The organism is Modicisalibacter coralii, assembly GCF_004117855.1.
Taxonomy (GTDB): domain Bacteria; phylum Pseudomonadota; class Gammaproteobacteria; order Pseudomonadales; family Halomonadaceae; genus Modicisalibacter; species Modicisalibacter coralii.
The window spans coordinates 281,327-327,853 of record NZ_QWBW01000006.1 but is presented as its reverse complement, the minus strand read 5'-3'; the positions used below and the strand labels follow the sequence as shown (position 1 = coordinate 327,853).

The following is a 46,527-nucleotide window of genomic DNA, read 5'->3' as shown; positions in this document are numbered from 1 at the left end:
CGCCGGCCTCGATCGACAACTGCCTGAGCGTGGCCGAGCGTTACGACGTGCAGATCGCCATTCATACCGACACGCTCAACGAATCGGGGTTCGTCGAGGATACCCTGGCGGCGTTCAAGGAGCGCGGCATTCACACCTACCATACCGAAGGGGCGGGTGGCGGCCATGCTCCGGACATCATCACCGCCTGTTCCAAGGACTACGTGCTGCCGTCGTCGACCAATCCCACCCGGCCCTACACGGTGAATACCATCGACGAGCATCTCGACATGCTGATGGTCTGCCACCACCTGGACCCCAACATTCCCGAGGACGTGGCCTTCGCCGACTCGCGCATCCGCCGCGAGACCATCGCCGCCGAGGACATCCTCCACGACCTGGGGGTGATCTCGATGATCGCGTCGGACTCCCAGGCCATGGGGCGGGTCGGCGAGGTGATCTGCCGCACCTGGCAGACCGCGCACAAGATGAAGGTCCAGCGCGGCCTGCTGGCGGAAGACGCCGAACGTGGCGCCGACAATGTCCGCGCCCGGCGCTACATCGCCAAGTACACCATCAACCCGGCGATCACCCACGGCATCGCCCACGAGGTCGGTTCGGTGGAGGTCGGCAAGCTCGCCGACCTGGTGCTCTGGTCACCGGCCTTCTTCGGCGTCAAGCCGGCGCTGATCGTCAAGGGCGGGATGATCGCCGCCGCGCCGATGGGTGACGCCAACGCCTCGATCCCCACGCCGCAGCCGGTGCATTACCGGCCGATGTTCGGCGCCTTCGGCAAGGCGGCCAGTGCGACGCGACTGAGTTTCGTCAGCCAGGCCGCCATCGATGCCGGGATCCAGGCGCGGCTGGGGCTGGCAAGCCGCCTTTCGGCGTGTCGCGACGTACGTGGCGTGCGCAAGGGTGACATGAAGATCAACGACGCCTGTCCGCAGCTCGAGGTCGACCCGCAGACCTACGAGGTGCGCTGCGACGGCGAGCTGCTGACCTGCGAGCCGGCCACCGAGCTGCCGCTGGCGCAGCGCTATCACTTATTTTAAAGCCACCACGCTTGAGGTTCGGTGGGAGGGAACTGGTTCCCGAGGGGTTGGCTGCCCAAATCGCGAATAAATTCGCTCTTACACCTGACCTGCGGGTGATGAGGTGAAACATGTGGAAACTGATCGAACGGCTGGGCCCCGTTGCCGCTGACGAGGCGGCCGATACCCTGACGTTGACCTACGAGCTGCGTATTCGCGGGCGTCTGCGGGCGACCAGCGATGGCGGGCGCGATCTGGGGTTGTTCCTGGATCGCGGGCCGGTGCTGCGCGACGGCGAAGGGCTCCGCGCCGAGAGCGGCGAGATCGTGCGGATCGTTGCCGCCCCCGAACCGGTCGCCACCGCCTGGGTCACGGCGGGGCTGCCCCTGGCCAGGCTGGCCTATCACCTGGGCAATCGTCACGTGACGCTGGCGCTGGGCGGCGACGACCGCCAGGGCTGGGTGCGTTTCGCGCCGGATCACGTGCTGGAGGAACTGGCGCAACGGCTGGGCGCGCGGATCGAACACCACGCGGCGCCATTCGATCCCGAACCCGGCGCCTACACGCTCGGTGGGCATTCTCACGGCCATGGGCATTCCCACGACCATGATCACGACCGGGCGCATGACCATGCCCACTGAGGCGCCACGCGATCCGTTGGCGCTGGCCGGGCTGCTGCAGCTTGTCAGCCCGGCGCTGCCGATCGGCGCCTTCGCCTGGTCGCAGGGGCTGGAAAGTGCCTTCGAGCTCGACTGGGTCCGCGACGAAGCCACGCTCGAGAACTGGCTCGCCGGCGTGCTCGATGACGGCCTGACGCGTTGCGAGCTGCCGGTACTGGCCCGGGCGCAGCGCGCCTGGGTGGCGGGCGATGGCGAGGCGCTGGCCCATTGGAATGTCTGGCTCGCGGCCAACCGGGAAACCGCCGAATTGCTCGAGGAGGAACGCCGCCTGGGCGCCGCGCTGGTCCGCCTGCTGGGGAATCTGGACCTGCTGCCCCGGACGGCACCGTTACCCGAGTCACCGGGTTATGTGGTGATGTTCGCCGCGGCCGCCGAGCGGCGCGGCGTGGCCATCGAGGAGACGCTGCTGGGGTTCGCCTGGGCCTGGCTGGAGAACCAGCTGACGGTGGCCTGCAAGGCACTGCCGCTCGGCCAGACCGCGGCACAACGCATCATCGAGCGCCTGCGTCCGCGACTCGCCGAGGCGGTCGATACGGCACTCGCGCTCGACGACGAGGAACTCGGTCCAGCACTGCCGGGGCTGGCGCTGGCCAGCGCCCTGCACGAGACGCAGTATTCGCGACTGTTTCGGAGCTGATGATGCTGGGCGTTAAATAAAGAGGGAAGAGGGAAGAGGGAAGAGGGAAGAGGGAAGCCAGGCGAGTTCCGGATGCGAAGCGCCGTTCTGTCTTCTTGTCGCGGCATCGCCGCGCTTTCTTCATTGCTGTCTCTTATCGACGTGATATTTATGTAAGGAGCAAGACCATGACTCATTGCCTGCGTGTCGGCGTCGGTGGTCCGGTGGGCTCGGGCAAGACGGCCCTGCTACGTCAGCTGTGCCTGGCGCTGCGCGAGTATTACGACATCGCGGTGGTCACCAACGATATCTATACCCGCGAGGATGCCGACTTCCTGCTCAAGCACGAGGCGCTGCCCGCCGACCGCATCCTCGGGGTCGAGACCGGCGGCTGCCCGCACACCGCGATCCGCGAGGACGCCTCGATGAACCTCGCCGCGATCGACGATCTCCAGGCGCGCCATCCCGACCTGGAACTGGTGCTGGTCGAATCCGGGGGCGACAACCTCTCGGCGACCTTCAGCCCCGAGCTGTCCGACCTGACGCTCTACGTGATCGACGTCTCGGCCGGCGACAAGATCCCGCGCAAGGGTGGCCCCGGGATCACCAAGTCGGACCTGCTGATCATCAACAAGATCGACATCGCCGAGTACGTCCATGCCTCGCTGGAGGTGATGGATCGCGATGCCCGCACGATGCGCGGTGAACGGCCGTTCGTGTTCACCAACCTCCACGACGGCGTGGGGCTCGAGACCATCATCGCCTTCATTCTCGAACGCGGCATGCTGCCGGAGCGCCGGCCGCCGGGACGCCGGCCGCCGGAGCGCCGCCCGGAAGCGACCGCCGATTCGCACACCACCGCCATCGACTGACACCGATTGACCCGACAAGGAGTTCGACATGCCCTCGCAAGCCCTCTCATCGCGTACCCTGGCCCGGTTTCTGGCCCCCGCGGCCCTGTTGGTCAGTGCCTCGGCTCTCGCCCATCCCGGCGCCCTGGGACACACCCACGGCGGCAGTTTTCTGGCGGGATTGCTGCACCCGCTGACCGGGCTCGATCATCTGCTGGCGATGGTCGCCATCGGGCTGTGGAGCGTTCGTCAATCGTCGACGTTACGCCGCGTCATGCCGCTGCTGATCGCGCTGGGCATGGTCGCCGGCGCCGCTCTTGCCTGGGCCGGCGTGCCGCTGGTGGGGGTCGAGTTCGGCATTGCCTCCAGCGTGTTGCTGGCCGGCATTCTGGTCGCCTGCCTGGTACGCCTGCCGACGCTGGCCGGCGGCACGCTGGTGTTCGCCTTTATCCTGCTCCACGGCCATGCCCACGGCAGCGAACTGGCGCCGGGCGCCTCGGCGCTGACCTATGCGGCGGGTTTCTTGATCGCCAGTGTGACGATCACCCTCGGCGGCAGGCTGCTGGGCGGTTGGCTCGAGCGGCATGACAGCCGCTGGCTGCGCGGCCTGGGCGCTGCCATCGCCGGCGCCGGTGGCGCGATGCTGATGAGTTGAGGGCCCCGCCGCTATACGAGGCCCCCTGCAAGGCCCCGGCTAGAGGATCGTCGCCGGGGCCGGGGCGTAGGCATCCGGTTCAGCGGCTCACGTCGCGAAAGCGCGCGTTGACGAAACAGTAGATGGCATAGGCCATCAGGCCGAGCGCGACCAGCCCCAGCAGCCAGGGGCCGAAGGGCTGGCGGGCCAGAACGTTCAAGGCACCGCCGAGGCCCTGTGCCTGGCTGGGGTTGGTCTGGATGGCGGCGACGACCAGGAAGCCGCCGATGATCAGGAATACCGCCCCCCGTGCGCACAACCCCCAGCGAGTGGCTGCCTCGGCCAGGCGCTGCTGAGCCTCGCTCATCTCGATCATGTGCCAGTTCTTGAGATAGGAACGCTTGATCGCCCGCCAGACCTGGCGCAGGCCGACGCCGGCAAAGCCGATGCCGATCGCCAGCACCAGCAGCATGCCGCCCGGGTGGCTCATCAGCTCCGCCGTACGGTCGGTGGTCGAGGTGCTGCCGGTGACGGCGTTACGCAGCAGGTTGGCGCAGTACAGTGCCAGCCCGGCATAGATACCGCCACTGATCAGAAAGCCCAGTCGCGTGGCCAGGCCGCGAAGGCCATGCCCCAGGTGCTCGGTATCCAGCAGGGCCTGGACCGCGCGCCAGACGGCGTAGCCCAGCAGGCCGATGCCCAGCAGGGCCAGCATCACGCTGCCGAAGGGCTGCCCGGCCAGGTGATTGATGGCCTCCTTGGTGCCGACATTGTTGCCGCCGAGCCCGGTAGCGGCCAGGGTGGCCAGGCTCCCGACTATCAGGTAGACCACCCCCTTGGCCACGTAACCGCAGCGGGCGATGACCTTGATGGCCGGCATCATGACGTGCGAATGAAGATTCACAAGCGCTCCTTGCTTGGTATCGTCCTTGCCTTGCCACAGCGAACTCAGGCTTGGCCGGCACCGGTGCCGCCACCGTCGGCCACCCAGCGCTTGTGGGTCGCCAGTGGCTGCAACAGGTCCAGGACGATCAGATACTCGGTGAGGTTATCGTCGACCAGCACATAGAAGCCCGACTGGGTGTCGGCCTTCACCTCGATCAGGTAGCGGACTCCCTCCAGCGCCGTTCGGTAGGCATCGCTCGGGAGTGCCTCGCCGGTCGATACGTGCACGGTATAGGCATCGGCGACGGTTTCATAGGGCCGGTACCCGGCCTTGTCGAGAAAGGCCGAAAACGACATCGGCTCGTTGGTCGGCTCCTCGTGGACTAGCTCGGCCAGGGTGTTGCAGCGTTTGACCAGCTTGCCGTCACTGTGGCGATAGACGCCCCAGCCCGGTACGTCGTCTCTCAGCATCGTCATTCTCCGGCAGCGTCAGGGTCGTTTCAGTGTAAGTGTCGCCGTGGGGCCGCACAAAGGGTGGTTTTCACGCTGGCAACCGACGGGCGCGCTTCGTCGCGAGTTGGCCACGACGGGATACGCGATTGCCACAAGGGTTCGTGTCGCCAGGGGGAGACATTGCAAGTCGTTGTTTTAGAGAAGATTAATCGATGGTTCATGGAGGGCGTCCTGTCCCGGCAACAGAACTTCGACCAAAGGCGAAAATACGTGGCCCAAGCGAGAGTCTGCGCACTGATTTTTAATTTTAAGACATTGTTTTTACTGGTTTTTAAAGGTTTTTGGCATGGCTTTCGCTTTGGATGAGGTGAGCGGCGAGGCGATGGCCCGGGTGTTACGCAAGACCCCGAAATCGCGTAGCAACTCGAGTGGTCGTCCTCTCGTTCATTGCGATGTGTGACTTAGGTTGCGATGAGACGGCACCGCCTTCGGGCAAGGAATGGTGCTTCGGGAACGGATTCCCCGGCAAGGACGCCACCCCGAATTGCAATGTCCCGCCCATGGCGGGGCGGCAATGGAAGCGTCGACATCTTCGGCGTTTCACCGGGCTTCGGCCCTCAGACATCCCGTTAGTCCCGGGGTGTATCGTGACCCTTCAGTTCCCTGCGTACCTGGGACCGCCACTTGGCGGTCCTTTTTTTCGTTGTCTCGAGACCTCGCGCACGGCTACTCGCGCCCGGGCTTTTCCCGCACCGTCCCATGGGGGCCATGAATCACCAGGTCGACGCCATCGCGCTCGGCCCAGGCCCGACCCTGGGCGATTGCCTCGGCGGGATCCGCGAAGTGCTCTTCGCGTCGTTCGACCTCGCCCTGACGAACGTCCCATTCCTCGTCGTGTGCTGTCACGTGGACTTCCGCTGTCATCTCACGGCCTCCCTTGACCGGTTGCGCAATGATTCCAGCGTGGTTCGCCTGATCCGACAAGGCTGTAGCGATTTGTCAGCTGCGGGTTGAAATGGGTAAGCCGACACAGCGGTCGGCTTATTCCACGCGACCCAGCAGCAGGAATTCGAGCAGGGCCTTCTGAGCATGCAGGCGGTTGCCGGCTTCCTGCCAGACCACCGCACGCGGGTCGTCGAGCAGGGTCTCGCTGATCTCCTCGCCACGGTGGGCGGGCAGGCAGTGCAGGAACACCACGTCGTCGGCGGCGGTGTCGAGCATCGCCTCGCTGACCTGGAAGCCGGCGAAGGCCTTGGCCCGCTTGGCCTGTTCCTCTTCCTGGCCCATCGAGGCCCAGACATCGGTGGTCACCAGGTCGGCGTCGATCACGGCCTGGCGAGGGTCGCGCAGGATCGTGACACGCTCGCCCGCCGCGGCGAGGATCGCCGGGTCGGGGTCGTAGCCTTCCGGGCAGCAGACGCGCAACTGGAAATCGAACTGGCGGGCGGCATTGATCCACGAATGGCACATGTTGTTGCCATCGCCGATCCACACCGCGGTCTTGCCGCGGACCGCGCCGCGGCACTCGGTCCAGGTCATCACGTCGGCAAGCAGCTGACAGGGATGGTAGTCGTCGGTCAAGGCGTTGATCACCGGTACCGTGCTCGCCGCGGCGAACGTCTCGAGGCCGGCATGCGAGAAGGTGCGGATCATCACTGCATCGACCATTTCCGAGAGCACCCGGGCGGTATCGCCGATCGGCTCGCCGCGGCCGAGCTGGGTATCCCGGGAGGAGAGAAACAGCGCATGGCCGCCGAACTGGGCCATCGCCGTCTCGAACGACACCCGGGTACGGGTCGAGGATTTCTCGAAGATCATCGCCAGGGTGCGGTTGGAAAACGGCGTATAGGTCGGGCCGTGGGTCTTGAGGCCGTTCTTGATGGTGATCGCCCGGCGGATCAGGTAGCCGAGTTCCTCCGGGGAGAGATCCAGCAGGGTCAGAAAGTGACGTGTGGCCATGGCAAGCTCCTGTGATCGGCGTGCCGCTAACGAAAAGGGCGCCGAGGGGGCTGGCCTGCCAGCACCTCTCGGCGCCCCGGCCGGAATCGAGAGCCGGCCGCGCGAAAAACGATCATCCTAGCGACAGCCGTGGGGCGGCGCAACGCCGGGACGCCTTTGCGGCACGCGCGAGAAGGCTGACGCGGGAAAGCAGGCCCGGGCCGCAGCAGGGCTGTTTTCAGGCCATTGCCCGCGTAGAATGGGGGGTATCGCGCAATCACTCATCACAAACGCGGCCGGCCGACGCTGTCGGCTGCTCCGGCAAGGAACGAGTTCATGAGCACTACCCTCGAGAACATCCAGCAGCAGATCAGCGAGAACCCGATCCTGATCTACATGAAGGGGACGCCGCAGCTGCCCCAGTGCGGTTTCTCGGCACAGACGGTGCAGGCGCTGATGGCCTGCGGCGAGCGCTTTGCCTTCGTCAACGTGCTCGACAATCCGGACATTCGCGCCGAGCTGCCCAAGTACGCCAACTGGCCCACCTTCCCGCAGTTGTGGGTCCATGGTGAACTGGTCGGCGGCTGCGACATCGTCGTCGAGATGTACCAGAACGGCGAGCTGGAAACGCTGATCAAGGACGCCGCGGCCAAGGCCAAGGCGGAGACCGGCGACGACGCCTGACCGGCATCGCCGTCGGCAAGTCGTCGCATCACCCCCGGCCAGTCGTACTGGCCGGGGGTGTTTTTTTGCTCAGATGCCGTCACCCTGTTCTTACGGCTTACGGCTTACGGCTTACGGCTTACGGCTTACGGCTTACGGCTCGCCGACGCCCTGTTCGCGCTGGGCGAGGTCCCAGCCGCCGAGGTCCTTGAAGCGATTGACGATGGCGCAGAACAGCTCGGCGGTGCGTTCGGTGTCGTAGCGCGCCGAATGCGCCTCGGTGTTGTCGAAATCGATGCCGGCGGCCCGACAGGCGCGGGCGAGCACGGTCTGGCCGTAGACCAGCCCGGACAGCGTGGCGGTATCGAAGCTCGAGAACGGATGGAAGGGGTTGCGCTTGATGCCGCAACGGGACACCGCGGCATTGAGAAAGCCGTGATCGAAGGCGGCGTTGTGGCCGACTAGGATCGCCCGGGTGCAGCCGCTGGACTTGATCGCCTTGCGCACCGGACGAAAGATCTCGCCGAGGGCCTCGCTCTCGGGCATCGACACCCGCTGGCGCAGCGGATTGTCGAGATCGATGCCGGTGAAATCCAGCGCCGCCTGATCGATGTTGGCACCTTCGAAGGGGTCGACGTGAAAGGCGTAGGTCTCGTCGGGCATCAGGTTGCCCAGCGGGTCCATGGTCAGGGTCACCGCGGCGATCTCGAGGATCGCGTCACGCTCGGCATTGAAACCACCGGTTTCCAGATCCACCACCACCGGCAGGAAACTGCGAAAACGCTGGGACATCAGCCCGGGGGCGTTCGCTTCGGCCATGCATCTCTCCCGTCAGAGTCGATTCCCTCGCGGTCGCCCCGCGTCACAATGGCCGGGAGTTTAGCATTTTGCACCACAGGCGTCCCCACCGGCGGTGTTCGCCACCCGGGCTGGACGCTATAATCGCTCGCATCTGCACGCGTCCCGGCTGCCGGCCGGCGCCCGTCGTCATCGCGTGCGACGATTCATTGATGACCCCAAAAGGAGCCCCCCTGATGTCCGATGTGAAAAAGGTAGTCCTCGCCTATTCCGGCGGTCTGGACACCTCCGTGATCGTCAAATGGTTGCAGGAGACCTACGACTGCGAGGTGGTGACCTTCACCGCGGACATCGGTCAGGGCGAGGAGGTCGAGCCGGCGCGCGCCAAGGCGCAGGCCCTGGGCGTCAAGGAAGTCTATATCGAGGACCTGCGCGAGGAGTTCGTCCGCGATTACGTCTACCCGATGTTCCGCGCCAACACCATCTACGAAGGCGAGTACCTGCTGGGCACCTCGATCGCCCGCCCGCTGATCGCCAAGCGGCTGATCGAGATCGCCAACGAGACCGGCGCCGACGCCATCTCCCACGGCGCCACCGGCAAGGGCAACGACCAGGTGCGTTTCGAACTGGGCGCCTACGCCCTCAAGCCGGGGGTCAAGGTGATCGCGCCGTGGCGCGAGTGGGACCTGACCTCCCGCGAAAAGCTGATGAACTACTGCGAGCAGCACGACATCCCGGTGGACTTCTCCAAGAGCAAGACGAAGTCGCCCTACTCGATGGATGCCAACCTGCTGCACATCTCCTACGAGGGCGGCATTCTCGAGGACCCGTGGGCCGAGGCCGAGGAAGACATGTGGCGCTGGAGCGTCTCGCCCGAGGCCGCCCCGGATCAGCCGACCTACATCGAGCTGACCTATGAAAGGGGTGACGTCGTCGCCATCGATGGCGAGCGCCTGGCGCCCCACGACGTGCTGTCCCGTCTCAACAAGCTGGGCGGCGACAACGGTATCGGGCGTCTCGACATCGTCGAGAATCGTTACGTGGGCATGAAGTCGCGCGGCTGCTACGAGACCCCGGGGGGCACCATCATGCTGCGTGCTCACCGTGCCATCGAATCGATCACCCTGGACCGCGAGGCTGCCCACCTCAAGGACGAACTGATGCCCAAGTACGCCGAAGTGATCTACAACGGCTACTGGTGGAGCCCGGAGCGCCGGATGCTCCAGGCGGCGATCGACGAGACCCAGACTCACGTCAACGGCGTGGTACGCATCAAGCTCTACAAGGGCAGCGCCACCGTGGTGGGCCGCAAGTCCGACGAGTCGCTGTTCGACGAGTCCATCGCCACCTTCGAGGATGACGCCGGCGCCTACGATCAGAAGGATGCCGAAGGCTTCATCAAGCTCAACGCCCTGCGCCTGCGGATTGCCGCCGGCAAGGGCCGCAGCGCGAACTGAGGCGTCCGCCCCGACTCGTGCGGGGCGAACGCGGGGAGGTGACATGCTCAAGAAACTGATCGGCGGGCTGTTTCGTGGCGGCGACGTCAACGACGAGGAGATGCCCGCCACCGACTATCGCGGTTACCTGATCACGCCCGACCCTCAGGACGCCGGCGGTCAGTACCGTGTCAGCGGCTGGATCCGCAAGCCCGTCGAGGGCGGCGAGACGCTGGAGCATCGCTTCGAGCGCTCCGACGTCCTCGCCTCGCGAGACGCCTGCGTCGAACTCACGGTGCACAAGGCCGAGCGTTTCATCGACGATCTGGGCGACGAGATCTTCGACAAGCGCTGAATGCCGAAGGCTGCTCCCGAAACGGCGCTTCGGCGCCGTTTTTTCGTCTCGGGAATCGGTGGGCTCGCCGCTGCCGGCGATTGCCGTTAGAGTCGGACCTTGAAGTCGCGCCGACACCGACAGGGGGACGGGCATGATCGAGGTTCATCATCTGGAAAATTCTCGCTCGCAGCGCGTGTTATGGCTGCTCGAGGAGCTGGAACTCGAGTACCGGGTGGTCGAGTACCGCCGCGACCCGCAGACGATGCTGGCGCCGGATTCGCTCAAGCGGGTACATCCCCTGGGCAAGGCGCCGGTGGTCGTCGACGGCGACGTGACCCTGGCCGAATCCGGGGCGATCATCGATTACCTGGTCGAGACCTACGACACCGCGGGCCGGCTGACGCCGTCCCCGACGACCCCGGAGTGGCGGGCCTACCGCTACTGGCTGCATTATGCCGAGGGATCGGCGATGCCGCTGCTGGTGATGTCGCTGGTCTTCACCCGGCTGGCCAAGCCGCCGGTCCCGGCATTGATGCGCCCCTTCGGGCGGCTGCTGGGCAATGGCGTCAAGGCCCAGTATCTGGAGCCCCGGCTTCGCGAGCATCTGGACTTCTGGGAGCAGACGCTGTCGGCGACGACCTGGTTCGCCGGCGAAACCTTCAGCGCCGCCGACATCCAGATGAGCTTTCCGCTGCTGGCGTGTGAATCGCGGGGCGGCCTGGGGGATCGGCCGCATCTCGAGGCCTTCATGGCGCGCATGCGCGAACGGCCGACCTACCGCCGGGCGGTGGAGAAGGGCGGGGAGTTCTCTCTCTGACGATGGCCCGCCCGACGCGGGGGTGTGTGGCACGCCGCCGTGCGACCGGATAAGCTGGCCCGCTTTCCGTCGAGGAGCTCCACGTGAAAGCCCTGTTGCTCTCCGCCTATGCCGCCGTCAGCCATCGCCAGTGGGCGAACGGACTGCAGGCCCAGTTCCCCGACATCGACTGGCAGGTGCTGGAACTGCCGCCGCGTCACTTTCAATGGCGCGTGCGCGGCAATCCGCTCACCTGGCTGGTCGAGGCGGGGGACACATTGAGCCAGGCCTACGACCTGGTCCTGGCGACCTCGATGGTCGATCTGGCGACGCTGATCGGGCTCTGCCCGTCACTGGCCCGGGCCCGCAAGGTGGTCTACTTCCACGAGAACCAGTTCGCCTTCCCGCTCGCTGAGGGGCAGACGCTGCGTCCCGAGCCGCTGATGGTCAATCTCTACAGCGCCCTGGCGGCGGATGTGGTGGTCTTCAACAGCGCCTACAATCGCGACAGCCTGGTCGACGGGGCCCGGCGCTTTCTCGCTCGCATGCCCGAACGACTGGCCGTCGACGCGCGTCTCGCCGAGATCGCCGCAAAGTCGACGATCCTGCCGGTCCCCTTGCCCGAGCGCCGGCCGTCCGCCGCGTCGTCGGGCAACCGGCTGGTCTGGAACCATCGCTGGGAGTACGACAAGAACCCCGAGACCTTCTTCGCCGCCCTCGAGCGACTCGCCGAACGGGGCATCGACTTCGAGGTGGCGGTGATGGGTCAGCAGTTTCGGCGGCGCCCGGCGGTCTTCGATGCCGCCCGCCAGCGCCTGGGCGAGCGCGTGGTGTGCTGGGGCGAGCAGCCCGGCGCGGTCTATCGCGAGATGCTCGAGGCCTCGGCCATCGTGGTCTCGACCACACACCACGAGTTCCAGGGGCTGGCGATCATGGAGGCGGTCAGCCACGGCTGCCTGCCGCTGGTGCCCAACCGGCTGTGCTTCCCCGAGTACTATCCCGAGGCCTGCCGCTACGCCGGCGACCGGGCCGCGCTGGAGGCGCGGCTTGCCGAGTGGCTGACCCGGCCCGAGCGGCGCCCGGCGCTGCCCGACGCTCGGGCCTGGCAGTGGCCGGCCTGGCGCGACGGCTATGCCGCCGTGCTGGGGAAGCGTTGAATCAATCGGCGAGACGGAGAGATCAAGGAGTCATCATGCGTACCCCGACAGCAACCCTCATCGCCATCATCGGCGGGCTCTGCCTGGTCCCGACCACGGCCTGGACGCAGACCGAGTCCGGCAGCGCGACGTCCGGTCAGCCGCCGCAAACACGCCTGGCGTGCAGCAAGCTGCAGGCGCAGATCGAGCAGACGATTCGTGCCAATGGCGCGCGCCACTTCCTGCTGGCGATCGTCGACGACGCCCAGGTCGCAGACGGCGTGGTGCGGGCCGGCGAACCGTACGCCGGCGCCGAGGTGGTCGGCAGTTGCGATGGCGGCACGCACAAGATCGTCTATAGTCGCCACGCGGCGACCCGGAGCAGCGCGCCGGTGCCGGATACGGCCGTGGGCACCACGGCTGCGGCGTCAGCCGGTACCCAGCCGGATGGCGCGACGTCCGCCGGCGAACCGCCCGATGACAGGGGCCGCCAGGGCCCTGACGGGCGGGTGCGCGATACGCTGACGCCGGCCTCGTCGCCCTGAGGCAGGCGTCAGCGGGTGTGGCACGCTAGCCGATCATGGTGGCGGTTTCGGCGCTGCCGCCCGGATCGAGACCGACGACCACCGGGTCGTGATCCGAGGCGCGGTAGGGGCCGTCATCGTAGAAGGACGCCACCTGTGCGTCGGACTTGTACTCGGTGTTGTAGTCCAGCACCGTCGGCTCGTCGGCATTGATGTGCCAGGTGGTGGTGCCGGTCACCTGATCGGCGAGCGACGCGCTGGCCAGGGCGTGATCGAGCGATCCCCACTGGCCGTCGTAGCTGTACGAATAATCGTCGTCGAGCAGCGTGAAGCCATCGTCCTCTAGTGTGGTGATCGGATCTTCGCTGGCGTAGCTGTTGAAGTCGCCGATCAGCAGTACGTCGCTGTCGCCACTGTCGGTCGGATCGCTGACGACCCACTCGGCGAGCTGCTCGGCGGCCTCGACGCGCGCCGGATTGTTGTTGCCCTGGCCGTCGCCGATGGCGTCCTGTCCGTCGATCACGCTGCCCTTGGACTTGAAGTGGTTGACCGCCACCGAGACGGTCTCGCCGGTGGCGTTGTCGCGGAAGGTCTGCAGGATCGGCACGCGGCTGCCCTCGGCGAAATCGCCGTCGTAGACCGCGGCATTGCCTGCCGGCGTGACCGAGTCCGCCTTGTAGATCAGGCCCACGGCGATGGCATCGCCGCCCGGTGCCGCGATGTCGCCGTCGGCGTCCTTCGGCGTGACGTAGCGCCACTCGGCAGCGGGGTTGGCGGCATCGAGCGCGTCGACCAGGTGGGCGATGGCACTATCGTCACCGTAGCCATCGTTCTCGATCTCCATCAGTCCGACCACATCGGCATCGCTGGCGTTGATGGCGTCGACGATCTTGGCCTGCTGGCGGGTCAGTTCCAGGGCACTATCGGCGCCGCGCGGGTCGTGTTCGGTGCCCGCCGGGGTGGTGACGCTGTTGCCGTTCTCGTCGAGCGTGGTGAAGTAGTTGAGCACGTTGAACGAGGCGACCTTGAGGGTGGCGTCGCCCAGCGCGTCGGAGTCGGGCGTCTCCGGGCGGGCATTGCTGGGCCGGAAATCCTGGCCCTCGCTGCTCTGCAGGCGCCACTGCTGATGAGCGAAGTCGAGCACCCCGGTCGCCCGATCCAGGGTGTCGCCGCCGCGCAGGGTGTTCTCGGCGGAGAGGGGCTCGCCGTGGCGGGCGAAGATCACCTCGGCGGGGTTCTGCGCGTTACTGGCGTCGTCGAGCACGATGGAGCGGCTGTCGCTCTCGTCCAGCCACTGCTGGTAGCCGGCCTGGTCGGGGGCGTGGTGCTCGGTGTACTGCTCGAGACGGCCGCCGCTGGAGAGCGTGACGCTGCCGTAGCGGCCGAGCTCGTAGGTGTCGGTGACGGTGAGCGGTGAAGCGTCCTCGCCGGTCATGGCCACACGCATGCCCTCGAAGGCGGCGAGCGTCGACTTGTCGGCGATGGGCAGCGTCACCTCGGTGATCGAGGGCAGGGCCTGATCCCGGGCCTGGACCTGCAAGTCGCCGACATCGGTGAGCTCGGTCTTGCCCTGGTACTGGGTCACGGTACCGGAGAGACGGACCCGGTCGCCGAGGGCGACATCGTCGGCGTTCGGCGCATAGACGAACAGGCCTTCGGCGGTCTGGGCGTCAGCGTCCCGTTCGGCGTCTTCTTCCTGGATGAAAAAACCATCCAGTCCGTCCTGAGCGTCCAGGGTGACGATGGCATCGAGGGTGACCTGCCGGCCTTCCAGCGGGCTGACCATGCCGGCGCCCTGAACCTGGGAGATCAGGGTGACATCGCTCGTCGCGGGCGGGGTGTCGCCGCCGACGAGCCGGCCCGGCGTGGCGACCGCCGGGGTTGCGTCGTCGTCACCGCCGAGGGCATCGCTGGCGACGCCGTCGGCGTCGCGGGTGGTGAAACGCTGATTGGCGACGTCCCAGGAGGCCGCGTCGCTCTGCCGGGTATCCGGGTAGGCCTCGGTCGCCGCCAGGGTGGCGCGGTCCGGCTCGCCGAGCCACAACGTGACCTGATCGCCGCCACCGCCGAGGCCCGCGGCACTGCCGGTATGGCCGATCTCCACGCCATCCAGGTCGGTGTCCGAACGCCATGCCTGGCGGAATTCATCGGCCGCCGCGGCGTCGCCGTCGACCATCACGATGGCGGTGGCACCCGGCGCGAGGGTCGTCAACCCCTGAACCTGGACGGCGTCTTCGGGATCGGCGCTGTCATCGTCGTAGTAGAGCGGTGTCCGGCCGAAATCGATGCCGTCGTTCCCCGTGTTGGTGATCTCGAACCAGTCCTCGGTGACATCGCTGCCGGCCTGGCCGGGCCAGATTTCGCTGACGGCGATGCCGAGGTCCCGAGCCTCGGGGTCCCCCAGCGGGGCATGGCCGGTCGCGACGCTGAAATCCGGGTTGCCGTCCGGGGCGTCACCCGCCTGCCAGGCAGCGGCGTTGCTCAGTTCCTGCCGCAGTGCCTCGGCAGTTCCCGCCGTGGCGCCGCTGTAGTGACCGCTCACACTGTCCGGCGGCAGGGTGAGGTCGGCATCGTTATCGGCGCTGTTGCCGACCCGATAGAGGGGGGCGCCATCGGCGTCGCGGACCGTCACGCCGTCGGCGAGCGACAGGGTGAATGCGCCGTCGAATTGGTCGGCGTGGGTGGCCGTGTCGATCACGCTGCCGGCGGCCACGCCCTGCTGTGGCGCGGTCCAGGTGACCCGGCCGTCGGCGCTCTCGAAGACCAGCACGGCCCCCGGCGTGATCGCTTCCAGGGCGACGAAGCCGAAGCTCGCGTCGCTTTCGTCGAGTGCCGTGAAGGCGATGTCACCGGCCTGCGGGGCGAGGCTCGGCAAGGCGTCGATACCGATCGTCGAGGAGGTGAAGGTCTGGATGGCGTCATCCAGGTCCTTGGACTCGGTGCCGGTATCGGACCAGTCGGTGGTACCGTTGTCGTACTCGACATCGACGCTGACCGAGCCGTCGGCATGGACCTCGATATCGCTCAGCGTCTCGGCGGTGCCGCCGGTCGCCTCGGCATTGGTGTCGAGATCCACGCCGGCGACCCGAGCGGCCTTGTGGGCGCCGTCCCAGCGGTAGAGCTGGAAGTCGTCGTTGCCGTCATCGCCATCCTGGTCACCGGGGTTGGCGGGGCCGGCGCTGATCAGCCAGGTGCCGTCGCCGACCGCCTTGATGTCGCGAATGGTGCGACCGCCGAGATCGAGCCCGAGCGCCTCGCCGAATCGGGCGTCGTCCGCGCTGCCCGCGGCCATCAGTGCATCGACGTTGGTCACCGGCAGCACCAGGGCGCGGCCGTCGCTGTCGATGGGCGCACGCAGGCCGAGATACAGTGTGCCATCCCGGTAGGCGGAACCCTCCACCTCGAAATCGTCGAAATCCAGCGTCGGGCGGTGGTCGGCGGCCCAGCCCATGACCGCCTCGTCGAGGCCGCTGAACTGCCCGGTCACCTCGACCTGCAGCGAGTCGGCATCGTGGCCGGTGATGCGCGTGCCGAAGACCATCGAGCGCTCGCCGTTGGACAGCGAGCCGAGCCAGTAGTAGGTAGCGTTGCCGGCATCGACCACCGATTCGATGTCGACTTCATCGCCGTCTTCGAGGCCGAGCGCCGCATCGAGATCGAAGCGTTCGAGCGGGGCGCCGGAACGGTCGTGGTCGTAGAGCCGCAGGGTCTGGTCTTCATCGTCGCCGACCAGGATCAGGCCGTCGCCGATCGCGATGGCCGCCGAGGTGTCCGAGGCGCCGGTATGAAAGCGCGCCGCGTTGTTGGTAGCGGTGCCGTCGGCGGCGGCGTAATCCAGCGTATAGCGCGTCTCTTGCTCGCCGTCGTCGACGGTCACCGTGATGGTGGCCTCGCCGGCGCTCACCGGGGCGATACGCAGCACGTCGTCGTCGTCCAGCGCGGCGCGGGCGACGCTGGGATCGCTGCTTGCGACGCTCACCGTCAGGTCGCGGCGCGCGGTATCCGCATCGGCGATCTCCAGGGCGATGCCTTCGGTCAGGGCCGGGTCGGTGGGGTCTCCGACCACGCCGCGAATCTCGCCACCGTCATCGGTCAGTGGCAGACGTTGCGTGGCCGTCTCGGCGAGATGGATGGTCGGCGCGGCGGGCTCGGCGGGCGTCTCCCCCGGGGTGTCGTGCCACCAGTCGAACAGGTCGTCCAGGAAACGCTCGACTCGCTCGAACAGGTCGTCGATCAGCCACTGGCCGTGCCAGGAAGCACCACCGAAAGTGGCCGTCGTGGCGTCGTCGTGAAAGCGGTAGGGCGAGGCGAGGCGAGAGAACAGCGACATGACGGAATCCTTGTGTACGCGGCGAAATCAGGAGTGCACGCTTCACTTTGGACTCTAGGCCGCCAATGTTGTAACCCTGTTGCAGTGACATGAACGCGGCGCCGGCTGGCGAGTCTGTATCGCCGGGCTGGTCCGTCGGCCGTTGACCTGCATCAAGGCGCGACACGACGACGGCGATGCACGATAGTGAAAACCGGGCCGACTCGGGCCGTGCGCGGGAAGGTGACATGGAATTCAAGGACTACTATCGGGTTCTGGGCGTCGAGCGCGACGCCTCGCAGGACGACATCAAGCGCGCCTATCGCAGAATGGCGCGCAAGTATCACCCGGATGTCAGCCAGGAGGCCGACGCCAGCGAGCGCTTCAAGGAGGTGGGCGAAGCCTACGAAGTGCTCAAGGACCCCGAGAAGCGGGCGGCCTACGATCAGCTCGGCCGGCAGTGGCAGCCGGGCGAGGAGTTCCGCCCGCCACCGGACTGGGATGCCGGCTTCGCCTTCTCGGGCGGTGGTTTCACCGAAGGCGACATGGGCGGGTTCAGCGATTTCTTCGAGACCCTGTTCGGTCACGGCTTTTCGCCGGGGGCACGTCGCGGCGGTTTCCACGCCCATGGCGAGGACCGTCACGCGCGCATCGAGATCGATCTCGAGGACAGCTATCGCGGCGCCAGTCATGTCATCACCCTGCGCCTGCCGCAGCACGAGGGACACGGACGGGTGACCTGGCACGAGCGCAAGCTCAACGTCACCATCCCCAAGGGGGTCGCCCCGGGCCAGCATATCCGTCTGGCCGGGCAGGGCGAACCGGGAATGGGCGAGGGCCGGGCCGGCGACCTCTATCTCGAGGTCGTCTTCCGGCCCCACCTGCTCTATCGCCTGGAGGGACGCGACGTGCTGCTCGAGCTGCCGGTGGCGCCCTGGGAAGCGGCGTTGGGCGGGCCGATCAAGGTGCCCACGCCCAAGGGCAGCGTGGAGGTCAAGATCCCCGCCAACGCCACTCACGGCAGCCGGCTGCGCCTCAAGGGCCGCGGCCTGCCGTCGACGACGCCCGGCGATTTCCTGGTCGTGCTGAAGATCGTCCAGCCGAAACTGGAGAGCGAGGCAGATCGTGACGCCTATCGGCGTCTGGCCGAGCACTTCGCCACCTTCAAACCCCGCGCCCGGTTGGGAGGATAAGCGATGAGCGAGTCATCGAGCTTGACCGGCGAGATTCTCGAGGAGCAGACCGCACTGAGCCTGGCCGATCTGAGCCGGGCCTGCGCGGTGCATGCCGAGGCGATCGTCGAGCTGGTCGACGAGGGCATTCTGACGCCCAGCGGCCCCGCGCCCCATCGCTGGCGCTTCAGCGGACGCCATCTGGTCCGCGCCCGCGTGGCCCTGCGCCTGCAGCAGGATCTGGGGGTCAACCTGCCCGGCGCGGCGCTGGCGCTGGAGCTGATGGACGAGATCGAGCAACTGCGCCGGGGCAGTGTTGAACGGCGTGGTTAGGTCGGTTCGGTCTTGTCCGGATATTCACACAGATCCTCGATCACGCAACTGCCACAGCGGGGCTTGCGCGCCACGCAGGTGTAGCGGCCGTGGAGGATCAGCCAGTGATGGGCGTCGCGGCGAAATTCGCGGGGTACATGGCGCAGCAGCTTCTGTTCGACCTCGACGACGTTCTTGCCGGGGGCGATGCGCGTGCGATTCGCGACCCGGAAGATATGCGTATCCACGGCGATGGTCGGCTGACCGAAGGCGGTGTTGAGGATCACGTTGGCGGTCTTGCGACCGACGCCGGGGAGGGCTTCCAGCGCGGTGCGGGTCTGCGGGACCTCGCCGTCGTGCCGGTCGACCAGGAGCCGGCAGGTCTTCATCAGGTTCTCGGCCTTGGTGTTGTACAGGCCGATGGTCTTGATGTAGCCCTTCAGCCCCTCGATCCCCAGGTCGAGGATCGCCTGCGGGGTGTTGGCCACCGGGAACAGTCGGGCGCAGGCCTTGTTGACACCGACGTCGGTGGCCTGGGCGGAGAGCAGCACGGCGACGAGCAGTTCGAACGGCGTCGACCAGTCGAGTTCGGTGGTGGGCTCGGGGGTGTGTTCGCGCAGGCGGGCGAAGATTTCGTGGCGTTTCTGGGCGTTCATGATGTTCCGGGACCGGGAGAGGGGGCGATGCGTTCTTCACGGGCGGCGTCACGCATCGTGCGGGCCTGTTCGCATTGCTCGCGGGCCGCGACGATGGCGGTCTCGTCCCCCTGGCGCTCGGCGTGGGCGAGTTGCGCGCGGGCGCGACGCAGGGCCTGTTCGGCGGCGTTGATCGCCATGCGCCGGCGATGGGCCTGGCCCGCGGCGGCGGGTGCTGCGCCGTCGGCAAGCTGGCGCTCCACCGTTGCCAGACGCTCGCGATACTCGGCGAGTCGCCGCTCGATGTCGCCGGCCCGGGCGTCGTCGGCCTGCCGGTGCTGCCGCTCGAGGCGCTTGATGGCCGCGGTCAGTGTCGCGCGGGTGGTCTTCAGCGTCTGCGCATCGTTGGGCGTGTCACGCTCGGGGGCCGGCCGGGGAGCGGTGGCGTTCGAACGCATCGCCTGGCGGCGTGCGCGGCGCGCTTCGGCCTGTTCGGCGAGGCGACGCTCGCGGGCCGCGTGACGGTGGCGGCCGAGCTCGGCGCGACGCGCCAGGAAGGCATCCTGCGCGCTGGGAGTCGCGGCCGCCAGCCAGTCGGGATGGGGGACGATGTCGATGCAGTCCACCGGGCAGGGCGCCACGCACAGTTCGCAGCCGGTGCATTCGCCCGCGATGACGGTGTGCATGCGCTTGGCGGCACCGAGAATCGCATCCACCGGGCAGGCCTGAATGCACTTGGTGCAACCGATGCACTCTTCCTCGCGGATCACGGCGACCTGCGGCGACTCGGCCGGGCGTTCCAGCGGTGTCGCCGGCTGACCGGTGAGGTCGGCCAGCCGCTGCAGGGTCCGCTCGCCCCCCGGCGGGCACTTGTTGATCGCTTCGCCCTCGGCGATGGCTTCGGCATAGGGGCGACAGCCGGCGTGTCCGCACTTGCCGCACTGGGTCTGCGGCAGCTCGGCATCGATACGCTCGACACTGATGACGGCGGAATCGGGCAACGGCAGGCTCCTCGGTGAAAAGTCGCCATTGTAACCCCGCGTCGACGTCGCTTCGAGGGTGGCGCGGGCCGAGGCGTCAGGCCGTGGCGCCGTCCGCCGCCACGCGACTGGTGTTGCGCCCGCCCTGCTTGGCGGCATACAGCGCCGCATCGGCGGCGGCGATCAGGCGGTTGGTCTGGCAGGGTGCCCGGGGCGAGTAGAGCGCCACGCCGAGGCTGATCGTCACCACACTGGCGATCGGCGAGTCGGCGTGAGGCAGGCCCAGCGCCTCGACGGCATGGCGCAGGGCTTCGGCGGCATGCAGCCCCGACCCCTCGGCGTAGCCGGGGAGAACGATCATGAACTCTTCGCCGCCGGTACGTGCCACCAGTTGGCCGGGTTGGTCGAACTGTCGCTGCATGCACTGGGCGATCGCTACCAGGCAGCGGTCGCCGGCGGGATGGCCGTAGCGGTCGTTGTAAGCCTTGAAGTGGTCGATATCCACCATCACCAGCGCTAGCCAGCTGCGGGTGCGTGCGGCGTGGTCGAGGGCCTGGTCCAGATGGTCGTTGAACAGGCGCCGGTTGGCCAGCCCGGTCAGCGGATCGTGCTGGGACAGGGCGACCAGCGACGAGGTCTGGCGTTGCTGGTGGTCGAGCAGGTGGCGAAATTCGCGCGACAGGATGCCGATCTCGTCGTCGCGCGTTTGCGCGATGAACGATATCTCGCGACTGCCATCGAGGCGGGCCTGCTGGGCGAAGATGGCCAGCCGGCGCAGGGGGGCGAGAACCATGGTCTCCAGCAGGACCAGCACCACGACGAGAACCACCACCAGCAGGCCCAGGGTCCAGTAGAGCGCGAAACGAAAGGTCTCGAGGCTGGCCCGGAAACTTTCGCGGGGCAGGCGTGCCCGCAGTTCCAGGTCGAAGGGCCCGGGATCGGCCTCGAGGCGGCGTGTCGCCAGCATGGTCTGGGTGTCCGGGCGCGACAGGGTGGAACCGAGACGATGCGGGCCGAGTGACGAGACCACGGTGAGCGACAGGTCGACTCCGGTGCTCTGGTTCAACCGGGCGAGCCAGTCATCGTCCATTACCCGGATCATGGCCAGCCAGCCGGCACTGGGGCCGCCGCCGTCACTCTCGAGGATCGGCCACATGCTGACCATGGCCCGCTCGGGCTTGCCGATCAGCCAGGTGGCGCGGGAATCGCCGAACCCTTCCCGGGCCCGGCGGCGTACCGAGTCGACGAGCGGGGCGGCCCAGCGGCACGCGCCGTCGAGTCGGTAGCAAAGATGATAGGCGTCGTCGTCGGGGGCGAGGCCCGCCGCCAGGTAGAGTGACCCGTCCGCATGCAGAAAGACCATCATCCGCAACTCGTCCTCCTCGAAGACCAGGCCGTCGGCGAGATTGCTGTCCAGATAGTCGGGTCTTCGCCCCTGAACGAACTCATAGCTGGCGTCCCAGTACGCCCAGTCCTTGGTCAGCAGGCTGAGATGCTCGAGCTCGTTGTCGATGGCCCGCTGGGCGCGGTCGAGTTCGGCGCCAGCGTATTGGCTTTCCTTGTCGAGCAGCGCCGGTACCACCAGCAGCTTGGCGATCACGGCCAGTGCCATCACCGCCAGCAGCAGCACGCCCCCGAGTGCCAGGAAGAAACGGTAGCGCAGTGAGGACAGCCTTCGGGACATGGTGGATCATCGTCGAGGAATGGGCCGAGTTTTGTAAGAGATTTCCTACAAACTCACTATCCCTATCGGCGACCGAGCGGGGAAGTTGAGGCGCGCTGGGAGGCGGAAAGGCAAACAAGCGTGACAAGACGCCGTGCCCGACCGAACGATGATGCGTGACGGCAGCCGGTGGCGAGACCGCCACCGGCCGGCGGGCGGTCGCCCGTCAGGTCACGCGCTGGCCGGGTTCGGCGCCGCTGTGCGGTTCGAGCAGGTAGATGCCGTTGTCGTCGCCGGCGGCGAGCACCATGCCTTCGGAGACGCCGAAGCGCATCTTGCGCGGTGCCAGGTTGGCGACCATCACCGTGAGGTGGCCTTCCAGGGCCTCCGGGGCGTAGGCGGAGCGGATGCCGGAGAACACCGTCCGTGTCTCGCCGCCCAGATCCAGGGTCAGCTTGAGCAGCTTGTCGGCGCCCTCGACGTATTCCGCCTTGGCGATGCGCACGATGCGCAGGTCGACCTTGGCGAAGTCGTCGAAGCCGATCTCGTCGGCGATGGGGTTGTCGGCCAGCGGCCCCTTGGGGGTTTCCTTGAGTTGCTTCTCCACCGCCAGATCCTCCTTCGAGGCCTCGATCATCTGATCGATCCTGTCGCGTTCGATGCGCGTCATCAACGGCTTGAACTTGTTGATGGCGTGATCCTCGAGCAGCGTGTGGCGGCTCTCCCAGTCGAGGCCGTCGAGGTTGAGGAAGGCCCGGGCATCCTCGGCCATGGCCGGAACCACCGGGGCGAGATAGACCATCAGCTGGCGGAACAGGTTGATGCCCACCGAACAGATGTCGAGGACCTCCTGCTCGCGCCCTTCCTGCTTGGCCAGTACCCAGGGCTCGGCCTCGGCGATGTAGGTATTGGCCTCGTCGGCGATCTCCATGATCAGGCGCATGGCACGGCCGAACTCGCGGTCGTCGTAGTGTCCGGCGATCTCGTCGCCGGCGTCGATGGCGCGTTGCAGCAGTTGCGGCTGGGTGCAGGTGGCGGAGAGCCGCCCGCCGCCGAGCTTCTTGACGAAGCCGGCACAGCGGCTGGCGATGTTGACCACCTTGCCGACCAGGTCGGCATTCACGCGGTAGGCGAAATCGTCGAGGTTGAGGTCCAGGTCGTCGACACCGGCGGTCAGCTTGGCGGCGAAGTAGTAGCGCAGATACTCGGGATTCAGGTGTTCGGCGTAGGTAGCGGCCTTGATGAAGGTGCCGCGCGACTTGGACATCTTCGCCCCGTTGACGGTGACGAAGCCGTGGCAGTTCACCGCGGTCGGCGTGCGCATGCCGGCGCCGTGCAGCATGGCCGGCCAGAACAGCGCGTGGAAGTAGACGATGTCCTTGCCGATGAAGTGATAGACCTCGGCGTCGGCGTCTTCGCGCCAGTAGGCGTCGAAGTCCAGTCCCTCGCGCTCGCACAGGTTCTTGAAGCTGGCCAGGTAGCCGATGGGCGCGTCCAGCCAGACGTAGAAGTACTTGCCCGGGGCGTCGGGGATCTCGAAACCGAAGTAGGGCGCGTCGCGGGAGATGTCCCACTCGTTGAAGCCGGACTCGAACCACTCCATCAGCTTGTTGCGGATCTGCGGCTGGACGTGGTCGTCGTTGATCCAGCCCTGCAGGAAGGCCGCGAAGTCGGGCAGCTTGAAGAAGTAGTGGGTAGAGCTGCGCACCTCGGGCGTGGCGCCGCTGATCGCCGAGACCGGATCGATCAGCTCCGCCGGGGTGTAGGTGGCGCCGCACGCTTCGCAGTTGTCGCCGTACTGATCCGGCGTCCGGCACTTCGGACAGGTGCCCTTGATGAAGCGATCGGCGAGGAACAACCCCTTGACCGGGTCGTACATCTGCTCGATGTCGCGGGTCGCGATATGGCCCCGATCGCGCAGCCGGGTGTAGATCAGCTCGCTGAAGTGGCGGTTTTCCTCGGAATGGGTCGAGTGATAGTTGTCGAAGGCGACCCCGAAGCGCGCGAAGTCGGCCTGATGCTCCTCGCTGACACGGTCGATCAGCGCCTGGGAGGTGATGCCTTCCTGTTCGGCACGCAGCATGATGGCGGTGCCGTGGGCGTCGTCGGCGCAGACGTAGTGGCACTGGTGGCCGCGGCTCTTCTGGAAGCGCACCCAGATATCGGTCTGGATGTATTCCAGCAGATGGCCCAGGTGAATGGCGCCATTGGCGTAGGGCAGGGCGCTGGTGACCAGGATCTTGCGCTTGGCGTTCGCGGTAGTGGGCATGGCGGCTCTAGTAGCTGATTCGCAAGGACATGAGCGTCGCTGTGGACGAAAGGCACGATTGTAGCCCGCTTGCTCGTCGGCTGCATCCGGGAGGCGGCCGGACCGCCCCCCGGATACGCTCAGCTCAGCCGTTGCATGTAGTCCACGTAGCCGAAGGTCCTGACCGTGCGCACCTCGCGGCTCGTCTCGTCGACCCGGCAGATCGACGGCAGGCGGATGCCGTTGAAGGTGGTGGTCTTGACCATGGTGTAGTGGGCCATGTCGGTGAACACCAGGCGGTCGCCGATGGCCAGCGGCGCGTCGAAGGCGTAGTCGCCGATCACGTCGCCGGCCAGGCAGGTGGTGCCGCCCAGGCGGTAGGTGTGGGCCTTTTCGCCGGGCATGGCGGCGCCGATGATCTCAGGCCGGTAGGGCATTTCCAGCACATCCGGCATGTGCGCGGTGGCGGAGGTATCGAGGATCACGTTGGGAACGTCGTCGTCGATGATGTCCAGCACGCTGCACACCAGAAAGCCGGTGTTCAGGGCGATCGCCTCGCCGGGCTCGAGATAGACCTCGAGATGCGGATGGCGCGCCTTGAAGTCGCGGATCAGCCGCACCAGCCGCGCCACGTCGTAGTCGGCACGGGTGATGTGGTGCCCGCCGCCGAAGTTGACCCAGCGCAGGTCGGCCAGATACGGCCCGAACCTGGCCTCGAAGGCCGCCAGCGTCGCCTCGAGGGCGTCGCTGTTCTGTTCACACAGGGTGTGGAAGTGAAGCCCCTCCAGCCCGTCGAGGTCGCCGGGGCCGAGGTTCGCCGCGCGGGTGCCCAGCCGCGAGCCCGGCGCACAGGGATCATAGAGCGCCACCTTGCCGGTGGAATGCTCGGGATTGACCCGCAGCCCGCAGGAGACCCGGCGCGGCGCCGCCGCGACGGTGTCGCGAAAGCGCTGCCATTGGCCCGGCGAGTTGAAGCTCAGGTGGTCGGCGTAGCGCAGTACCACGTCCATCTCCGGTGCGGTGAACGCCGGCGAATAGACGTGGACCTCGCCGCCGAAGGTCTCGGCGCCGAGGCGGGCCTCGTCCTGGCCGCTGGCGGTGGTGCCCACCAGGTACTCACGGACCAGCGGGAAGGCGTCCCACAGGGCGAAGCCCTTCAGCGCCAGCAGGATCTTCGCGCCGCTGTCCGCCTGCACCTGGCCCAGCCGCTCCAGGTTGCGGCGCAGCAGGGCGTCGTCGACCACGTAGGCCGGCGAGGGGCAGGCCTGAATGTCGAACGGGATGTCGTGATTCGCCATCGTCGATCAGGCCAGCGGGTCGGCGTCGGGATCGAGCTCGACCACCTGCCACGGCAGGCCCATGTCGCCGATGCGCGCCATGAACGGGTCCGGATCGAGCTGCTCGACGTTGAACACGCCGTCGCCCTTCCACAGCCCTTCGAGCATCAGCATGGCGCCGGTCACCGCCGGCACCCCTGTGGTGTAGGAGATCGCCTGGGACTTGACCTCCTGGTAGCACTGCTGGTGGTCGCAGATGTTGTAGATGTGCACCTTGCGGCGCTTGCCGTCCTTGATGCCGTCGACGATCACGCCGATGTTGGTCTTGCCCTTGGTGCGCGGGCCGAGCGAGGCCGGGTCGGGCAGCACCGCCTTGAGGAATTCCAGCGGGGCGATCTCGCAGCCGTTCACGGTGATCGGCTCGATGCTCGTCATGCCGACGTTCTCGAGCACCTTGAGGTGGGTGATGTACTTCTCGGAGAAGGTCATCCAGAAACGAATCCGCTCCAGCCCCTTGATGTTCTGGGACAGCGATTCGAGCTCCTCGTGGTAGAGCAGGTAGATGTCCTTCTCGCCGATGCCGTCGAAATCGAACCGGCGCGACTCGGCCAGCGGCTCGGTCACCTTCCACTCGCCCTTCTCCCAGTAGCGACCGTTCGCGGTGATCTCGCGAATGTTGATCTCCGGGTTGAAGTTGGTGGCGAACGGGTAACCGTGGTCACCGCCGTTGGCATCGAGGATGTCGATGGTACGGATCTCGTCGAACAGGTTCTTCTGCGCGTAGGCGCAGTAGATGTTGGTCATGCCCGGGTCGAAACCGCAGCCCAGGGTGGCCATGTTGCCGGCGCCCTTGTAGCGCTCCTGGTAGGCCCACTGTTCCTTGTACTCGAACTTGGCCTCGTCCGGATGCTCGTAGTTGGCGGTGTCCAGGTAGGGCACGCCGGTACGCAGGCAGGCCTCCATGATGGTCAGGTCCTGATAGGGCAGGGCCACGTGAATCAGCACGTCGGGTTCGAACGACTCGATCAGCGCCACCAGCGCCTCGACGTCGTCGGCGTCGACCCGGGCGGTCTGGATGGGGCGATCCAGCTGGTCGGCGATCGCCTTGCATTTCGCCTCGTTGCGGCTCGCCAGGCAGATCTCGCTGAACACCTCGGGGTGCTGCGCGCACTTGTGGGTCACGACACCGCCGACGCCGCCGGCACCAATAATCAGGACTTTGCTCATGAGTTCGCTTCCAGATCGGGTAAAGTCAACAGTGAAGGTCTTATCGGTAGTGGGCAACTCACCTGTCATGCAGATGCAGCGCACCCCGACCCGATGCCACCCCGGTCTCGATCCCTCGGCCGTTCAAGCATGCCGAGAGGGCGCCGATAATGGCCTCGTCCGGGGCCGCTCTCAAGTATTTTTCACCGCCAATATGAAACGGCGTTGACGCCAACCCTAGCACAGGCGTTGCCGGCGGGTACCCGTGCGGGCGGCCTGGATCGGCGGGGCGGTCGATACGGGGCGTGCCGTGAATCGCTTGGGTCGGATGACGTGGCGGTTTACCCTTCTTCGCAAACCCTGGAGCGATCGAACCGCGTGGAACGACTGGGCTTCGTCCTGACCCGCCATTGGCGCGACACCCCCGACGGCATCGAGGTCGATCTCTGGCTGGCGACCGACGCCGGGGCGCAGCGTCTGCGTCTGCCCGGACAGACGGCGGTGGCGTTCGTGCCGGCCGCGCAGCGCCGCCGCGTCGAGCGGATGGTCAACGGCGAGCCGGGCGTCGAACTGCGGGCGCTGGACCTTCGCGACTTCCATCGGCGCCCGGTCGTGGGGCTCTATTGCCGTCAGTATCGTCAGTTGCTGGGCCTGGAGCGCCGGCTGCGGGAGGCGGGCGTCAGCGTCTACGAGGCCGATGTCCGGCCGCCGGATCGCTATCTGATGGAGCGCTTCGTCACCGCGCCGGTGGCCTTCGCGGACCACGGCGCGGCGAGCGGGACGCAACTCAGGCCCGCCCCGGACTATCGACCGCGGCTGCGTTGGGTGTCGCTGGATATCGAGACCAGCGAGCGCGGCGAGCTGTACTCCATCGCCCTGGAGGGCTGCGGCGAGCGTCAGGTCTATATGCTCGGACCCGCGAACGGGCCGGGCGACGCCGGCGGCGGGTTTTCGCTGGACTACCGCGACAGCCGGGCGGAACTGCTCGAGGCGCTCGATGCCTGGCTGGCGCGCCACGATCCGGACGTCATCATCGGCTGGAACCTGGTGCAGTTCGATCTGCGCGTGCTGCAACGCCATGCCGAGGCGCTGGGCACGCCACTGCGATTCGGGCGGGGCGGCGAGGCGCTGGAATGGCGCGCCCACGGCCACAAGCCGGGGTACTTCTTCGCCTCGGCGGCGGGGCGGCTGATCGTCGACGGCATCGAGGCGCTGCGCTCGGCGACCTGGCACTTCGATTCCTTCAGCCTGGAACACGTCGCCCAGACCCTGCTGGGCGAGGGCAAGGCGATCGACAACCCCTATCAGCGCATGGCCGACATCAAGCGCATGTTCGCCGAGGACAAGCCGGCCCTGGCGCGCTACAACCTCAAGGACTGCGAGCTGGTCACGCGGATCTTCGCGCACACCCGGCTGATCGACTTCCTGCTCGAACGCGCCGCCGTCAACGGCCTGCCCGCCTATCGCAGCGGCGGCTCGGTGGCGGCCTTCTCGCATCTCTATTTGCCGCAGATGCACCGGCTGGGCTTCGTCGCCCCCAACCTGGGTGACACCCGGGGCGAGGCCAGCCCCGGCGGCTACGTGATGGATTCGCGTCCCGGGCTCTACGACTCGGTGCTGGTACTCGACTTCAAGAGCCTCTACCCGTCGATCATCCGCAGCTTTCTGATCGATCCGGTGGGGCTGGTCGAGGGCCTGCACCAGCCGGACGAGGCCCACTCGGTGGCGGGCTTTCTCGGGGCGCGCTTCTCGCGCACGCGTCACGCCCTGCCGGCGATCGTCGAGCGGGTCTGGCAGGGTCGCGAGGCCGCCAAGCGCGACGGCAATGCACCGCTCGCCCAGGCGCTGAAGATCATCATGAACGCCTTCTACGGCGTGCTGGGCTCCCGGGGCTGCCGTTTCTTCGACCCGCGCCTGGCGTCGTCGATCACGCTGCGCGGCCACGCCATCATGAAGCGCACCCGTGAATTGATCGAGGCGCAGGGATATACCGTCATCTACGGCGATACCGACTCGCTGTTCGTGTGGCTGGGGCGAGCCCACGAGGAGACCGAGGCGGCGTGGATCGGACGAGACCTGGTGGAGCACGTCAACGCCTGGTGGCGCGAGCGGCTGCGCGAGGACCACGCACTGGAGAGCGCCCTGGAGCTGCAGTTCGAGACCCACTACCGGCGGTTCCTGATGCCCACCATCCGCGGCGCCGAGGCGGGCAGCAAGAAGCGCTACGCCGGGCTGATCCGTGAGGCCGATGGCAGTGAACGAGTGGCGTTCAAGGGCATGGAGACGGTGCGTACCGACTGGACGCCGCTGGCCAAGGTCTTCCAGCAGGAACTCTACCGGCGCGTGTTCCTCGGCGAGCCGTATCGCGACTTCGTGCGTGACTACGTCGATCGCACCCTGGCCGGCGAATTCGACGAGCGACTGGTGTATCGCAAGCGACTGCGGCGACGCCTCGACGACTATCAGCGCAACGTGCCGCCCCATGTGCGTGCCGCGCGCCTGGCCGACGCCTTCAACGATCGGCTGGGTCGACCGCGCCAGTATCAGAGCGGCGGCTGGATCCGCTATCTGATCACCATTGCCGGCCCGGAGCCGCTGGAGGCGCATCGTTCGCCGGTTGACTACCAGCACTATCTGTATCGTCAGCTCCAGCCCATCGCCGACGCCATCCTGCCGTTCGTCGGCGACGATTTCGCGGCGCTCGTCGACCGGCAGATGGGGCTGTTTTGAGCGGTTGCAAAAAACATGGCCCCGCCGAAGCGGGGCCCGATTCTGTCGTCGGCGCGCTTGCCGACGCAGCCTGTTGCGTGGGTCGAGACGTTCAGACCGAGGCGCGCTCGCGCAGCGGTTCCTCGAGCGACTCGGTCGTGGCCTCTTCCAGGCGTTTGACCCGTGAGCCATCGGATTCGCTGGAGCCGATGGCAATGCGCCGTGGCTTCTCGGCCTCCGGGATCTCGCGGCGCAGGTCGATGGTCAGCAGGCCGTTTTCCAGGTGCGCGCCCTGCACCTCGATATGGTCCTCCAGCCGATAGGTCAGCTTGAAGGAGCGCTGGGCAATGCCCTGATGCATGTAGCGGACCTTGGTATCGTCCTGGCTGGCCTGCGGCTTGGCGCCGGAGACCGTCAGCACGCCGCCTTCGAGCTGGATGTCGAGATCCTGCTCGCTGAAGCCGGCCACCGCCAGCACGATGCGGTAGTCGTTGTCGCCGTGCTTCTCGACGTTGTACGGCGGGAAGCCGGTACTGGCGTTGCCGTCGAAGGCGCGTTCGAACAGGTCGTTGAAACGGTCGAAACCGATCGAATGGCGGAAGAGCGGTTCCAGAGAAAATGCGCTACTCATGGTCGTCACCTCCTACTCGTTAGCGAAGTTCGGCCTTCCCGACGTGGAACCCGCTTGGCGGCATCCCTGGGGAAGGCATTGCCGCTTGGCAATTCATGAAGTAGGGGCGGGTGCAACCGTTTCAAGTCGCCTTTTTGTAAAAAAATGTAACCATCATTGAGTGTGGCGATAGACGCCGAAGTGGCGCAGTCCGCGGTCCGCGAGGTGCATGGCCTGCATGCGACTCATTACACCCTGGGCGCAGTAGAGCAGGTAGCGGCGATCGGCCGGCAGCGTCGGCGCGCGCTCGGCCAGTTCGAAGAAGGGGATCGCCAGCGGTTCGCCGTGGGGCAGTTCCAGGGGAGCGGCGTCGCGCTCGTCGGGATGGCGAATGTCGATCACCGTGGCGTCGTCGGCCGCGATCAGCGCCCGGGGCGAGTCGATCTCGACGATCTCGGGCAGCGCGGTGCGACTCGTCGCCAGCCGGTCGCTGCGGGTCAGGGTAGCCGCCTCGACCGCGGCGTCGAGCACCGCGAGATCGAAATCGGCCTCGCCGCGTTCGACCTGATCGGCACGCGGCTTGACGTTGGGGCGCCGGGACATCGCACCGCAGTATTCCGGCAACCCCTCGGCGATCTCGGCGGTACCGATGTGCCGGGCCTCGGCGATGATCGTCTGCTTGTCGCTGGCGATCAGCGGGCGCAGGATCGGCCGCTCGCTGACGGCGTCGATCAGCCCCAGGTTGACGAGGCTCTGGCTCGAGACCTGCGCCAGGGCGTCGCCGGTGATCAGCGCCGGGATGCCCGCGCGCTGGGCCACGCGGTTGGCGGCGCGCAGCATCATGCGCTTGAGCACCACGCCGGCCACGCCGTCGGGCACCCGGCGCTGGATCTCGTCGACCACGGCGTCGAAGGGCACGCTGATGAAATTGACGCGGTGCGAGGCGCCGTAGCGTCGCCACAGGCGATGCACGGCCTCGCTTACCGCCCGTTCGTGGGCCGGCCCGCCCAGGTTGAAGAACACGAAGTGGACCTTGAGACCGCGGCGCAGCAGGCGCCAGGCGGCGACCGGCGAATCGTAGCCGCCGGAGATCAGCGCCAGCGCCTGACCCTGGGTTCCCGTCGGATAGCCGCCGAGCCCGGGCAGGCGGCGAGTGACCAGGCGCAACTGGCGGTCGGTGAGTTCGACGCGCACGTCGACCTCGGGGCGCTCGAGATCCACCGAAGCGCTCTCGGCGGCGGCGAGCAGCGCGCCGCCCAGACGGCGTTCGAGATCCTCGGAGGTGAAGTCGTGTCGGCCACGGCGCTTGACGCTGACCCGGAAGCGCTTGCCGGCCAGCGCGTCGCGCCACAGCGCGACCAGGCGCTCGGCGGCCGCGTCGCCGGTGGTGAACGGGTGCGATTCGACCACCTGCACCTCGTGGATGCCGGAAATGCGGGTCAAGGCGCTTTCCAGCGTCTCCCGGGTGGCATCGTCGAGGGCCTCGCGGGGGCGTACCTCGAGGGCATCCCAGCAATCGGGGACGCGCACCTCGATGCCGTGGCGGGCCAGGGCGTTGCGGATGTTGTTGCGCAGGCTGCGCACCATCTCGCGACGGACCGAGCGCGACTTGATGACGATTTCCGGAAACAGCTTGACCCGATAGCGCATGGAGGTGTCGGTGGCGGTCAGGATGGGCGGTACAGGGTAACAAGCCGCCGGCCGCGGCTCCACCGCGCGGCTTTCGCCATCCCGGCGTGGCGCTTAGGCTGAGTGGACGATGATCATCGCAGGGAGGCGTCATGGATCCGATCTTCTTCGACGGCGGGGCGGCGTTGTGGCGCGTCGCGCTGTCCAGCGTGCTGGCCTACATCGGTCTGGTGGCGATGCTGCGCGTATCGGGGCGGCGCACGCTGTCGAAGATGAATGCCTTCGACCTGGTGGTCACCGTGGCGCTGGGCTCGATTCTCGCCTCGATCGTGTTGAGTCGCGACGTGACTCTGGCTCAGGGCGGGTTGGCCCTGGCGCTGCTGATCGGCATGCAGTATCTGGTGACCTGGAGCAGCGTGCGCCTGCCGTGGGTGCGTCGGCTGGTGACCGGCGAGCCGGCCCTGCTGCTGCATCGCGGCGAGCTGCTGCCCCGCGCGCTGCGCGTTGCCAGGGTGACGCCGGCGGAGATCCGCGCGGCGGTACGCTCCGCCGGTCTGGCCTCGCTGGACGAGGTCGAGGCGGTGGTCCTCGAGACCGACGGCGAGCTGAGCGTGGTCGGCCGCGTCGAGGGTGACGAGGCGTCGAGCCTGGCCGACGTGACGCGTCCCGGTCGGCGCGCCGATCGCGCCCGCCGAGCGCCGTGAACGACCCGGGCACGCGGGATGAGGCGCGATGGCGGGCGGCGAGTCCCGAATGGTCGCGTGCCCCGGCGCGGGGTAGACTGCTCGGCTAAGGAAATGCTGAATAAATCGACGAGCGGGATGAAGCGCGAGGCGCATGGAACGCAGAAAACGAGACATAACATGAAGTTAGGCGAGTTTTCGACCGGGCTGGCGCCCCAGTACCATGCAACGAAGCGATTCGTTGGGGACGCCGAGTCCGCGCAGGCATTTATGCAGCGTTTCCCTAATCATGGCCAGGGGCGAAGACGATGATCGGACGCGGGTATCGGGGAATCGTGCTGGGGATCTTCGTCGGCGTATCCGCGTGGCTCGCCGTCGCGCCGAGCGACCGCGCCGACTGGGCGCTGGAAAACGTCCTGGTCGTGCTCTTCGTGATGCTGCTGGGGCTGTCCTGGCGGCGTTTTCCGTTATCGCGGGTTTCCTACACGCTGATCGCGGTGTTCCTGATCCTTCACGAGATCGGCGCCCACTACACCTACTCGAACGTGCCCTATGACGCCTGGTGCCGGCAGTGGCTGGGATTCAGCCTCGACCAGGCGCTGGGCTGGCGGCGCAACAACTTCGACCGTGTCGTTCACTTCGCCTACGGCCTGCTGCTGACCTATCCGATCCGCGAGTTCTACTTTCGCGTGGCGGATTCCCGTGGAGTGTGGGGCTATCTCCTCCCGCTGCAGTTGGTGATGGCCACCTCGATGCTCTACGAGCTGTTCGAATGGGGGGCCGCCGAGTGGTTCGGCGGCGATCTCGGCATGGCCTATCTGGGCACGCAGGGCGATATGTGGGACGCCCAGAAGGACATGGCGCTGGCCAGCCTGGGGGCGCTGGTCGCCATGCTGATCACGCTGGGCATCAATCTGGCGACCCAGCGTGACTTTCATCGCGAGTGGCGCCGCAGTCTCGCCGTCAAGTATCCCGAGCCGCTCGGCGAAGAGGCGATCCGGCGCCGCCTGTCCGGGCAGTGACGATGCGGCTCACAAACCCACTTGCTGGAGGAAGTGCGGCAGGGCGACCGGATCGAGCAGCAGGATGATCGCCACGCCGCCGATGGCACCCCCGAGATGCGCCTCGTGGGCGAGCCCCCCGGCCTGGCCGGGGCCCCGATGGCTCATCGCGTACATCGAGACGGCGACGAAGCCGATGGCGAAGAGAATGGCGGGGATCGGGATGGCGAAGAAGAGGTACAGCATCCGGAACGGCTCGTAGACGCAGAAGGCGAACACGATGCCGGTGATCGCCCCGGAAGCGCCCACCGCGGAGTAGCGGCGGTTGGTGCGCTGAATGATCAGCGCCAGCCCCTGGGCGGCGAGGTCGGCGCCGAGGTACAGGATCAGGTAGCGCAGCGGACCCAGGTACAGTTCGAGCCAGGGGCCGAAGAAGTACAGCGTCAGCATGTTGACCAGCAGGTGCGCGCCATGGACGTGCAGGAAGCCGGCGGTCAGCAGCCGGTAGAGTTCGCCGTGGCGCAGGATGCGCTCGGGCTTGAAGGCCAGCTTGTCGAGCCACCCGGGCCGGCGGTGCAGCACGTAGAGGCTCGCCACCACGTTGATGACGATCAGCACCAGGGTGACCGGGGTACGGGTCAGGTCGATCATGGAATCTCCATTCGAGTCGATGTTGCCCCGACGATACCCGCCGGTGCGCTCCTGGCAAGCGTGTCATGCCGGGGAGCGGTCAGTGGCGCCCGTCATGCAACATCCCGGGCTCGTGTCGGTCGTATAGGATACGACGCCCGAGGAGGAGACCGACGCATGCTCGATGCCATTCAGGACTTTTTCCACCGTGCCCTGGCGGTGCCCGACGACCACGGTCAGCGTGAACTGACGCTGGAACTGGCCACCGCCGCGCTGTTCTGCGAGATCGTGCGCGCCGATAATCACTTCGATGACCGTGAGCGTCGGGCGCTGCGCGAGATGCTCATGGCGCGCTTCTCGCTGTCCGCTACGGCGGTCGACGAATTGGTGCAACTCGCCGAGGATGCGACGGACCAGGCGGTGGATCACTTCCAGTTCGTGCGGCTGGTCAACGAGCACTACGGCTACGACGACAAGGTCGCCCTGGTCGAGCTGATGTGGCGCCTGGCCTACGCCGATGACGAACTGGACGCCCAGGAGGAGCATCGCATCCGCAAGCTGGCGGATCTGCTGTTCGTGCGCCACAGCGATTTCATTCGCACCAAGCTGCGGGTCCAGGAGGCGCGGGGCCCGTCGCGCCATTGAGCGTCAATGGCCGGGCCGGTGCCGCGGCGTCTCGTACCAGTGCAGGCCGGCGCGCGCGCTGGCTTCCAGTTCGGCGATCACCTGGGCGCCGAGCAGCAGGATGATCGCGCCGATCTCGAGGCTCAGCAGCACCACGATCAGGGTCGCCAGCGAGCCGTAGACGGCGTTGACGTAGGAAATATTGGCGAAGTAATAGCCCAGCACCAGACGCACGCTCTCCCACAGCAGGGCGGCGACGAAGCCGCCGATCAGCGCCCGGCTGGGGGCGATGCGCACCACGGGCATGATCTTGTAGATGGCGCTGAACAGGCCGACCAGCCCGATGAAGCTGAGCAGGTTCAGGGTCACCGTGGCAACGATCGCCGACGGAAGCTCGACGTCGTACAGCGCCAGCAGCAGCTGGTTGAAGGCATCGCCCATCGCCAGCAGCACGGTCAGCGCCAGCAGCCCGGCACCGAGTACCAGCATGAAAGCGTAGGGCAGCAGGGCGGAGACCCAGAAGCGACGCTTCTTCGGGTCGTCGGGCTGATGGAAGATCAGCGCGATCGAGTCCTCGAGCATGCGAAAGGCGAAGGAGCTGAAGAACAGCAGCACCAGCGTGCCGACCACTCCCACCACGTCGCGTGAATCGACCAGGGTGCGTACCGAGTCGAGGATCACGTCGGCGTGGGCCGGGGCGAGATGCTGGGCCTGGATGGCGATGATCTCGAGCAGGCGCTGCTCGCTGACCACGTGGGTCAACAACACGCAGAGCATGGCGAACAGCGGTACCGTCGAGAGCAGCACGTTGTAGCCGACCCCGCCGGCCAGCAGGATGCCGCGATTCTTGAAGAAGGCGCCCAGGACTCGCAGCGAAAAGCGCCAGAGCCGGGCCGTCAGGACCAGACGTTGCATCGCATTTCCTTTGCAGGCGGTTTCCGCCACCGGAAGAATGGGCCGGATGCCGTGGCGGCGTGTCCCGGTTCTTGCCTCAGTATCCGACACGCCGGGCGTTACCTCCAAGCCCGGTGCCGGGGTGGCTCCGTGAAATCGTGGGCCGAGTCGTCCGGCGAGCGGTCGTCGAGCGGCCGGGTGAGGCGTTGTCCGGACGCGATGGAAAGGGAGACGCGCAGGATGAATGGACTCGAGGCGTTGTTGACGCGACTGTTGGCCAGCGCCGAAGGCGAGGGGGATGTCACCCTGGAGCGGATGCTGGCGGCGCTGGGCGAGCGGGCATTCGGCCCGGTCATGCTCTTCGCCGGGCTGGTCACGGTGATGCCGCTGCTGGGTGACATCCCCGGCGTGCCGACCCTGATGGCACTGCTGGTCGCCCTGACCGCCGGGCAACTGCTGTTGCAGCGGCGGCGCTTCTGGCTGCCGCGCTGGTTGCTGCGCCGCTCGATGGCGAGCCGCCATGTACGCAGCGGTGTACGGCGTCTGCTGCCGCTGGCGCGCCTCATCGACCGCGGGTTGCGGCCGAGATGGTGCGTGCTGACCGGCGAGGTCGGCAGTCATCTGATCGCCGTCGCCTGCCTGGCGATCGCCGCGGCCATGCCGGTGATGGAGTTCATCCCCTTTTCGGCGACCGGCGCCGGTATCGCCCTGGTCGCCTTCGGGCTGGCGCTGGTGGCCCGCGACGGGGTTCTCGCCCTGCTGGCCCTGGCCTGCACCGGGGTGACGGCGGGGCTCGTCGGCCACTGGCTGTGGTGAGCGCGGGGCGTCTTGCGTAGAGTACGGGCTTTGCCCGTTGGCCGGATACGCCCATGACCCTCGACGATTTCCTGCATCGCCTGCGCAACGCCCCCGACACGCTCGCCTTCGCCGACACCCTGGCGGTGATCGATCGCCATTACCGCTTCACGCCGGTGGGGTTTCGCAACGGCGAGGTGACCAATGCCCCCGGCGAGAACGCCGGTTCCTGCCGGGTGCTGGCCTTCGCCCGCCGGCATGAGCTGGACGTCGAACAGACGCTGCACTGCTTCGGCGAGGTGTATCGTGATGAGGTACTGGGCGATCCGCAGGGCCACGGCCATCGCAATATCCGCGAATTCCGCCGTCGGGGCTGGGCCGGCGTGGCGTTCGACGCCGAGCCCCTGGCGCCCCGCGATGGCGCCGAGTGAGGTCGACGTCTCGCCCCGGCGGGAAACGCATCGCTATCCAGAAGGTTCTTCCATGTTGCAGATATCTAGGCAGGTCAGTCTGCCCGACGACGAGATCGAGATGCAGGCGGTCCGCGCCCAGGGGGCCGGTGGCCAGAATGTCAACAAGGTGGCCTCGGCGGTGCACCTGCGTTTCGACATCGCGGCTTCCTCGTTGCCGGCGGTCTACAAGGAGCGCCTGCTGGCGTTGCGTGACCAGCGCATCACCCGTGACGGGGTGGTGGTGATCAAGGCCCAGCGATATCGCACCCAGGAGCAGAATCGCGCGGATGCCCTCGAGCGGCTGCACAGCCTGATCCGCGGTGTGGCGGTACCGGCCAAGAAGCGCATTCCCACGCGGCCCACCAAGGCCTCGAAGCGGCGCCGCCTGGATGCCAAGAGCCGCAAGGGTCAGCGCAAGGCGCTACGTGGCAAGGTGGACCACTGAGCGCCGTTTCGGGCTCTGCCGCGACAGCTCGACTAGAGATTTCGTCTTGCCCCGAGGGACGGAGATGGTCATGGTGTAGGACGGTACGCCTCGAACCAGAAGGAGACATCCATGGCAGAGCCGTCTTCGACCCCGGCCGATCCGCAGCCGGGCCAGCCGTTCAAGGACAATCGGGTCCGCGCCGTCGTCGTGGTCGCCGTGGTGGCGGTCATCGCGGCAATCTATATCGCCTCCAGCGCCAGTTCCCAGGAGGACCGGTGGGAGAAGCAGCGGGCGTCGCTGGAATCGCAGATCGACGACCTGCAGAACCAGAAGCAGGCCCTCGAACAGCGTAACGCCAGCTTCGAGAAGGCCTACGCCAGCGTCGAGCAGGCGCAGGACGCCCAGAAGTCGCTGCAGCAGCAGAACACCCAGGCGCAGCAGCAGCTCGAGCAGGTGCAGTCGCAGCTCAACGACGCCAAGCAGCGTCTCAGCGAGCAGCAGAGCCAGATCCAGACGCGCGATCAGCAACTGCAGTCGCTGCAGGGCCAGGTCGAGCAGACCCAGTCGAAGCTCGACGATCTCAATGAGCAGGTCGACAGCGGCCAGCAGAAACTCGCCCAGGCCCAGAAGGACCTCCAGGAGGCTCAGGACAAGACCGCCGAGGTCGAGGGGCGTCACGCCGAACTGCAGAAGAAGGTGCAGTCCCAGGAAGATCGCCTGAGTGCGCTCGAGAAACAGGTCAAGGCGCGGGAATCCGAACTGGCCGATCTGCAGGGCCAGACCGCCGAGGCCAAGGAGAGCCTCGAGCAGGTTCGTCAGTCTCTCGAGGAAACCCGCCAGCAGCAGCAGTCGCTGGCTTCCCAGGTCGACGAGACCCGCCAGCGTCTCGATCAACTGAATGCGCAGATCCAGACCCGGGTCCAGCGTCTCCAGGCCCTGCAGGAACACCTGGGCAACGTTCAGCAGGAGCTCTCCAGCATCGTCGGCATGCAGCAGACCCTGAAGCAGTTGTCGCAGCGCATCGACAGCGTGCAACAGGAAACCGGCAGCGACCAGTCCGAGGCGGCGGGCGAGGAGCCGGACGCCGCGCAGGGCCAGAACCAGGGCGGCCAGGCTCAGAGCGGCCAGTCCAGCGACCCGAAGACGACTCGAGATCAATCGCCGTCGAGCGAATCGCGGGATCAGACCCAGGGCCAATCGAATGGGAGCGAAAGCACCCAGGGCCAACAGGGGCAGGACGCGTCGGGCTCTTCTGAGCAAGACGACTCTGAGCAAGGCGGCGAGCAGTCTCAGAACGAGAGCGCGCCGGATGACGCGAGCACGTCGCAGCAAGAGGGTTCGCCCGCCGCTTCCGCGCAATCCACCTGACATCGCCTCGCGCCGTTGGCGGCGCACGATGCATCGACACCGGCCGGGCTTGCCCCGGCCGGTGTCTTCTTGTGGGGCCTTTTTCGTCCCGGGTGTGCGGTGGTCTTGGCGAGTCAGGCCCGCCAGCGTCTAGGCTGGGGAAGACGGTCGCCAGCCACGACGAGGAGATCAGCCATGGAGCATACGGGATATCGCCACCGGCTCGAACCGCTGACCGGGAGCGAATGCGTGTTCCCCGAGGCCGAACTGCAGCGCCGGCGAGACGCGGTGCGACAGGCGATGCAGGCCGCCGAGGTGGAGGCCCTGCTGCTCACCGCACCGGCCGACATCTTCTACCTGACCGGTTACAGCACCTTCGAGGTCTCCGTGCACACGGCGCTGGTGGTGACCCTGGATCACCTGATGCTCCAGGTGCCGTCGATCGAGGTGGGGCCGGCGGTCACCTGTACCCGGGTCGACGACATTCGCAGCTATCGCTGGGAGAATCTCGCCGAGGTCATCGAGCCGCTCGCCGAAGTCCTGGCCATGGCGACCGTGCGTATCGGCATCGACCCCTGGCACGGGTCCTTGCGCCAGGGCGTGCTGGCGGCGCTGCGCGAACGACTGCCCGGTCGTGAGTTCGTCGATGCCGCCGATCTGCTGCACGGCGTGAAGCTCGTCAAGTCGCCGCTCGAGCTCGACTATCTCGGCGAGAGCGCGCGGATCACCGGCACGGGCATCGCCGCGGCGGCCGAGGCCGTGCGTGCCGGGGCCACGGACAGCGAGATCGCCGCGACGGGCGCTCGGGCCATGCACGAGGCCGGCAGCGAATTCATGAGCATGCAGCCGATCGTCGTCGCCGGCGCGCGCAGCAGCGTGGGGCATCTCAACCATCGGCGGCGCCCGGTCGGTATCGACGAATCGGTGTTCATGGAGTTCGGCTCGGCCTGGAACCGCTACACGGCGCCGATGATGCGCACCGTGGTGGCGGGCCGGCCGAGCGCGCGGATGATCGAGGTCTTCGATACCTGTCGGCGGATCTACGATGCCCTGCTCGGCGCCATGCGTCCCGGCCGGTCCTTCGAGAGCGCCGCCCGGGCCGCCGAGCAGGCCTTCGCACCGCTGAGCGACGATGCCTATATCTCGGGCGTCTACGGCTATGCCGTGGGGGCGCAGTTCCCGCCGTCCTGGGTCGAGGGCTCGGGGTTCATCGCCCGCGGTCAGACCCGCTGCTTTGCACCGGACATGGTCTTCCACCTGCCGATCTGCCTGCGCCTGCCGGGGCAGTGGGGTATCGGCTGCAGCGACACGGTGCGCGTCACCGAAACCGGCGGCGTGGCGCTGACGGCCAACCCCTGGTCGCTCGGCGTCGACGCTTGACCCGAAAAGTCGACTATCCTGCTTGGTTATGCCCGGCGACGGCGGGTTATACTGGCGTCGGCGAGGCGTGAGCATGTTCGGCGCCGATACGTTGCAATCAAGGAGTCAGTCGTGATCGAGGGAGTCAAGCATATCGTCGCCGTGGCCTCCGGCAAGGGCGGGGTCGGCAAGTCCACGGTGACCGCCAACCTGGCGCTGGCGATGGCCGCCGAAGGCTATCGGGTCGGCCTGCTGGACGCCGATATCTACGGGCCCAGCCAGGCGCAGATGCTGGGTATCGCGGAAGGGACGCGTCCCGAAGTGGTGGGCGAGAAGAGCTTCAAGCCGATCCAGGCCCACGGTCTCCAGGCGATGTCGATGGCGCTGATGGTCGACATCAGCGAACCCATGGTGTGGCGCGGGCCGATGGTTTCCGGTGCTTTCCAGCAGCTGCTCAATCAGACGGTGTGGGACGATGTCGACTACCTGTTCATCGACATGCCGCCGGGCACCGGCGACATCCAGTTGACGCTCGCCCAGAAGGTGCCGGTCTCGGGGGCGGTGATCGTCACCACGCCGCAGGATATCGCGCTGCTCGACGCGCGCAAGGGCATCGAGATGTTCCGCAAGGTCAACGTGCCGGTACTCGGCGTGGTCGAGAACATGAGCCTGCACATCTGCTCCCACTGCGGCCATAGCGAGCCGATCTTCGGCAGCGGCGGCGGTGAGCGCATCGCCGAGCAGTACGACACCCGCCTGCTGGGCCAGCTGCCGCTGCAGTTGTCGATCCGCGAGCAGGCGGACGGCGGCCGGCCCAGCGTGGTCGCCGAGCCGGACGGCGAGGTCGCCGCGACCTTCCGCGCGGTGGCCAGGGAGGTGGCCGCCGGGGTCGAGGGCCAGAGCGACGAAGGGCCGAGCATCTCCTTCAGCGAGTGATCGCGGGGCGAGAGGCGCGTCGCGCGCTTTCACCGAGCCGACGGGGTCGTTATGATAACGGCCCCGTTTTTCGACCGCGGGCCCCTGACCGTGGCAGTGCAAGGACTTCCCCGATGAGCATCAAATCCGACAAGTGGATTCGCCGCATGGCCGAGCAGGAAGGCATGATCGAGCCGTTCGAGTTCGATCAGGTCCGTCACGTCAATGGCCAGCGGGTGATCTCCTACGGGACCTCCAGCTACGGCTACGACGTGCGCTGCGCCGACGAGTTCAAGGTCTTCACCAACATCCATTCGGCGGTGGTCGACCCCAAGGGCTTCGACGAGAAGAGCTTCGTCGACATCAAGGGCGATGCCTGCGTGATCCCGCCCAATTCCTTCGCCCTGGCGCGCACCGTCGAGTACTTTCGCATCCCGCGCAGCGTGCTGACCATCTGCCTGGGCAAGTCGACCTACGCGCGCTGCGGCATCATCGTCAACGTCACGCCGCTCGAGCCCGAGTGGGAAGGGCACGTGACACTCGAGTTCTCCAACACCACCAACCTGCCGGCGCGCATCTACGCCAACGAGGGCGTGGCGCAGATGCTGTTTCTCGAATCCGACGAGGAGTGCGCGATCTCCTACAAGGATCGCGGCGGCAAGTACATGGGCCAGCGCGGCGTGACCCTGCCGCGGGCCTGACCCGGCTTCGCCGGGAGCCGTAAGTCACAAGCCTGGATCTGTAAAAAAAGTGCCCCCTATCGGCCTTGCGGCGATGGGAGGCACTTTTGATTATCTGGCTTACCGCTTACCGCTTACCGCTTACCGCTTACCGCTTACCGCTTACCGCTTACCGCTTACCGCTTACTCCTCGATATCCTCGTCCAGTTCCTCGGCGGCGTCCTCGTGGGAAAGACGCATGCCCTGGGGGGGCAGCGGCACGCCGTCGAGCGTCGGCCCCTCGGCGCCGAGCTGAAGGCGGCCTTCGAGGAACCAGCGCACGGCGATCGGGTAGATCAGGTGCTCGCGGGCGTGAATGCGCTCGACCACCGTCTCTTCGCTATCGCCGGGGCGGATCTTGAGTGCCGCCTGCATCACCACCGGGCCGCCGTCGAGCTCCTCGGTGACGAAGTGCACGCTGACGCCGTGCTCCTCGACGCCGTCGGCCAGTGCTCGGGCGTGAGTGTTCAGTCCCTGGTAGGCGGGCAGCAGCGAGGGGTGGATGTTGAGCAGCCGGCCGTTGAAGCGGTGCACGAACATCGGAGTGAGGATGCGCATGAAGCCGGCGAGCACCACCAGGTCGGGCTCGTGGCGTTCGATCACCTTGATCAGGGCGCCGTCGAAGGCGTCGCGGCTGTCGTACTCGCGGTGCGGCAGCGCCACGGCCTCGATGCCGGCGTCATGGGCGCGCTTGAGGCCGTAGGCATCGGCCTTGTTCGAGATCACCGCGACGATCTCGCCGCCCAGCTCGCCGTAGGCCTGGGCGTCGATCAGCGCCTGCAGGTTGCTGCCGTTGCCGGAGATCAGCACCACCACGCGCCGCGCGTCGGCCGGCTCGGCGGTGAAGTCGTTGAGGGTGTCGGTGGTCTCGTCGGTCATGCCTCGAGGTTCTCCAGTCGCACCTGTTCCTCGTCGCCCTCGCGGGAGACGATCTCGCCGAGGGTGACGACCCGCTCGCCGGCGGCCTCGAGATGCGCGCGTGCCGCCTCGGCCTGGGCCGCGGGCACCACCACCACCATGCCGATGCCGCAGTTGAGCACGCGATACATCTCGCGAGCGGCCACATTGCCCTTTTCCTGCAGCCAGTCGAACACCGCGGGACGCTGCCAGGCGCCGACGTCGACGCGCGCGGCGAGCGAGTCGGGCAGCACCCGCGGCAGGTTCTCGGTCAGCCCGCCGCCGGTGATGTGCGACAGGGCGTGGACCGCGACGCCGCTGTCGCGGATCAACGAAAGCAGCGGCTTGACGTAGATGCGCGTCGGCGCGAGCAGGGCGTCGCCCAGCGGCCGGCCGTCGAGGTCGGCGTCGAGGTCCGCGCCGCTGACCTCGAGGATCTTGCGGATCAGTGAATAGCCGTTGGAGTGCGGGCCGGAGGAGGTCAGGCCGAGCAGCACGTCGCCTTCGCCGACCCGACTGCCGTCGAGGATCTCGGACTTCTCGACCACGCCGACGCAGAAGCCGGCCAGGTCGTAGTCGCTGCCCTCGTACATGCCGGGCATCTCGGCGGTCTCGCCGCCGACCAGCGCGCAGCCGGCCTGCAGGCAGCCCTCGCCGATGCCGGCGACGACGTCGGCGGCGATGTCGACATCCAGCTTGCCCGTGGCATAGTAGTCGAGGAACTGCAGCGGCTCGGCGCCGGCCACCACCAGGTCGTTGACGCACATCGCCACCAGGTCGATGCCGATGGTGTCGTGGTGATTCAGGTCCATGGCCAGGCGCAGCTTGGTGCCCACGCCGTCGGTGCCGGTGACCAGCACCGGCTGGCGATAGCCGGCGGGCAGTTCGCACAGGGCGCCGAAACCGCCCAGACCGCCCAGCACTTCGGGGCGATGCGTGCGCTTGGCCACGCCCTTGATGCGTTCGACCAGGGCGTTGCCGGCGTCGATGTCCACGCCGGCGTCCTTGTAGCTCAGAGAAGGGGGCTGTGAAGAGTCGGCGTCGCTGGGGTTCATGGCGCGTCCTGTGATGACCTGTCGTGGAAGCCTTTCGGCGAGGGCCCGATAGCCTGGAGCCTAGAGGTGAAAGCGCGCGCATTGTAGCATCGCGCTTGGCGCGGTGCATCGACGTGCGGCGCTCTCCCATTTCCTGCAAGGGCGATTCGATGACACGTCTGCAAGTCTGGACACTACTGGGCCTGGCCGCCGTGATCTGGCTGCTGGTGCTGCTCGAGCCGATCCTGATGCCGTTCTTCGTCGGCTTGATCCTCGCCTACCTGGGCGATCCCCTGACCGACTGGCTGGAGGCACGCGGGCTGTCGCGACGGCTGGCGGTGAGCGTGGTGTTTCTGGTGCTGTCGCTGGTGCTGATCGCCGGCGTGCTGGTGCTGGTACCGCTGCTGGGGCGCCAGCTGACGCAACTGATCGAGGCGCTGCCGGCGGTCTTCAACTGGGTTCAGGTCAGCGTCCTGCCCTGGGTGCGCGACGTCTCGGGGGTCGACTTGAGCACTGATTTCGAGTCGCTGCGCCAGACGCTGATGGCCAACTGGAAGGAAACCGGCACCTTCGCCGCCGGGGTGCTGGCCAAGGTCTCGCGCTCGGGGCTGGCGCTGGCGATCTGGATCGGCAACCTGGCACTGATCCCGGTGGTCACCTTCTACCTGCTGCTCGACTGGGACCGTATCAAGGCGCAGGTGCGCGATCTGCTGCCGCGGCGCTTCGAGCCCACCGTGACGCGGCTGGCGGGGGACTGCGACGAGGTCCTGTCGGCGTTCTTGCGCGGCCAGCTGCTGGTGATGCTGAGCCTCGGCGTGGTCTATGCGGTGGGGCTGACCCTGGCGGGCATCCAGTTCGGCGTGCTGATCGGCCTGATCGCCGGGCTGGCGAGCATCATCCCCTACCTGGGGGTGATCGTCGGGCTGGCGATCGCCGCGCTGGTGGCCTTCTTCCAGTATGGCGATCTCGTGCATCTGCTCGCCGTGGCCGCGGTCTTTGCGGTGGGGCAGATGCTCGAGGGCATGCTGCTGCAGCCGCTGCTGCTGGGCGACAAGATCGGCCTGCATCCGGTGGCGGTGATCTTCGCCGTGCTGGCCGGCGGGCAGCTGTTCGGTTTCACCGGCATTCTGCTGGCGCTGCCGGTGGCGGCGATGATCATGGTAGTATTGCGCGACCTTCACGAGCGCTACAAGAACAGCCGCCTATACGATGCCGGGGAGCGCCTCCCGGACGACGGGGACCAGTCATGAGCACGGGGCCGGCGCAGTTGCCACTCGGCGTGGGGCTGCGCGACGATGCGACCTTCGCCAACTTCCTGCCGGGCGACAACGCCGCCCTGATGGGCCGCTTGCGCGCCCAGCTCGATGACGACGGCGAGTCCTTCCTGTTCCTCTGGGGCGGCGAGGGCTCGGGGCGCAGCCATCTGCTCCAGGCGGCCTGTCACGAGGCCAGCGCCCGCGACAAGCGCGCGCTCTACCTGCCGTTGGACGATCTCGGCCATTTCCCCCCGCACATGCTCGAGGACATCGAGCGGCTCGATCTGGTGGCGATCGACGATCTGGATGCGGTGATCGGGCGTCGGCGCTGGGAGGAGGGGCTGTTTCATGGCTTCAACCGCCTGCGCGATGCCGGCAAGCGACTGGTGATCGCCGCGTCCGCGGCGCCCCGGCAACTGCCGGTTCAACTTCCCGACCTGGCGTCGCGGCTGACCTGGGGGGTGACCTTCCACCTGCACCGCCTCGACGATGCCCAGCGCTTCGATGCCCTCCAGCTGCGCGCCCGGGGCCGTGGCATGCAACTGCCCGACGAGGTGGCGCGCTACATCCTGCATCGCGGCCCCAGGCAGCTCAACGAGCTGTTCGCCACCCTCGAGCGGCTCGACCGCGCCTCGCTCACCGCGCAGCGCAAGCTGACCATCCCCTTCGTCAAGCAGGCGCTCGGCTGGTAGCCGGTCCTCCCGGGGCGACATCCCGTTTTCGACGTTGACACCCAGGTATGGGTGGCGATCCGTCGCGTCGGATTGCTAATCGTTATGTTATAACATATCTTATGCAGCGTGACGTCAATCACGGCGCATGCAATCAGACAGAAGAGGTACGGCAATGCAGCAAGGGTTCAAGAAAGCGCTGGGCCTGTCGGCCATCGGTGTGCTGCTGATGGGTATCGGCCAGGCGGTATCGGCCTCGCAAGACGAGGCAGGGCATTCGGCGAACCACGATCATGGGCACGATCACGGCCATGCGCACGAACACAACCATGGGCACGACCAGGATGACGCGATCCGCGCGGGCTATTTCAAGGACGCCCAGGTCGAGGATCGGTCGTTGGCCGACTGGCAGGGCGACTGGCAATCCGTCTATCCCTATCTGAAGGACGGCACGCTCGACCCGGTCTTCGCCCACAAGGCCGCCCATGATGCCGCGAAAACCGCCGAAGCGATCAAGGAATACTATGCAACGGGATATCGCACCTCGGTTCAGCGCATCGAGATCGACGGCGACCGGGTGACCTTTCACGAGGGCGACGACGTTCGCTCGGGAACCTATGCCTACGACGGCTACGAGATTCTCACCTACGAGGCCGGGAACCGCGGCGTGCGCTACGTCTTCGAACGCCAGGACGGCGCTGCGGCGGCGCCGCGCTTCATCCAGTTCAGCGATCATCACATCGCCCCCACCGACGCCGGCCACTACCACCTGTACTGGGGCGATGATCGCGACGCCCTGCTCGACGAGGTGACCAACTGGCCCACCTATTACCCCTCGGCCATGAGCGGTGACGAGATCGCCCACGAGATGCTGGCGCACTGAGCGTGACGCGCCGCCTGGCAGGGGCGTCCAGCGGGCGCCATCAAGGGAGCCGGCGCGGCGTCATTCGCCGTTGACGGTGATGACCAGACGTCGGCTGCCGCCGTGGTTGCGGTGTTCGCAGAGATAGATGCCCTGCCAGGTGCCCAGATTGAGACGCCCGCGGGTCACGGGGATCTGCACGCTGGGTCCGAGGAGGCTGCTCTTCAAGTGAGCGGGCATGTCGTCGCTGCCCTCGAAGACGTGCTGGTAGTACGGCGCGTCCTCGGGAACCGCGTGATTGAAGAAGCTCTCGAAGTCGGCCCGGACCGTCGGGTCGGCGTTCTCGTTGATGGTCAGCGAGGCCGAGGTGTGCTTGATGAACACGCTGACGAGGCCGGTCTGGATATCGCCCAGCCCGGCGAGGGCGTCCTCTATCTCGTCGGTGATCAGG

At 67.1% G+C, this 46,527-nt stretch carries 46 protein-coding genes (1 of these 46 running past the window's edge); 27 read left to right on the top strand and 19 right to left on the bottom strand.

All coding sequences use genetic code 11. From position 1 onward, the window contains the following. The 5 genes from D0901_RS02070 to D0901_RS02050 form a co-directional block, all read left to right on the top strand. The coding region (locus D0901_RS02070) for an urease subunit alpha (protein ID WP_162500800.1) at positions 1–1,034 on the top strand (1,034 nt) is incomplete at its 5' end. Positions 1,035–1,144: 110 nt separating this feature from the next. Continuing rightward, on the top strand, positions 1,145–1,654 hold the full coding sequence (ureE, locus tag D0901_RS02065; protein WP_129138621.1) for an urease accessory protein UreE: 510 nt from the start codon (positions 1,145–1,147) through the stop codon (positions 1,652–1,654). Continuing rightward, positions 1,644–2,330 (top strand): urease accessory protein UreF, encoded by a 687-nt coding sequence (locus tag D0901_RS02060; protein WP_129138635.1) that lies wholly within the window; start codon positions 1,644–1,646, stop codon positions 2,328–2,330. The genes ureE and D0901_RS02060 overlap by 11 nt, the downstream gene beginning before the upstream one ends. A gap of 167 nt (positions 2,331–2,497) precedes the next feature. Next, positions 2,498–3,181 carry an urease accessory protein UreG gene (gene ureG, locus D0901_RS02055; RefSeq protein WP_233440324.1) on the top strand — a complete coding sequence of 228 codons (684 nt, stop codon included), beginning with the start codon at positions 2,498–2,500 and terminating at the stop codon, positions 3,179–3,181. A 28-nt stretch (positions 3,182–3,209) separates the two neighbouring features. After that, entirely contained in the window at positions 3,210–3,815 is a 606-nt protein-coding gene (locus tag D0901_RS02050; protein WP_129138620.1) for a HupE/UreJ family protein, read from the top strand. A gap of 79 nt (positions 3,816–3,894) precedes the next feature. Here D0901_RS02050 and D0901_RS02045 read toward each other — a convergent pair whose 3' ends face one another. The 4 genes from D0901_RS02045 to argF form a co-directional block, all read right to left on the bottom strand. Next, positions 3,895–4,698: a DUF1206 domain-containing protein gene (locus D0901_RS02045; RefSeq protein ID WP_233440323.1), complete on the bottom strand. Its 804-nt coding sequence runs from the start codon at positions 4,696–4,698 to the stop codon at positions 3,895–3,897. Positions 4,699–4,742: 44 nt separating this feature from the next. Beyond that, the gene (locus D0901_RS02040; protein ID WP_129138619.1) at positions 4,743–5,150 is read right to left on the bottom strand and encodes a hypothetical protein; all 408 of its coding nucleotides are present in this window, start codon (positions 5,148–5,150) and stop codon (positions 4,743–4,745) included. Positions 5,151–5,858: 708 nt separating this feature from the next. Next, complete coding sequence (locus D0901_RS02035; RefSeq protein ID WP_162500799.1) at positions 5,859–6,038, bottom strand: DUF2188 domain-containing protein; 180 nt, start codon at positions 6,036–6,038, stop codon at positions 5,859–5,861. 135 nt (positions 6,039–6,173) lie between these two features. Then, positions 6,174–7,091, bottom strand: a complete 918-nt coding sequence (argF, locus tag D0901_RS02030) for an ornithine carbamoyltransferase (RefSeq protein ID WP_129138617.1) — start codon at positions 7,089–7,091, stop codon at positions 6,174–6,176. A 315-nt stretch (positions 7,092–7,406) separates the two neighbouring features. On the opposite strand from argF, the gene D0901_RS02025 reads away from it, so the two are divergent. Continuing rightward, the gene (locus D0901_RS02025; protein WP_129138616.1) at positions 7,407–7,754 is read left to right on the top strand and encodes a Grx4 family monothiol glutaredoxin; all 348 of its coding nucleotides are present in this window, start codon (positions 7,407–7,409) and stop codon (positions 7,752–7,754) included. A 132-nt stretch (positions 7,755–7,886) separates the two neighbouring features. Here D0901_RS02025 and rnt read toward each other — a convergent pair whose 3' ends face one another. Beyond that, positions 7,887–8,552: a ribonuclease T gene (rnt, locus tag D0901_RS02020; RefSeq protein WP_129138615.1), complete on the bottom strand. Its 666-nt coding sequence runs from the start codon at positions 8,550–8,552 to the stop codon at positions 7,887–7,889. A gap of 215 nt (positions 8,553–8,767) precedes the next feature. Here rnt and D0901_RS02015 point away from each other — a divergent pair, with 215 nt between their 5' ends. The 5 genes from D0901_RS02015 (at position 8,768) to D0901_RS01995 (ending at position 12,781) form a co-directional block, all read left to right on the top strand. After that, positions 8,768–9,988 (top strand): argininosuccinate synthase, encoded by a 1,221-nt coding sequence (locus D0901_RS02015; protein WP_129138614.1) that lies wholly within the window; start codon positions 8,768–8,770, stop codon positions 9,986–9,988. Between the two features lie 43 nt (positions 9,989–10,031). Continuing rightward, the gene (locus tag D0901_RS02010; protein ID WP_129138613.1) at positions 10,032–10,322 is read left to right on the top strand and encodes an HlyU family transcriptional regulator; all 291 of its coding nucleotides are present in this window, start codon (positions 10,032–10,034) and stop codon (positions 10,320–10,322) included. Positions 10,323–10,455: 133 nt separating this feature from the next. Continuing rightward, positions 10,456–11,121 carry a glutathione S-transferase gene (locus D0901_RS02005; RefSeq protein ID WP_129138612.1) on the top strand — a complete coding sequence of 222 codons (666 nt, stop codon included), beginning with the start codon at positions 10,456–10,458 and terminating at the stop codon, positions 11,119–11,121. 83 nt (positions 11,122–11,204) lie between these two features. Next, the gene (locus D0901_RS02000; protein WP_129138611.1) at positions 11,205–12,257 is read left to right on the top strand and encodes a tRNA-queuosine alpha-mannosyltransferase domain-containing protein; all 1,053 of its coding nucleotides are present in this window, start codon (positions 11,205–11,207) and stop codon (positions 12,255–12,257) included. A gap of 35 nt (positions 12,258–12,292) precedes the next feature. Then, positions 12,293–12,781: a DUF1161 domain-containing protein gene (locus D0901_RS01995; protein WP_129138610.1), complete on the top strand. Its 489-nt coding sequence runs from the start codon at positions 12,293–12,295 to the stop codon at positions 12,779–12,781. 25 nt (positions 12,782–12,806) lie between these two features. On the opposite strand, the gene D0901_RS01990 is transcribed toward D0901_RS01995, so the two are convergent. Continuing rightward, positions 12,807–17,090 carry an ExeM/NucH family extracellular endonuclease gene (locus D0901_RS01990; protein WP_129138609.1) on the bottom strand — a complete coding sequence of 1,428 codons (4,284 nt, stop codon included), beginning with the start codon at positions 17,088–17,090 and terminating at the stop codon, positions 12,807–12,809. 227 nt (positions 17,091–17,317) lie between these two features. On the opposite strand from D0901_RS01990, the gene D0901_RS01985 reads away from it, so the two are divergent. Beyond that, the gene (locus tag D0901_RS01985) at positions 17,318–18,262 is read left to right on the top strand and encodes a DnaJ C-terminal domain-containing protein (RefSeq protein ID WP_129138608.1); all 945 of its coding nucleotides are present in this window, start codon (positions 17,318–17,320) and stop codon (positions 18,260–18,262) included. 3 nt (positions 18,263–18,265) lie between these two features. Next, a complete protein-coding gene (locus D0901_RS01980) occupies positions 18,266–18,574 on the top strand; it encodes a chaperone modulator CbpM (RefSeq protein ID WP_129138607.1) in 309 nt (102 codons plus the stop codon). On the opposite strand, the gene nth is transcribed toward D0901_RS01980, so the two are convergent. From nth to D0901_RS01950, 6 genes are all read right to left on the bottom strand, one after another. Further along, the gene (gene nth / locus D0901_RS01975) at positions 18,571–19,209 is read right to left on the bottom strand and encodes an endonuclease III (RefSeq protein WP_129138606.1); all 639 of its coding nucleotides are present in this window, start codon (positions 19,207–19,209) and stop codon (positions 18,571–18,573) included. The genes D0901_RS01980 and nth overlap by 4 nt on opposite strands. Next, positions 19,206–20,189, bottom strand: coding sequence for an RnfABCDGE type electron transport complex subunit B (locus D0901_RS01970; RefSeq protein ID WP_233440322.1), 984 nt, complete (start codon positions 20,187–20,189; stop codon positions 19,206–19,208). Before D0901_RS01970 ends, nth begins: the two co-directional genes overlap by 4 nt. A 76-nt stretch (positions 20,190–20,265) precedes the next feature. After that, positions 20,266–21,852, bottom strand: coding sequence for a GGDEF domain-containing protein (locus tag D0901_RS01965; RefSeq protein WP_129138604.1), 1,587 nt, complete (start codon positions 21,850–21,852; stop codon positions 20,266–20,268). Positions 21,853–22,057: 205 nt separating this feature from the next. Next, entirely contained in the window at positions 22,058–24,100 is a 2,043-nt protein-coding gene (metG, locus tag D0901_RS01960; protein WP_129138603.1) for a methionine--tRNA ligase, read from the bottom strand. Between the two features lie 119 nt (positions 24,101–24,219). Then, on the bottom strand, positions 24,220–25,377 hold the full coding sequence (gene nspC, locus D0901_RS01955) for a carboxynorspermidine decarboxylase (RefSeq protein WP_129138602.1): 1,158 nt from the start codon (positions 25,375–25,377) through the stop codon (positions 24,220–24,222). Positions 25,378–25,383: 6 nt separating this feature from the next. Beyond that, positions 25,384–26,583, bottom strand: coding sequence for a saccharopine dehydrogenase family protein (locus D0901_RS01950; RefSeq protein ID WP_129138601.1), 1,200 nt, complete (start codon positions 26,581–26,583; stop codon positions 25,384–25,386). A gap of 357 nt (positions 26,584–26,940) precedes the next feature. On the opposite strand from D0901_RS01950, the gene D0901_RS01945 reads away from it, so the two are divergent. Continuing rightward, complete coding sequence (locus D0901_RS01945; protein ID WP_129138600.1) at positions 26,941–29,292, top strand: DNA polymerase II; 2,352 nt, start codon at positions 26,941–26,943, stop codon at positions 29,290–29,292. A gap of 91 nt (positions 29,293–29,383) precedes the next feature. Here the strand turns inward: D0901_RS01945 and D0901_RS01940 are convergent, their stop codons facing one another. Next, entirely contained in the window at positions 29,384–29,902 is a 519-nt protein-coding gene (locus D0901_RS01940; protein ID WP_129138599.1) for an Hsp20 family protein, read from the bottom strand. A 153-nt stretch (positions 29,903–30,055) separates the two neighbouring features. Further along, positions 30,056–31,531: a tRNA uracil 4-sulfurtransferase ThiI gene (thiI, locus tag D0901_RS01935; protein WP_129138598.1), complete on the bottom strand. Its 1,476-nt coding sequence runs from the start codon at positions 31,529–31,531 to the stop codon at positions 30,056–30,058. A gap of 131 nt (positions 31,532–31,662) precedes the next feature. Here thiI and D0901_RS01930 point away from each other — a divergent pair, with 131 nt between their 5' ends. Further along, positions 31,663–32,214 (top strand): DUF421 domain-containing protein, encoded by a 552-nt coding sequence (locus D0901_RS01930; RefSeq protein ID WP_129138597.1) that lies wholly within the window; start codon positions 31,663–31,665, stop codon positions 32,212–32,214. Between the two features lie 287 nt (positions 32,215–32,501). Next, positions 32,502–33,215 (top strand): DUF2238 domain-containing protein, encoded by a 714-nt coding sequence (locus D0901_RS01920; RefSeq protein ID WP_129138595.1) that lies wholly within the window; start codon positions 32,502–32,504, stop codon positions 33,213–33,215. Between the two features lie 9 nt (positions 33,216–33,224). Here the strand turns inward: D0901_RS01920 and D0901_RS01915 are convergent, their stop codons facing one another. Then, positions 33,225–33,845, bottom strand: a complete 621-nt coding sequence (locus tag D0901_RS01915) for a rhomboid family intramembrane serine protease (RefSeq protein WP_129138594.1) — start codon at positions 33,843–33,845, stop codon at positions 33,225–33,227. Between the two features lie 156 nt (positions 33,846–34,001). Between D0901_RS01915 and D0901_RS01910 the strand changes: the two genes are divergently transcribed. After that, on the top strand, positions 34,002–34,469 hold the full coding sequence (locus tag D0901_RS01910) for a tellurite resistance TerB family protein (protein ID WP_129138593.1): 468 nt from the start codon (positions 34,002–34,004) through the stop codon (positions 34,467–34,469). Between the two features lie 3 nt (positions 34,470–34,472). Here the strand turns inward: D0901_RS01910 and D0901_RS01905 are convergent, their stop codons facing one another. Next, positions 34,473–35,363, bottom strand: a complete 891-nt coding sequence (locus D0901_RS01905; protein WP_129138592.1) for a YihY/virulence factor BrkB family protein — start codon at positions 35,361–35,363, stop codon at positions 34,473–34,475. Positions 35,364–35,582: 219 nt separating this feature from the next. Between D0901_RS01905 and D0901_RS01900 the strand changes: the two genes are divergently transcribed. The 7 genes from D0901_RS01900 (at position 35,583) to dcd (ending at position 41,338) form a co-directional block, all read left to right on the top strand. Next, positions 35,583–36,158, top strand: coding sequence for an exopolysaccharide biosynthesis protein (locus D0901_RS01900; RefSeq protein ID WP_224417336.1), 576 nt, complete (start codon positions 35,583–35,585; stop codon positions 36,156–36,158). 53 nt (positions 36,159–36,211) lie between these two features. After that, a complete protein-coding gene (locus D0901_RS01895) occupies positions 36,212–36,568 on the top strand; it encodes a HopJ type III effector protein (RefSeq protein ID WP_129138590.1) in 357 nt (118 codons plus the stop codon). Positions 36,569–36,620: 52 nt separating this feature from the next. Then, positions 36,621–37,034 (top strand): alternative ribosome rescue aminoacyl-tRNA hydrolase ArfB, encoded by a 414-nt coding sequence (arfB, locus tag D0901_RS01890; protein ID WP_129138589.1) that lies wholly within the window; start codon positions 36,621–36,623, stop codon positions 37,032–37,034. 111 nt (positions 37,035–37,145) lie between these two features. After that, the gene (locus D0901_RS01885) at positions 37,146–38,384 is read left to right on the top strand and encodes a coiled-coil domain-containing protein (RefSeq protein WP_129138588.1); all 1,239 of its coding nucleotides are present in this window, start codon (positions 37,146–37,148) and stop codon (positions 38,382–38,384) included. Positions 38,385–38,558: 174 nt separating this feature from the next. Further along, positions 38,559–39,743: a M24 family metallopeptidase gene (locus D0901_RS01880; protein WP_129138587.1), complete on the top strand. Its 1,185-nt coding sequence runs from the start codon at positions 38,559–38,561 to the stop codon at positions 39,741–39,743. Between the two features lie 96 nt (positions 39,744–39,839). Then, on the top strand, positions 39,840–40,658 hold the full coding sequence (apbC, locus tag D0901_RS01875; RefSeq protein ID WP_267899202.1) for an iron-sulfur cluster carrier protein ApbC: 819 nt from the start codon (positions 39,840–39,842) through the stop codon (positions 40,656–40,658). Positions 40,659–40,771: 113 nt separating this feature from the next. Beyond that, the gene (dcd, locus tag D0901_RS01870; protein ID WP_129138585.1) at positions 40,772–41,338 is read left to right on the top strand and encodes a dCTP deaminase; all 567 of its coding nucleotides are present in this window, start codon (positions 40,772–40,774) and stop codon (positions 41,336–41,338) included. A 162-nt stretch (positions 41,339–41,500) separates the two neighbouring features. On the opposite strand, the gene purN is transcribed toward dcd, so the two are convergent. Continuing rightward, positions 41,501–42,235 (bottom strand): phosphoribosylglycinamide formyltransferase, encoded by a 735-nt coding sequence (gene purN, locus D0901_RS01865; protein ID WP_129138584.1) that lies wholly within the window; start codon positions 42,233–42,235, stop codon positions 41,501–41,503. Then, positions 42,232–43,308, bottom strand: a complete 1,077-nt coding sequence (gene purM, locus D0901_RS01860; RefSeq protein WP_129138583.1) for a phosphoribosylformylglycinamidine cyclo-ligase — start codon at positions 43,306–43,308, stop codon at positions 42,232–42,234. Before purM ends, purN begins: the two co-directional genes overlap by 4 nt. A gap of 149 nt (positions 43,309–43,457) precedes the next feature. Between purM and D0901_RS01855 the strand changes: the two genes are divergently transcribed. The 3 genes from D0901_RS01855 to D0901_RS01845 all read left to right on the top strand — a co-directional run bounded on the left by D0901_RS01855 (position 43,458) and on the right by D0901_RS01845 (position 46,097). After that, positions 43,458–44,537 (top strand): AI-2E family transporter, encoded by a 1,080-nt coding sequence (locus D0901_RS01855; protein ID WP_129138582.1) that lies wholly within the window; start codon positions 43,458–43,460, stop codon positions 44,535–44,537. Further along, the gene (gene hda / locus D0901_RS01850; RefSeq protein ID WP_129138581.1) at positions 44,534–45,235 is read left to right on the top strand and encodes a DnaA regulatory inactivator Hda; all 702 of its coding nucleotides are present in this window, start codon (positions 44,534–44,536) and stop codon (positions 45,233–45,235) included. Before D0901_RS01855 ends, hda begins: the two co-directional genes overlap by 4 nt. A gap of 154 nt (positions 45,236–45,389) precedes the next feature. Beyond that, entirely contained in the window at positions 45,390–46,097 is a 708-nt protein-coding gene (locus D0901_RS01845; protein WP_129138580.1) for a ZinT family metal-binding protein, read from the top strand. 60 nt (positions 46,098–46,157) lie between these two features. On the opposite strand, the gene D0901_RS01840 is transcribed toward D0901_RS01845, so the two are convergent. Beyond that, positions 46,158–46,527: the 3' portion of a secondary thiamine-phosphate synthase enzyme YjbQ gene (locus D0901_RS01840; protein WP_129138579.1), read on the bottom strand. Its footprint extends 50 nt past the window's final position; 370 of the gene's 420 nt are visible here — the last part of the coding sequence; its start codon lies off the right edge, out of view; its stop codon occupies positions 46,158–46,160.

What these genes read in the sequence shown, in the direction of transcription:
- D0901_RS01855 (WP_129138582.1), top strand. Translation starts at nt 43,458, where the DNA reads ATGACACGTCTGCAAGTCTGGACACTACTGGGCCTGGCCGCCGTGATC.
- D0901_RS01905 (WP_129138592.1), bottom strand. Translation starts at nt 35,363, where the DNA reads ATGCAACGTCTGGTCCTGACGGCCCGGCTCTGGCGCTTTTCGCTGCGA.
- D0901_RS01980 (WP_129138607.1), top strand. Translation starts at nt 18,266, where the DNA reads ATGAGCGAGTCATCGAGCTTGACCGGCGAGATTCTCGAGGAGCAGACC.
- D0901_RS01990 (WP_129138609.1), bottom strand. Translation starts at nt 17,090, where the DNA reads ATGTCGCTGTTCTCTCGCCTCGCCTCGCCCTACCGCTTTCACGACGAC.
- nth (WP_129138606.1), bottom strand. Translation starts at nt 19,209, where the DNA reads ATGAACGCCCAGAAACGCCACGAAATCTTCGCCCGCCTGCGCGAACAC.
- nspC (WP_129138602.1), bottom strand. Translation starts at nt 25,377, where the DNA reads ATGGCGAATCACGACATCCCGTTCGACATTCAGGCCTGCCCCTCGCCG.
- hda (WP_129138581.1), top strand. Translation starts at nt 44,534, where the DNA reads ATGAGCACGGGGCCGGCGCAGTTGCCACTCGGCGTGGGGCTGCGCGAC.
- D0901_RS01920 (WP_129138595.1), top strand. Translation starts at nt 32,502, where the DNA reads ATGATCGGACGCGGGTATCGGGGAATCGTGCTGGGGATCTTCGTCGGC.
- D0901_RS02025 (WP_129138616.1), top strand. Translation starts at nt 7,407, where the DNA reads ATGAGCACTACCCTCGAGAACATCCAGCAGCAGATCAGCGAGAACCCG.
- D0901_RS01900 (WP_224417336.1), top strand. Translation starts at nt 35,583, where the DNA reads ATGAATGGACTCGAGGCGTTGTTGACGCGACTGTTGGCCAGCGCCGAA.
- rnt (WP_129138615.1), bottom strand. Translation starts at nt 8,552, where the DNA reads ATGGCCGAAGCGAACGCCCCCGGGCTGATGTCCCAGCGTTTTCGCAGT.
- D0901_RS01940 (WP_129138599.1), bottom strand. Translation starts at nt 29,902, where the DNA reads ATGAGTAGCGCATTTTCTCTGGAACCGCTCTTCCGCCATTCGATCGGT.
- D0901_RS02060 (WP_129138635.1), top strand. Translation starts at nt 1,644, where the DNA reads ATGCCCACTGAGGCGCCACGCGATCCGTTGGCGCTGGCCGGGCTGCTG.
- D0901_RS01950 (WP_129138601.1), bottom strand. Translation starts at nt 26,583, where the DNA reads ATGAGCAAAGTCCTGATTATTGGTGCCGGCGGCGTCGGCGGTGTCGTG.
- ureG (WP_233440324.1), top strand. Translation starts at nt 2,498, where the DNA reads ATGACTCATTGCCTGCGTGTCGGCGTCGGTGGTCCGGTGGGCTCGGGC.
- D0901_RS01915 (WP_129138594.1), bottom strand. Translation starts at nt 33,845, where the DNA reads ATGATCGACCTGACCCGTACCCCGGTCACCCTGGTGCTGATCGTCATC.
- D0901_RS02005 (WP_129138612.1), top strand. Translation starts at nt 10,456, where the DNA reads ATGATCGAGGTTCATCATCTGGAAAATTCTCGCTCGCAGCGCGTGTTA.
- D0901_RS01965 (WP_129138604.1), bottom strand. Translation starts at nt 21,852, where the DNA reads ATGTCCCGAAGGCTGTCCTCACTGCGCTACCGTTTCTTCCTGGCACTC.
- ureE (WP_129138621.1), top strand. Translation starts at nt 1,145, where the DNA reads ATGTGGAAACTGATCGAACGGCTGGGCCCCGTTGCCGCTGACGAGGCG.
- arfB (WP_129138589.1), top strand. Translation starts at nt 36,621, where the DNA reads ATGTTGCAGATATCTAGGCAGGTCAGTCTGCCCGACGACGAGATCGAG.
- D0901_RS01995 (WP_129138610.1), top strand. Translation starts at nt 12,293, where the DNA reads ATGCGTACCCCGACAGCAACCCTCATCGCCATCATCGGCGGGCTCTGC.
- D0901_RS02015 (WP_129138614.1), top strand. Translation starts at nt 8,768, where the DNA reads ATGTCCGATGTGAAAAAGGTAGTCCTCGCCTATTCCGGCGGTCTGGAC.
- D0901_RS01895 (WP_129138590.1), top strand. Translation starts at nt 36,212, where the DNA reads ATGACCCTCGACGATTTCCTGCATCGCCTGCGCAACGCCCCCGACACG.
- dcd (WP_129138585.1), top strand. Translation starts at nt 40,772, where the DNA reads ATGAGCATCAAATCCGACAAGTGGATTCGCCGCATGGCCGAGCAGGAA.
- D0901_RS02010 (WP_129138613.1), top strand. Translation starts at nt 10,032, where the DNA reads ATGCTCAAGAAACTGATCGGCGGGCTGTTTCGTGGCGGCGACGTCAAC.
- argF (WP_129138617.1), bottom strand. Translation starts at nt 7,091, where the DNA reads ATGGCCACACGTCACTTTCTGACCCTGCTGGATCTCTCCCCGGAGGAA.
- D0901_RS01985 (WP_129138608.1), top strand. Translation starts at nt 17,318, where the DNA reads ATGGAATTCAAGGACTACTATCGGGTTCTGGGCGTCGAGCGCGACGCC.
- metG (WP_129138603.1), bottom strand. Translation starts at nt 24,100, where the DNA reads ATGCCCACTACCGCGAACGCCAAGCGCAAGATCCTGGTCACCAGCGCC.
- D0901_RS01880 (WP_129138587.1), top strand. Translation starts at nt 38,559, where the DNA reads ATGGAGCATACGGGATATCGCCACCGGCTCGAACCGCTGACCGGGAGC.
- D0901_RS02050 (WP_129138620.1), top strand. Translation starts at nt 3,210, where the DNA reads ATGCCCTCGCAAGCCCTCTCATCGCGTACCCTGGCCCGGTTTCTGGCC.
- D0901_RS01885 (WP_129138588.1), top strand. Translation starts at nt 37,146, where the DNA reads ATGGCAGAGCCGTCTTCGACCCCGGCCGATCCGCAGCCGGGCCAGCCG.
- D0901_RS02040 (WP_129138619.1), bottom strand. Translation starts at nt 5,150, where the DNA reads ATGCTGAGAGACGACGTACCGGGCTGGGGCGTCTATCGCCACAGTGAC.
- thiI (WP_129138598.1), bottom strand. Translation starts at nt 31,531, where the DNA reads ATGCGCTATCGGGTCAAGCTGTTTCCGGAAATCGTCATCAAGTCGCGC.
- purN (WP_129138584.1), bottom strand. Translation starts at nt 42,235, where the DNA reads ATGACCGACGAGACCACCGACACCCTCAACGACTTCACCGCCGAGCCG.
- D0901_RS01845 (WP_129138580.1), top strand. Translation starts at nt 45,390, where the DNA reads ATGCAGCAAGGGTTCAAGAAAGCGCTGGGCCTGTCGGCCATCGGTGTG.
- purM (WP_129138583.1), bottom strand. Translation starts at nt 43,308, where the DNA reads ATGAACCCCAGCGACGCCGACTCTTCACAGCCCCCTTCTCTGAGCTAC.
- D0901_RS01930 (WP_129138597.1), top strand. Translation starts at nt 31,663, where the DNA reads ATGGATCCGATCTTCTTCGACGGCGGGGCGGCGTTGTGGCGCGTCGCG.
- D0901_RS01910 (WP_129138593.1), top strand. Translation starts at nt 34,002, where the DNA reads ATGCTCGATGCCATTCAGGACTTTTTCCACCGTGCCCTGGCGGTGCCC.